This is a genomic window from Alphaproteobacteria bacterium, from assembly GCA_037200005.1.
Classification (GTDB): domain Bacteria; phylum Pseudomonadota; class Alphaproteobacteria; order UBA9219; family RFNS01; genus JBBCGY01.
The window spans coordinates 502,117-558,604 of record JBBCGY010000001.1; the positions used below are offsets into that span (position 1 = coordinate 502,117).

The window sequence follows — 56,488 nt, forward strand, 5'->3', positions numbered from 1 at the left end:
GCCAAGCACGGCGGCGCTGTCCGCGATGCCGACGGCCTGCACCGCCCCGCGCCAGCGGCGATAGGCGGCCTCTTCGATGTCGGTGCGCTCATAAGCCTGGAAGCCGCCGCAATTCATGCCGCGCGCCGCGTTATAGCTGGCGATGATGCGGCCCTCGAGATGCGCCGCGTGATAATCGGCCCGCAGCCGCAGCCCGGCTTCATGATCCCGCGCGCCGATCAGGCCGCGCAGCCGCAGCCGGTCGAGCGCGTGCTCCTCGCTGACCCGCGCCGCCAGCACCCCCGCATGGCCGGTGGTTTCCAGCAGCCGCCCGCTATGCCGCCAGCGTTCGGGCGGCCCATGGTCGCCGCGCGGCGCGGTTCGGCCCGGGCCGGGTATGGATGGAATGTCCCTGAATAGAATGTCTCTGGATTTGGGGGTCTCGGTCTGCCATTTTCTTCGCGCCATTGCCGCCTCCGCTGCCGCCGAATCGCCGGAAAGAGACTTTGTATCCAGTATGGATACTTTATGCAAGGAAAAAATATCCGTTTTGGATACGCGGGTTTTTTGCTATCTTATGGAGATGACCATGACGCCCAACCATATTCGCTTCTGGCGGCAAAAGCGCGGCTGGACGCTGCAGCAGCTGGCCGAGGCCGCCGGGACGACCAAGGCGCAGGTCGACAAGCTGGAGCGCGGCTCGCGGCGGCTGACGGTCGACTGGATGGTGCGGCTGGCGAAACCTTTGGGCTGCGATCCGCGTGCGCTGATGCTGGCGGATGGCGGCGGGCAGGGCGCGGCAAGGGAAGTTAAAATTCCCGTTGCGCTCTATCGGCGGCTCGAGAAATGCGCGGCGGCGGCGGAAAAAGCGGTTGATGAATTGGTGGTGGAGGCGGTGAAGAAATTTCTGAAATGATGGTTATGAAACAAGGTGCTGGCAACCCTCTCCCCCGAGGGGAAGGGACTACACACTCAATCAAAAAAGTTCCGGCTTTATATAGCCTTATCCATATCCGAAAACGCTTCGTCCCAATTGCCTTTGGTGGCGGCTTTGGAATATTCGGTGGCGCGAGCCTCGAAGAAATTGGCGTGTTCCGCGCCGTTCAGCATCTCGTCCATCCAGGGCAGAGGATTCTTGGCGACGCGGTAAATCGGCTGCAACCCAAGCTGGCTCAGGCGGCGGTCGGCGATGAAGCGGATATAGGCTTTGACTTCCTCGCCGTCCATGCCCTCGACCGCGCCAAGCTCGAAAGCGAGATCGATGAAGGCGTCCTCGTGATCGACGATGGTGTCGCAGGACAGGTAAATCTCGCGCTGGAAGCTCTCGGTCCAGATATGGCGGTTCTCGTCGATGAAGGTGCGGAACAGGCGGATGATCGATTGCGTGTGCAGCGATTCGTCGCGCACCGACCAGGTGACGATCTGCCCCATGCCCTTCATCTTGTTAAAGCGCGGGAAATTCATCAGGATGGCGAAGGACGCGAACAGTTGCAGGCCTTCGGTGAACGCGCCGAATACCGCGAGCGTGCGCGCGATCTCGGTCGGGCTGTCGACCGTGAAACCCTGCATGTAGTCGTATTTGTCCTTCATTTCCCGATAGCGCAGGAAGGCGGAATATTCGACTTCGGGCATGCCGATCGTGTCGAGCAGATGCGAATAGGCGGCGATATGGATCGTCTCCATGTTGGAAAACGCCGCGAGCATCATCTGCACTTCGGTCGGCTGGAATACGCGCGAATAATGCTTCATGTAGCAGTTATTCACTTCCACGTCGGCCTGCGTGAAGAAGCGGAAAATATGCGTGAGCAGATTACGCTCGCCCGCGTTCAGCTTATGCCGCCAGTCTTTCACGTCGTCGGCGAGCGGCACTTCCTCCGGCAGCCAGTGGATGCGCTGCTGCTGGTGCCAGGCTTCATAGGCCCAGGGATAGCGGAACGGCTTATAGACGGGATTGGGGGTGAGAAGGCCGGACATGCAACCTCTGAAAAATCGATTCTGAAGGTGGTGAGCCTAACATGCGAATCAGGGCTTACCAAGTCTGATGCGCGCACCAGCCGCACATTTTCGTCGCGTAATAAATGACGCGCTCGTCATAAAAGGGCGTGACGGCGCAGACGCTGCATTTATAGCCTTTGGCCCTGGCAACGAGTTCCCAGGAGTCGCTCTCGGTTTCCGCGACCTCGATTTTTTTGGGTCTGGCAGGACTCATGGGCGGCCTCCTTTTTAGATTAATTTGGCGTTACCATCTCCCATTTATCCATAAATTATCCATAAGCCGCCCCCCGCATCGCGGGGTAACATCTTGCCCTTTTTATGCGCGGTAATATCTTCCCGCTTTTTCGCGCTGGGCGAGGTCGATCAGCTCCAGGCACCAGGCGGCGTCATAGGCCGCGAGGCGGGTGCGGTCTTCGCCGCTCAGGCGCTGGCGTTTTTCATGATAGAAATCGCGGAAATATTTCAGGCTTTCGATGCCGTGAACCAGCTCTTCCGACAGATTGCGGTCGTCCTCGATCTCGGTCAGCAATTCGCCGAGATCGCCGAACATGATGCGTTCCTCGAAATCGTCAAGACGGTCGGCATGATAACTGACCGGCATTTTTTTGATACGGGCGAGCGACATGGCTAATCCTTGGCTATTTTGGATTCGGATCACGGGCGGGCGATCACTGGCACGCGAGGCACTCTTCGTAGTTCTTGCTTTCTTCCGCGGCGGCAAAGGCCGCTTTGGACTGCTTGACGGTGATCGGCACGACATTGTCGGAAGGTTCCGCGCCGGGATCGCGCTGCGCCGCTGCGCCGGGCGCGGCTTCCGCGCGCTGCAGGGATTTCGAGCGGCAGTAATAGAGGCTCTTGACGCCCTTCTTCCAGGCGGCGAAGTGAATCCGGTGCAATTCTTTCTTATGCACGTCGGCGGCCAGGAAGACATTCAGGCTCTGCGCCTGGCATATATAGGGCGTGCGGTCGGCGGCAAGCTCGATCAGCCAGCGCTGGTCGAGTTCGAACGCGGTCTTGAACAAATCCTTCTCGTGATCGGTCAGGAAGTCGAGATGCTGTACCGAGCCTTCGCTCGTCGTGATCGACGACCAGGTTTCGTCGTCGTCGCGGCCGTGCCGCTGCAGCGCCTCGGCCAGATATTTGTTCCGCACGCCGAAGCTGCCCGAAAGCGTCTTATGCGTGAAGGAATTCGCCGCGTTCGGCTCGATGCCGGGCGACGTGCCGCCGCAGATGATCGAGATCGACGCCGTCGGCGCGATGGCGATCTTGTTCGAGAACCGCTCCATGACGCCGTAATCCGCCGCGTCGGGGCAGGGGCCGCGCTCCTTGGCGAGCGTGATCGAGGCGGCGTCCGCACCTTCTTTGATATGCTTGAAGATGCGCTTGTTCCAGACTTTCGCCATCACGCTTTCCATCGGCACGTTCTGGCTCTGGAAGAAGGAGTGCAATCCCATGATGCCGAGGCCGACCGAGCGCTCGCGCTGCGCCGCATAGGCGGCGCGCGACATGCTGTCGGGCGCGGAGGCGATGAAATCGTCCAGCACATTGTCGAGGAAACGCAGGCAATCCTCGATCAGCGTGGGATGGTTTTCCCATTCCAGGAATTTCTCGACATTCAGCGAGGACAGGCAGCACACCGCCGTCCGCTCCTTGCCGTATTTGTCGATGCCGGTGGGCAGCGTGATCTCGCTGCACAGATTCGAGGTCTTGACCATCAGCCCGGCAAGCTTGTGATGCTCGGGCACGGCGCGGTTCACATTATCGATGAACAGGAGATACGGCTCGCCGGTCTCGATCCGCGCGGTCAAAATCCTGATCCACAGCGAGCGGGCGCCGATGCGGCGGATGACGGCGTTGTCCTTGGGGCTGGTCAGCGCCCATTCCTCGTCGCGCTCGACCGCGCGCATGAAGGCGTCGGGAATCACGATGCCGTGATGCAGGTTCAGCGCCTTGCGGTTGGGATCGCCGCCGGTCGGGCGGCGCATTTCGATGAATTCCTCGATTTCCGGATGGCTGACCGGCAGATAGGTCGCCGCGCTGCCGCGCCGCAGGCTGCCCTGGCTGATCGCGAGAGTCTGGCTGTCCATGACGCGGATGAAAGGCATGATGCCGGTGGTCTTGCCGTTGCCGCGAACCGGTTCTCCAATGGAGCGCAGATTGCCCCAGAAGGAACCGATGCCGCCGCCGCGCGCCGCCAGCCAGACATTCTCGTTCCAAAGGCCGAGAATGCCTTCGAGGCTGTCGGAGGCTTCGTTCAGGAAGCAGGAGATCGGCAGGCCGCGATCCGTGCCGCCATTGCTGAGCACCGGGGTCGCGGGCATGAACCATAGCTTGCTTATATAGTCATAGAGGCGCTGGGCGTGGGCCGAGTCGTCGGCATAGGTCATCGCGACCCGGGCGAACATGTCCTGGAAGCCTTCGTCCTTGAGAACATAGCGGTCTTCGAGGGTCGCTTTGCCGAAGGCGGTCAGCAGGGCGTCTCGGCTCCGGTCTACGGTAACTTGGGGACCGCGCTCAACCTGCATTACATCGAACATATTTCGCCTCCGCCACAAAGTCGCTGATCTCTTAAACCAAGTTATCAACAACTGTGGATAACTATACCGAAATCTTGGATTATTGCCACCAGATATTGAGGGGCAACGTCATTATCCTACCACATCTCGTCTTTATGTCACCTTTCAAACACAGACGTTAATGGGCCTCGGAAGGCCGCAGTTAATTTTATTAACCACATGATATATAAAATGAAAATGGCTGTTTCCGTCCCTGTAATTTTATTGCTTTTTTATAAACGGAACGCTTCGCGGGTCATGAATCCTTAGCAATTAACTTTTTGGGACTCACTTCCCATTTTTGGCAAGTCCGGCGAGTCGAACCGTGACGCAAACGATATGATGCAGCGCCAGACTCGCTTGCACACAAGTTTATCAACTGTTTCTCGTCCGGGAAAGAAAAAACAACCGCGAATCGGTGGCGGGCGATGGACGAATCAGATACTCAGGCCTCGTTTTCATTCATGGGGGCTTGCATTGATGCCCGTCAGCGGCGCGCTTACGTCCATCGGCCACGGATTTGAACTCATTGGCGATTTGTTCGTTCGCGCCGGCCGCATCATGGCGGAAAAACCAAGCGCCGATACGCCCAGCCCGCTTTCCTTAATCGATGAATTGCGCGCCGCCGCCGCGGAATACGGCCCGGCCCCGAAAATAGAGCGGCGGCATGAGCCGTATTGTTTCGCCACCAGCTTCATCTCCGATACCCATTTCGGAACCGACGAATGCCAGGCCCAGGCGCTGCTCGGCTTCGTCAATCATGCCTATGTTCAGCATTCCATCCTGGGCGGCGATATCTTCGATCCGCATGCCATGGGAATCGACGGCACGGAGAAGCTTGGGCTTATCCTGAATAGCGACCGGTTCACATCCGAGCAGATGGCCGTGCTTCCTTATATGCTCGGCAAGAAATTCCTCAAGGACAAGAAGGCCTATACTACATTCATGCCCGGCAATCATGATATCGTCTTTCTTCCGGGGAAGAATATGGAGTTCCGCCTGCGCTTCGGAGGCCATAAAACCAGGATCATCCTGATTCCCAGCGACCGGAGCATTCTAGATCAGATGCCTGACGGGCGCATAATCCTTGACGAGCATAGCGACAAGCATGACATGTCATTATATACGGGCCGCGAACTCGCCGCGCTGGGCACCAACGCGTATCACGGCATCGTCAGGCCGGTCAGCCATGCCATTCAGCGTTTTCGCGGCGGGCACCCCGCCTTCCACCGTTTCCTCAATCAGGCCGGGCTGGAGCGCTGCTCGCTCGCCGATGCTATCCGCAACCGGGTCGAGCCGCCGACGCGTAACGCTCAATATCGCGCTGCCGTCCGCGAGCATGTCCGGAGATGCAACATGGCCCTGCCGCTTCGCAAGCAAATCAGCGCCTATTTCAGCGGCCATACGCATCAGTTCGTACTGGGATTCATGGGCGAGGAAGATGGCGCTCCCTTGCTGAACCGCCGGGGCGAACCTGTCATGGAGGCCAATGCCGGCCATTGGACCGCGCCGCCGGAAAAGGGGGGCTGCACGGCCATCGTCGTCACCGGCGATAACAGCAAGCGGAAAGGGGAATGGATCGGCGAAGTGCCGCCCTCGACGGTGATGATCGTCGGCTGGGACGATAAGCGGGGTATCGTGCCCCGCAAGTTCGAGCCTCAGCGCCGGGAGCTTGGGAAGCGAATCGCCCATATTTACGGCTTCGAGCTGGCCGCTTAACCATTATTCCGCCGGGGCGGCAATTTAATTTGCTTTCCCCTATGATTTTCCTCTATTTTTGCCGCTTGAATCAAAAGAACGGGAATTGGCATGCAAGTTATTTTGGCCCAGCCGCGAGGCTTCTGCGCCGGCGTCGAACGGGCGATCACCATCGTCGAGGAAGCGCTGAAGAAATTCGGCGCTCCGGTTTATGTACGCCATGAGATCGTGCACAACCGGCATGTGGTCGAAAGGCTGCGCAAGAAGGGCGCGGTCTTCGTCGAGGAGACGGACGAGATTCCCGAAGGCGCGGTGACGATTTTCTCGGCGCATGGCGTTTCCGAAGCCGTCGAGCGGCATGGCGTCGATCGCGGCCTCAATGTCATCGACGCGACCTGCCCGCTGGTCGAGAAGGTGCATAAAGAAGGCCAGCGTTACGCCAAGCAGGGCTACGAGATCATCATGATCGGCCATGACGGCCATCCGGAAGTCGAAGGCACGCGCGGGCGCATTCCCGGCGGCGTGCATCTGATCTCCGAGGTCGAGGATGTCGCCACGCTTGAGGTCAAGGACAGCGAGAAGCTCGCTTATGTCACGCAGACCACATTATCCGTCGACGACACCAAGGATGTGATCGACGCGCTCAAGGCGAGATTTCCCAAAATCATCGGGCCGTCCACCAAGGATATCTGCTACGCGACGCAAAATCGCCAGGCGGCGGTGCGCGAACTCTCGAAGCATGTCGATGTCGTGCTGGTGATCGGTGCGCGCAACAGCTCCAACTCCAACCGCCTGCAAGAACGCGCGCAGGAAGAGGGCATCGACGCCTATCTGATCGAAGACGCGACGCAGCTCAATCCCGACTGGGTGCGCGGCCGCCGCGCGGTCGGCATCACGGCGGGTGCTTCTGCGCCGGAAGATCTGGTGCAGGATTTGATCGAATGCCTGCGGCAGATCGAGCCGATTGAGGTTTCCGTCTTGCCCGGCATCGAGGAGAATGTGCATTTCCGCCTGCCGACGTCCCTGACCAGGGGCAATCCGCAGGCCACGACGGCGGGAGCGGCATGATGGCGACGGATTTGATCATCGCCGGAGAAGAAGTTTCGCGCACGGCGGCGCTGGAAGCCTTCCCGATGCGGGTAGTCGAGGGCTGTCTCATGATGCCGTCGCATGGCGCGGAATTTATGGGAAATAGAAATGTTCGGAGCGGACGCGGATTTCTTTCTTATCTGCGGGCGACGCCCGAAGGCTTTCAACATTTGCAGGGCTGGAATGCCGCCAAGACCGAGCTTTTCACACAGCGGCTGCAGGCGGCGCTTGAGCAAGCCTTGCCGGAACTGCCTGCTGGCGCTCTAGCCCCCCGTCCGCCGGTGCGGCGTTCTCTGGGCGCAAGAGATCCAAGCCAGGAACCCGCTTAAGCATATTCGTTATCTGTAGAGGAAATCTTTCATGTCCGTACCCGTCCGCCAAGCCTTCGACGTCGCCAGCTATATCGTCGGCCAGAAGATCAAAGGCAACAAGCACTATCCGCTGGTGCTGATGCTGGAGCCTTTGTTCCGCTGCAACCTCGCTTGCGCCGGATGCGGCAAGATCGATTATCCGGATGAGATTTTGAACAAGCGCCTCTCGGTTCAGGAATGCCTCGACGCCGTCGACGAATGCGGCGCGCCGGTCGTCTCGATTCCCGGCGGCGAGCCGCTGCTGCACAAGGAAATGCCCGAGATCGTCAAGGGCATCGTCGCGCGCAAGAAATACATCTATCTCTGCACCAACGCGCTGCTGATGGAAAAGAAGCTCGACCAATTCGAGCCGTCGCCTTATTTCACCTGGTCGGTGCATCTCGACGGCTTGCAGCCGGAGCATGATAAATCGGTCTGCCAGGACGGCGTCTATGAGCGGGCCGTCAGCGCGATCAAGGCCGCCAAGGCGCGCGGCTTCCGCGTCAATATCAACTGCACGCTGTTCAACAACGCCGTGCCGGAACGCGTCGCCGCCTTCTTCGACGAGGTGATGAAGATCGGCATCAACGCCATTACCGTCTCGCCCGGCTATGCGTACGAGCGCGCGCCGGATCAAGGCCACTTCCTGAACCGCAAGGCCACCAAGGAACTTTTCCGCGACGTTCTGCGCCGCGGCAAGGAAGGCGTGGCCAAGGGCATGGAAAAATGGCGCTTCAGCGTCTCGCCGCTCTATATGGATTTCCTCGCGGGCAACCAGCAATATCATTGCGAGCCGTGGGGCCTGCCGACGCGCAATGTCTTCGGCTGGCAGCGGCCTTGCTATCTGCTCGGCGAAGGCTACGCCAAGACCTACAAGGAACTGATCGAGACGACGGAATGGGAAAAATACGGCACCGGCAATTACGAGAAATGCGCCGACTGCATGGTGCATTCCGGCTATGAGCCGACGGCGGCCAACGACGCCATCGCCAAGCCGTGGAAAACGATCCTCGCCTCATGGCGCGGGCCGCGCACCGAAGGCCCGATGGCCCCGGAAATCGACCTGACCAAGCAGCGCGGCGCGCAGCTGGTGCATGACAAGCTCGTCGCGCAGAATCTCGAAATCATCCACGCCGAAAAAGCCGCCAAGCAAGCGGCCGCTTCGCGCGCGGCGGATGCGGCTGAATGACGGGCTTCGTTAGCGAGGCGTAGCCGAGCTTACGAAACCGTCATCCCGGACAAGCGAGCGCCCAACGGGCGCGAACGCGATCCGGGATCCAGTCGTTCGCTCCATTAACCACAATCTATTCTTGCCGCCTGTTTGCCGCCTGTTATAGTCGTGGCAACATCAATTTATATTACGGAGGTCGTCATGGTTTATTCAGTTCCAAGGGGCAATGGACATGGGCCGGGACGGTCGCTAAAGGCCATTGATGAAGATGGCCAGCACCTGCAAAATCTGACGCGCTTTTTGCCCGATACGGTCGAGGCGCATGTGCAAGCTTATATAGCGGCCATTCTACCGCAAGCTTTGCAGGAAGCTGTAGGCGACATGACTTCGAAGGATCTGATGCGGGGCCTTGCGAAATCCGTAGGCAAAAAGACGGCAAGAAAATTGGTCAAGGAAGTTGAACAATTGACATCCGGCGAAGTTTCTCCGGCAGCGAATCCGCAACATATTGCTACCGAAACCAATTTCGCTCGAAGTGAATTGACGCGGAACTGGGTCGATTTTGTCCTGTATAGCAGGGAACTTCTTGATGCGAAGGCCGCGGAACCGATCAGGCTTGATGCCGATCTGGCTCCGGTCATCGCGTTGCCGCGCGGCATGAAGGAAGATTGGGATTTGGCCAGGCAAGAAACATTGGAAGCTCTGGCCGAAAATATCGCCATGACCCCGCCGCAGATCCAGGAAGCCTATCGCGCGCTGCGCGTCAATCTTCTGGTTGAAACCGCCAAACAGCCTGTCCCCTTGCCCTTTGGTATCGAACTTGTGCGCCGGAGTGACGAGCTTTATGTCCAGCCGCGCGCGCGGCAGGCGGCGGCGCTTTAATATGCGTCCCCTGACCTGGCTCGTGGTTGTTCTCGCCGCCGTCGTGACTGGTTATGCCGGGGCGCGGCTTGCCGCGCCGCAGGCGGTGGAGGGAATGAATTCGCCGCCTGCGGCGGCGGTTCAAGCGGCGGTTCGCGAAACCGCCTATGACCGGGTGATGCGGACGAACACGCTGCGCTGCGGGTATATCCTCTATGAACCCTTCGTGCGGAAAGACCCGAATAGCGGAAAATTTTCCGGCATCGCCGTCGATCTTGCCGAAGAAATCGGCCGGGTCGCCGATCTGAAGATCGAATGGACGGACGAAGTGGGCTGGGGCACCACCGTCGAGGGGCTTAAGACCGGTCGTTACGACGCGCTATGCGTCGGTTTCTGGCGCCTACCCACCGAAGGCAAGCATGTCTTCTACACGCTGCCCTTTTCCTACAGCATGGTCGACGTGCTGACCCGCGCCGACGATACGCGCTTCGATGCCGATCTGGCGCTCATCAATCAGCCCGACATTCGGATCATCTCCGCCGACGGCAGGGAGGATTCCATCATCGCGCGCCGCGATTTCCCGAAGGCCAAGCTCACCGAGCTTTCCAATCTCGCCGGCGATTCCGACCTGATGGAATCCGTGGCGTCCGGCAAGGCGGATATCAGCTTTCAGGAGGCCGCGACGTTCGAGCGCTATCTCGCCGCCAATCCGGACAAGCTGAAAAAGCTGCCGCTGCCCGCGCCCTTGCGCGTCTATCAGAACACCTTCGCGTTGCCTCAGGACGAGAAGCTGAAATCCATGCTGGATACGGCCATCAATGTCATCGTCGAGAATGGCGGCATGGACATCATGCTCGACAAATATGATCCCGGCCGCAAACTTCTGCTGCGGATCAAGCGCCCTGGGGCGAATTAGGCCGCCGCTCGCCGACGATTTTGATCAGCGCGACGGCGAAAAGCCCGCAGACGACGGACGGGCCCGTGGCGAGATCGAACAGCGACGAAAGCAGCAGGCCGAGCAGCAGGCCGACAATGCCGATGCCGTAAGCGATCCATAATCTGCGCTTTTCCGGCGCATGCCGCGTGGCGATGGCGGGAAGGATCAGGCTCGCGAAAACCAGATAGACGCCGACCATCTGCACCGAGGCGGTCACGGCGAACGCGAACAGGATGTAGAATCCCGCTCGTCCCAGCCGCGCCCTTCCCAGGAACCATGCCGCCAGCAGCGCCGCGTACAGTCCCGCCGTCAGCGCGAGTTGCCGGGGCGATACCCACAGGATTTGTCCGGCGAGCAGGTCTTTCATATGCTCGCCGCCATGCGGGTTCTGCCCGAGCAGCAGCAAGGCGAGCGAGGCGGAGAAAACGAACAGGCAGCCGATCAAGGCTTCCTGAATTTCGTGGAAATGCTTTTCCGTCCAGGTCAGCAGCCACGCGCCGCCGAGCGCCGCGCCGAGCGAGCATAGCTGGATGATGACGGATTCATGCTCGCCATGGGTTTCGAGATACAAGGTGGCGGCGAGTGCTCCGAGTCCGGCCACCTGGGCGATGGCGAGATCGATGAAAATAATGCCGCGTTTCAGGACTTCGATGCCGAGCGGCACATGCGTCGCCAGCACCAGCGCTCCCGCCGCGAAAGCGGGCAGCAATATGGAAAGTTCGAGATGGGTCATGGGGGGGCATCCGTTGTTGAAGAATAGGGGATAATCATAAGGGGAGAGGGACTCCACCGCGCTCGTTTTGCTTTCACTCCTTCAATTTTTCTGAAGCGGAACGCTCTGCGCCTTAAGCAGCAGCACCATCGTCGAATCAAACAATCCGAACAGGTCTTTCGCGGCATCATCGCCGCCGACGGTGAAGGGCAAGGCCACCGCCGGAACGCCGGTTTTCTGATGCAGCCATTGCGACGGGCCGTCATCCTCGAACGATGCATAGATCACGGCCTTCACCGGCTGGCGCTGGACTTTCTCCAGCACCTCCGCGAGATAACCGCTGGTCGGCGGCACGCCTGGCTTCGGCTCCAGCGCGGCGACGACATCGAGCTTCAGCCAATCGACGAGATAGGCCCATGCCTCGTGCTGCACGGCGATTTTCATGCCATGCAGCGGTGCGGCCTCCCGCTCCCACCGCGCCATGGCGTCCTGCCAGCGCGCGGCGAAGTCCTGATACCGCGCCTGGTAAAAGGCGGCGTTGGCCGGATCGATCGCGGCGAGCTTGTCCGCGAGGGCTTTCGCCACCACCGCGATGTTGCGCGGGTCGGTCTGGATATGCGGATTGCCGGCGGGATGCACGTCGCCGTCGGCGCGGTCGAGCCGGGCCGGGACTTCAAGCTTGCGGACATAGTCGGCGGCCATGAAAGACGCCTCGTTGCCGGGCTGGATTTTGCTATTGCCCGCTTGCGTCAGCAGGATGGGCAGCCAGCCGATTTCCAGTTCCGCCCCGGTGCAGAACACCATGTCCGCCTGTCTTATCCCCGCCATCAGGCTTGGCTTGGCCTGAATGTGATGGACGTCCTGGCGGGCGTTGGTGGCGCGGGTCACCTCGATCTTATCGCCGCCGATTTCCTCGGCCAGCGCCGCCCATTCCGGCTCGCAGGCGAAGATATGCAAAGCGGCCAGGGCCGGTTTCGCCATGGTCAGCGGCATGAGGACCATGATAAGCGCGAGAAGTTTTTTCATGACGGTCTCCTGAAAAGCTGTTGGGGGATGGCTTAATATTTATGAGCGCCATGAGCGCCGAGGCTCATGATGTATTGCGCGAGGAACTGGTTGTCGGTTCCCGGCCCGGTATGGTCGTTGTTATATTGCAGGCGAATGCGGCTGAATTCGCTGTGCGTATAATCGGCCATCGCGCTATGGACGTATGGATCGTGGCCCATCGCGTCGAGTCCGCCGCCCGCGAGCGCGTCGGGAACGTCACCCGACGACAGCCCGGTATAGCGATAGCCGACGCGCCACTGCGGCAGGAATTTATAGACCGCCTGGCCGTACCAGCCGTTCTGCCCGCCGCGATAGTCGGTATCGCCGATGCCCAGCGCGTTGTCGGCATAGCTGCCGCGCTCCTGCCGCCGGAAGAACTCGCCTTGCAGACTGAGTTCCTGCTGCGCCGCGTTGCCGGTGGGAGCCCAGTTATATTTGGCATCGGCGATATAAAGGGAATCCTCGCCCTTGAATATCTGCTCCATGCCGTCGCCGCCGGTGATGCGGCCGTCGCCGCCGGTCCGGCTGTGCAGATAGGAAAAGCCCAGCCGCCAGTTCTGGTCGTCGCCGATATCGCCGCCGACGCGCGCGAAGGCGCTGTAGGCGCCCGGCCCGGCGCCCTGCGCGTTCGCGCCGGGGAAATCGTCGCCGCGCCAGACTCCGCCGCCGATCTCGCTATAGAACGGCGTCGGCAGCACGACCGAAGCCTGCGCCCCGTCGTCGTTGAACGCATTGTTCAGGAAGGCCCGGTACGGCAAGGGCCGGTCGACGAAGTCATCCGTATGCGCGTGCTTTTCATTCATATAGCCGAGGCTGGCCAGCATCCGCCCGGCCTTGATATTGATGCCGTAGGGCAGGCCGAGGCTCTGGACGAAGGCTTCCTCGATCTCCACGCCGTCCTCGCCATTGTCGGTAGCGAAAGAGCCGGTGAACTGCGCCGTGAACATGTCGTCGGCATTGGCCGAGAGGCTGAGTTCCGATTCGCCGAGCTGCATGCCTTCCTTCGCGCGCTCGCCCTCGTCGCCTATGGCGAAGCCGGAGACGCTCCGGTCATGCTTCGAGTAAGCGCCGAATTGCCCGTTGAGCACCAGCCCGATGGCGGGGTTGAAGGCATTGGCGTTGCTTGCCGCCGGGGCCGCGCTTGGGGCGGCCTGTTCGGCATGCGCCTGCGCTGGCGGCGGAGCCTTGGCATCCTCAAGCTGCTTGAGCCGGGTTTCCAGCGCGTCGATCTTTTGCTGGTATACGGCCTTGATGTCCTTAAGTTCTTGGCCCAGATGTTGCACGTCTTCGGCGGCCATGGCCGGTTGAAAGGCGGCAGCCGATAAGGCCGCTGCCAGAATCCATTGCTTGCGCATGGGGGTTCTCCTGCGTTTTGAACGAGTTAAATTTTGAGAGGTTCAGATCGTCAGGAGACGGAGGGTGGCGCGCGGGCGCTATAGGCCGCCGCCGGGCCGGCCACGTAAAAAGCATGGGCCGGTTCAATATAATGGATGAAAGCGGCGCGCTCGCTTTGGGGTATGACGACTAGCGGCGCGGGCGCGGCGCCGGCTAATTGCGCCGCCGAACTATGCAGGTCGCAACGGTCGCCTTCCTGATAGAAGACGTGTTCCGCCGTATGATAAACCGCGATAGCCTGCGCGCCGATAAAGCACAGCACCAGCGCGAGCTGGAGCGCGCGTCTCCAGTCAAGCGTCTTGGCGATTCGCCGCGCGGACCGGTGGACGATAGGGTGCGATCTTGATGGCATGGCCGTCATAAAATACGTTCGCGTCCATTATACCAGTCGTGTCAACCGCTAAATAATCGCCGATGCCGCCTCGGCGAGGCCGCGCATGGCGCGATGGTGATGGCGGGCAAGACCGAGCATGCCGCCGATCTGGCCTGGACGGCGCAGCAAAGAGCGAAGAATGCTGCCCATGTCGGGCACGCCGCCGCGTTTCAGCGGCACCAGCGCGGCGGGCGGCAGCGGAAATTCGGCGGGATCGCATACCACCCGCAAGGCTATGAAGGGCAGCCGCGCGTCCGCCGCCAGTTCCGCGACGATGTGGCTTTCCATGTCGACGGCAAGGCAATGACTGCGCCGGTAAAGCTGGGCCTTGTCGCGAACGCCGGCGACCGCCGCGTCCGTTCCCCAGATGCCGCCGACCTGGGCGCCCGGCAATAAGGCGGCCATCTCCGCGACCAGCGCGTTGTTGCAATCGAGCGCCATGCCAAGCCCCGCCACATGGCTCGCGATCACGATGCTGCCGGACGGCAGACCCGGTTCCAGGCCGCCGCACAGGCCGAAGCTGACCGCATGAGTAATACCCGAACCGATCATGTCACGCATCATGCGGCGCGCCACTTGGCCATCCGCCGCCGCGCAGCAAACCGTGCCCGCGCCACGCAACAGCCGCGCCTCGGCGGCGAGGCCGGTAAGGATGCCGAACCGGCGGTTGAGCTTATCTTCTGCCGCGGCGGCGAAGGAGGCAACGGGCTTCATGTCGGACATCAGGGCTTGTTCTTGCCGATATCGGTAAGCTGTTTTTGCAGCGTGACGAGCTGGGTTTGCAGCGCCTGCATCTGCTGTTCCGCCGATTGCTGCATCATTTGCTGCGCCTGTTTTGCGCCTTCGCCGAAGGGGCTGAATATATGCATGGTGCGCTCGAACATGGCCATATTCTGCTTGCCGATTTCCTCGAGCGTGCCGAACGGGAAAACGCCGCCGAAGGCGTTCTGCATATATTCGCGAAACCGCTCCTGATTCTGCGACAGGCTTTGCATGCTGAAATCCAGATATTTCGGCACCAGCCATTGCATATTATTGCCGTAAAAGCCGATGAGCTGGCGCAGGAAATTGACCGGCAGGAGATTCTGCCCGTCCTTGTTTTCCTCTTCGACGATGATTTGGGTCAGCACGCCGCGGGTCAGGTCTTCGCCGCTTTTCGCGTCATAGACGTTGAAATCGATGCCGTCTTTGACCATTTGCGACAGATGGTCGAGCGTTACATAGGAACTGGTCGCCGTGTTATAAAGCCGCCGGTTTGCGTATTTCTTGATCGTGACGTTAGGCTTTTTTTCCGTATGCTTTTCCGGGTGCGAAGTTTCGGCGGTCATGGGACAATCCTGTAAGTTGCCTTGTTGCCAAGAAACATAATTGTCTATTGATAATTGTCGCAATCGGCGGAAAACTCAACTATCTTCTTCAGGACGGCTTCATTTTTGCAGTTGCGAACGCTTATGGCCCCATCAAGCACCCAAGACGATGCCTCCGCCAAACTGGCCGAAGCGGCTTTCGATCTGTGGCAGGATCAATGGCGGCTGCTTGCCGAAGATCGCGAAATGCAGCAGGATATGCAGGCCATGGCGGAATTGTTCGCCCGCAGCATGGCGTTATGGACGGAAGCCGGGCAGCCAAAGGGCGCGCAAAAAGATGCAGCAAAAAACTCAGCACCAGCCGCCGCCGCGAATTCCAAAAAAGCCAAAGCGCCGGGGGCCGGAGCCGCTGGCGCTGCATCTGGCGCTGGCGGGCAGGATGTGGCTCAACTGGCCGGAGCTGTGGCTGCGCTTGCGGCACAAGTCGCCCGGCTCGAGCGGCAATTGGAACGAAAAGTTAAGCCAGCGCGCCGCCAGCCTGCAAAACAGCGCAGCAAAACTAAACCCCGATAGGCTGGCCGCCGCCCTGGCGCTCGAAGGCATCAATCGATACCGGCATTATCTCGATGGCGTAACGGCCTATTGCCGGCAAGACGGGACACGCGATCTTCCCGATTGCAGCATTATCGCCCAAGAGGGCACCACGAAGCTCCTCGATTACGGATGCAAAAATGCTGCGCCCATTGTCCTGGTCATCCCTTCTTTCATTAACCGTTACCATGTGCTCGATCTCGATCAGGATCGCTCCTTTTTGCGCTGGCTGAGGGATCAAGGCATAAGACCTATTCTTGTCGACTGGGCCGTGCCGGGCAAGATCGAAGCCGGGATGACCGTGGCTGATTATGTCGCCCGGCTGCAAAAAATGCTGCAGCACGCCCGCCAAATCGCCGGTGGAGAAAAAATTCATCTTTTAGGCCATTGCATCGGGGGGACGCTGGCGCTGGCGCTGGCCGCAGCAAATCCGGATGCGTTCCGCAGCATAATCCTGCTCTCTACGCCGTGGGATTTCCATCGGGGCAATACCGCGCTCGGCAAAAATGCCGCTGAACTCTGGAAAAATATTGCACCGAACTGGCCGCAGCATGAACCAATCCCGGCTTCGTTCATCCAGGCGCTTTTCACCGTGCTGCAGCCCGCCGAGGTGACGGAGAAGTTCCGCAAGCTCGGCATGAATCCGCAGCGCGATCCGGCCAAAATGCGCCGCTTCACGCTGGTCGAGGACTGGCTGAATGACGGCGTGCCGGTCGTCCGCGCGGTGGCGGCGGAGATCATCGAAGATTGGTATGGGGCTAATTTGCCCGGCAAGGGGAAATGGCGGGTCGGGGATATTGCCGTGAAGCCGCGCAAGATCAGGGCCCCGGTTCTTGTCGCCGTCCCGGATCATGACCGCATCGTGCCTCCGGCATCCGCCGCCGCTCTTGCCGGACAATTGCCGAACGCGCAAGAATGGCATGTGCCGCTCGGCCATATCGGCATGATCGTCAGCGGCCGCGCCCGCAAACTGGTCTGGCAGCCGGTGGCGGATTGGATTAAGAATCATCATAAGGACACCGCAGCATGAACGCCCAGACAACCGCCATCCGCCAAGTTCCGTCCGCCTCCGCGAAGGACATCCGCCATGACTGGACGGTCGCGGAAATCGAGGAATTGCTGCAAGCGCCGCTGCTGGATTTGCTGCACCGGGCGCAGACCATCCATCGCATTTATCAGGACGATAGCGTCCAATTGGCCAGTCTTTTATCCATAAAAACAGGTGGTTGCCCTGAAAATTGTGCCTATTGCCCGCAGAGTGCCCATCACGGCAAGGATGTCGATCTCGCCAAGCAATCCATGATGGATGCCGGGGACGTGCTGGCGAAGGCGCGGATCGCCAAGGACGCGGGCGCGTCGCGTTTCTGCATGGGCGCGGCCTGGCGCGAGGTGCGCGACGGCAAGGATTTCGACGCGGTGCTGGCGATGGTGCGGGGTGTGCGCGAGCTCGGCATGGAAGCCTGCGTCACGCTCGGCATGCTGCAGCCGCATCAGGCTCGCCAGCTCGCTGAAGCGGGACTGACGGCCTATAATCATAACCTCGATACCAGCCCGGAATTCTACGGCGAGATCATCACCACCCGCACCTATGACGACCGGTTGGAAACGCTCGGCCATGTCCGCGCGGCGGGGATCGATGTTTGCTGCGGCGGCATCGTCGGCATGGGCGAGCAGGTCACCGACCGCGCCCATATGCTGCAAATCCTGGCCGCCATGAACCCCCATCCCGAAAGCGTGCCGGTCAACGCGCTGGTGGCGGTGAAAGGCACGCCGCTGGAAGACCGTCCGCCGCTCGATCCGCTGGAACTGGCGCGGATGTGCGCCGCCGCCCGCATCGCCATGCCTATGGCGCGAGTGCGCCTCTCGGCGGGCCGCGCCGAACTGAGCCGCGAGGCCCAGGCGCTTTGCTTCATGGCCGGGGCGAACTCGATCTTTTACGGCGAAAAGCTTCTGACCACGGCCAATAACGACGCCGAAGACGACCGGCAATTGCTGCGGGATTTGGGGCTGCGGATCGCCGCTCCTGCGGCCTGTCAGGCCTGAAGCTTTCTTTGCAGCGCGGGCCGTGTTGAAGAACCGGGCCGTACCGGCTCGGTCGGCGAAATGATGCCGCTATAGCGCAGCATGGCGTCCGGCGCCGCCTTTTCGCCGCGAAAAGCAGCATAGCGCTCCTGATGGCCGCTGCCCGCGCCGCCTTCATAGAAAGCGCGCATTTTCCGGCAATTTTCCGGGTCGTAGCCTTGCTGGCGAAACGGCTCGAAGCCGTGAGCCGCCTGCATGTCGGCGAGCACATAGTTGCAATATCCCGCCGCGTATTTGCTCGGCGAGTCCATGAACAGGTGATAGAAGCGGTGCAGCGAAAAAGGCCGCAGATGCGCGGCATGGGGGCTGTCCATGCGGGCCGCGCGCTCGATGGACTCCATGCTGTCGCCAGGCTTAGGCGGCTCGGCATGAAAGGCAAGATCGGTCAGCGCGTTCTGCATATAGGAAAGGATCGTGCGCGACCGGAAATGGTTCTGCGCTTTTTCCCGCGCGTCCAGCATGGCGTCGGGAATGCCGAAACCGGCCAGCGTCTCACGCTCGCGCATGAAATATTCGTTGACGGTCGAAAAAAACTCGTTGCAGTCGGAAGGGCCTTTCAGCGCATGGAGCGTATAAGACCCGGCTTTGTTGCTCAGGATCGCATGCAGCCCATGGCCAAGCTCGTGCGCGATGGTCTCTACATCGTCCATGCCGCCAAGGCAGGTCTTGCCATGGCTGTTCTTGGCGACATTGGTGTTCAGGGTGACGGCTTCGGGCCTGCCTTTGTCCTGTCGAATGATATAATCCGCCCAGGCGCTGCCGTCCTTCTGCGCGTCATCCTGCCCGGTGCGGGGATGGAGATCGACATTGATATCGGCGAGATGGTTGCCGGTCTGGTCCAAAACCTCATAGGTGCGGATATCGTCATGCAACTTCGCCGTTGTCAGCGAGCGCTTGAAGCTCACGCCGAGCAGATTGCCGTAATGCCGGAAGACGCCGTTCAGCACATTGTTTAATTCGAGATGTTCCGCAAAGGCCTGCGCGTCGAAGCCGAAAAGCTCCTTCTTCTGCTTTCCCGCCCAATAGGAAACGTCCCACGGCTCCAGTTTTGCCGGCCCGTCCTGCTGCGCGGCGGCAAAGGACTGTAGCTCGCGCATGTCGTCCTCGAATTTCGGCAGCGCCTTATCGGCGATGTCGCCGAGAATCTCGCGGATTTCTCCCAGGTCGGTATAGGCGTTGCGCGTCCGGGCGTAGTCCGCATGATGCGCGTAGCCGAGGAGAACCGCCCGCTCATGCCGCGCCTGCCTGATCTGGCCGAGCACGGGGCCGTTATCGAAAGGCGGAACCTTGCCGACGCGCTCGATGGCTTCATAGACTTCCCGGCGCAGCGCGGGATCATCCGCCGCTTCAAGCACGCCATCGACCGTGAAACGGTCCGGCACGATCAGCCATCCCGGTTTGCCGCGTTTGGCGGCGGCAGCCGCGAAACTGGACTTCGCCGTGTCGCTCAGTCCGGCAAGCCGCGCTTCGTCGGTGATATGAACAGCTTGCTGCTCCGTGCCTTGAATCCAATTATCTTTCCATTCGGCGCTCAAAGCGATCAGCCGGTTGTCGAGAGTCTGGAGCTTTATTTTGTCTTGCGGATTCTCCAGGAGCGCGCCGCCATCCTCGAAACTTTGACGCAACGCCGTCGCCATCGCGGGATTCATATCCGGTGGAATCTGCGCACAGGCCTGCTCGAAGCGCGCGATCAGCTTCGGGTCTTGAAAAACCGATTTTTCCAGATTGGCGACAGCCTTGTCGGCCTGTTCCTTGTTCTTGGAGATTTCCGGCGTTCCGGCATTTTGGGAGAAATATAGCAAAAGACCCTTGAGATCGGTCGTCTCGCGAAAAAGCGTATCGAGCGGCAGGATGGTGTTTTCGAAATCCGCGGGCGCGGTTTGCGCGGCAATCTTGTCCGCGGCTTGTTGCGTCCGTTTCAAAATAGCGTCAAGCGCGGGCGGAAAATGCTCCGGCCTGATCGCCGCCAAGTCGGGGCGCATTAACTGCCGGTCAAAAAAATCCAGGACGGGATTATCCATTAAAAATTTCCTAAGGAGAATATCCGAGTAGTATATCATACCCGGCATTGGTAAATTTTACCTTTTACTTTCATCCATCGATGCTGATCGCCATGACCGAAAATCCAGCCATCCCCGTTCCCCCCGCTCTCGCCGCGTCGGCGCATATCGACCGCGACCGGTATGAGACGATGTATGAAAAGTCGATCAGCGATCCCGATAAATTTTGGGGCGAGCAGGGCGGGCATCTCGACTGGATCAAGCCCTATACCAAGGTCAAGAATACGTCTTTCGACGGCGACGTGAGCATCAAATGGTTCGAGGATGGGGTGCTGAATGTCGCCGCCAACTGCATCGACCGGCATCTGCCACAGCGCGCCGGCCAGCCGGCGCTGATATGGGAGGGCGACGATCCCGGCCAGCATGCCGTCATCACCTATACCGAGCTTGCCGGCCATGTCTGCCGCCTCGCCAATGTGCTGAAATCGCGCGGCGTGAAAAAGGGCGACCGGGTGGCGATCTATCTGCCGATGATCCCGTCGGCGGTCTACGCGATGCTGGCCTGCGCCCGGATCGGCGCGGTTCATTCGGTGGTGTTCGGCGGGTTTTCTCCCGACAGCCTGAAAGACCGGATTCTTGATTGCGGCGCGAAGCTGCTGATCACCGCCGACGAAGGCGTGCGCGGCGGCAAGACCGTGCCGTTGAAAGCCAACGCCGATCTGGCGCTTGCGGGCTGTCCCGACGTGCGCGACGTGATCGTCGTGCGCCGGACGGGCGGCCAGGTCGGCTGGGTTCCGGGACGCGATCATGGGTATCACGAGCTTATGGCGGCGGCGTCGTCCGATTGCCCGCCGGAGCCGATGGGTGCGGAAGACCCGTTATTCATTCTCTATACGTCCGGCTCCACGGGAAAGCCCAAGGGAGTTTTGCATACCAGTGCCGGTTATCTTCTCTATGCCGCGCTGACCCACAAATGGGTGTTCGATTACCGGGACGGCGAGGTTTATTGGTGCACGGCGGATGTCGGCTGGGTGACGGGGCACAGCTATTGCGTCTATGGGCCGCTGGCGAACGGCGCGACGACGCTGATCTTCGAGGGCGTGCCGAACTATCCCGATCCATCGCGCTTCTGGCAGGTGGTGGATAAGCACCGGGTCAATATTTTCTATACCGCCCCGACGGCGATCCGCGCGCTGATGCGCGAGGGCGAGGAATGGGTGACGTGCTGTGACCGCAGCAGCCTGCGGATTCTCGCCAGCGTCGGCGAGCCGATCAATCCCGAAGCCTGGCTGTGGTACTGGCGCGTGGTCGGCGGCGAACGCTGCCCGGTCATCGACACCTGGTGGCAGACCGAAACCGGCGGGCATCTGATCGCGCCCTTGCCCGGCGCGACCGCGCTCACGCCCGGCTCGGCGACATTGCCTTTGTTCGGCATCAAGCCGGTGATTGTCGATAACGAGGGCAATAAACTGACCGGCGCGTGCGAGGGCAATCTTTGCATCGCGGATAGCTGGCCGGGGCAGATGCGCACGCTGTTCGGCGATCATGAGCGTTTCAAGCAGGCCTATTTCAGCAGCTTCAAGGGTCTATATTTCACCGGCGACGGCTGCCGCCGCGACCATGACGGCTATTACTGGATCACCGGCCGTGTCGATGACGTCATCAATGTCGCGGGCCACCGGCTCGGCACCGCGGAGATCGAGAGCGCCTTCGTCGCGCACCCGAAAGTGGCCGAGGCCGCCGTCACCGGCTTCCCGCACGACATCAAGGGGCAGGGAATTTACGCCTATGTCACGCTGAAGAACGGCGTCGAGCCGGGCGACGATCTGAAGAAGGAGCTGACGGCCTGGGTGCGCAAACAGATTGGCCCCATCGCCACGCCCGATCATATCCAGTGGGCGCCGGGCCTGCCTAAGACCCGCAGCGGCAAGATCATGCGCCGCATCCTCCGCAAGATCGCGGCGAAGGAAACCGATAATCTCGGCGACATTTCCACCCTCGCCGATCCCGCCGTGGTGGCGGAGTTGATAAGGGGGCGGGAGTGATCTGCTAGGCTAATTTTATGGCCGCCGTTAAAAGAATAGAAATATGATTATCGAATCTAGTCTCATTAAGAGAAAATTGAGATCTCAAATACTCTGCTGGTGTTTTGATATTTCTCGCAAGGCCATAGGGAGTTAAAATTTTATCATTAAATGCAGATAGAGAGCTTTTGCTTTTATGAGCTATGGCGTTTCTAATCACTTGGCAATGGTCTATATTTTTCTGCAAATCAATATCTAAATCTCTAAAGGGTTTGCCTCCTTGAAAATAGAGATCGGCAACTTTTAGTGATTTATAATATGGGACCAAATCAATATAGGAATGTTTGTGATAAAGCATCTCTCTAGCAATTTCTTGATTTTTGAACTCTATTCTTCTTTTTACAACTGAATGAGATTTTGCGCACATAAAATAGATAAACTGATTTTCAAGAAAGCGTTCAAAAGAAACAAAGCATGATAAGAAAACTGTTTCGTACGCCAGGTGAATATCTCTTTTAGATAAAGAGTTACGAGAAAAAAACAGCCCCTGTTTTTTTCGAAAATACTCTGCATTCTTCACGGAGTTATGGAATGCTTTTAGCGATGACATCTATTTAACGCTGCTTGTTTTCTTCACTTAAGAATTTGAACAATGTCTTTCTATTTCCTATATGAGTGGTTCTTCTGCTCGCTGCATCGAGAATATGTGCCTTCGCCGTTTTCTCAGAAAGCATAAGGTTGGCATATAAAAGTTTTTGCCTGATTGAAGGTGATAGCGATCTGGGCTTCTTTTTTTCCAAGGAGGAGTTCATTCCAAAAAGTTGATCATAAAAGAATGCGAACAGAGGATAAAATAAAGTTCGTTTTGAAAAATTTGTATCTTTTAACTTTTTTCCGAATAAATCGTCTATTGCATCAATTGTGGTTTGAAAGCGTTCCTCAACAATTTTCTGTTTTGGAAAGGACTCTTCATATTTTTTATAAAAGTCATCTATGGTTTCTTTGTTTTTTCCTTTAATACCAGCAATAATCAGAATGAATAATTCGCTCGTCAGTTCCACTTCCTCCATTCGAGCAATACTCTGTTCAGTAAAGATTTTCCATTTTCTCCAGTTTTCCAATTGATTAAGGGAGGCCTCAAAAGTCGCTTTCTTAAAATATCCTAGAAATTCTGCATTGCGAAGTTCTTGGGCGTTTAGGGTCGTACCCGTGGAGTTCATTCTTGCAAATATTTCTAGTACATCTTTATCCGATGTATCTGAAGGCAACACATGAACACTGAATTGATAGGACAGTATTTTATGTTGGATATCTTCGGGCAAATTTTTGAAGCTGATGTTTGCAAGCTTCTCATTGTGAGTCTTCAAGATAAAGAAACTGTCTTGTTCGGGCTTATAGTCTGGCACTGAGTTTGGATCAATAAATGACAGAATGCTTCTCAACCTTTGTTGTCCATCAACTACCTCACGAATGGTTCTCATAGACTGGATATCTGTTTTCTCCCGTAAGAAAATAATAGGAACAGGCAAATCTCGTATAATGGTATCAATAAAATAGGATTTAGCTTGTTTCTTCCATACGGGACGACGTTGAAAGGAGGGGCTTAAATGCAGGGAGCTATCTTTGGCCCAGCCACGAAAGTCCGCGACAGAAAAAGTTGTCCTCTTGATACTCCAAGTTTTCATGTTCCATCCTTGACTGTCTCTTAGTTGCGGGTATCAAGTATCAATCATACCGGGTTATTTAATAATGCAAATAAGAATTATGTAGCTCAATGTCTAACGTCGGCTACCAGTGTCGTGATGTTTGTTTAGCGGTCTTCCTATCTCTTTAAGGCAAAACGAAAAATCCATATGTGGGAAATTTCCCTTGACTTCTCCTCCCGGTTCTGCTATTGACGATCCCAGGGAGCCTTGCGCCCAGAAGCCCGCCGGAATTTTTCCAGGCGGGTTTTTTGTTGGCTGAATTCTCCGTTGTCATTCCCGCGAAGGCGGGAATCCAGTACCTAAAGCCGCGTAGCGGCGGTATATGCTATTATTTTTCGCGCTGCCGCGCGTAATAGGTTCTGGATTCCCGCCTTCGCGGGAATGACGAAAAAGCGGCGGATTGCCTGGGAAAAATGATGGCGTTCCGCTTATCGCGCTCGGAAAAAAGCGCGCAACAAAAATTTTGAAAACAGGAGGTTCGAGCCGCGATTTTTTGATGTCGTCCGGGCGCGCCTCGATCCGCGCTAATGCCTGAAATGCCGTACCCCGGTGAACAGCATCGCGATGCCGGCTTTATCGGCGGCGGCGATGACTTCCTCGTCGCGGATCGAGCCGCCGGGCTGAATCACCGCGGTCACGCCCGCTTCGATCAAGACTTCCAAGCCGTCGGCGAAGGGAAAGAAGGCGTCCGAGGACGCGACCGCGCCGCGCGTCGGCGGCTCCGCTAAACCTGCGGCATGCGCCATGTCCTCGGCCTTGCGCGCGGCGATGCGGGCGCTATCGACGCGGCTCATCTGCCCCGCGCCGATGCCGACCGTCGCGCCGTCCTTGGCGTAGACGATGGCGTTGGATTTGACGTGCTTGCCGACGGTGAAGGCGAAAATCAGGTCGCGCTTTTCGGCGATGCCCGGCTGTTTTTTTCGTCACGCAGCGCAGCTCGGCGGGGTCGATCACCATCGCGTCGCGGCCCTGCACCAGGTATCCGCCCGAAACGCTTTTGACCGTCCGCGCCGCGCGGCGCGGATCGGGCATCGCGCCGGTGACGAGAACGCGCAGATTCTTTTTCGCCGCCAGCAGCGCGCGGGCGTCGTCGTCGATGGCGGGCGCGATGATGACCTCGGAGAAAATCTCGGCGATCGCCGCCGCCGTCGCCTTGTCGATCGGACGGTTGCAGGCGATAACGCCGCCGAAGGCGCTGACCGGATCGCAGGCGAGCGCGCGTTTCCAGGCGGTTAAAAGATCGGACGCCACGGCGACGCCGCAGGGATTAGCGTGCTTGATGATGGCGATGGCGGGCTGTTCGGCGAATTCGCTGGCAAGGTCGAGCGCGGCGTCGGCGTCGTTGAGATTGTTGTAGCTGAGTTCCTTGCCTTGCAGCTGTTCGGCGCGGGCGAGCGCGGCCTTCGGGTCGCTGACGTAATAGGCGGCGCGCTGCTGCGCGTTTTCGCCATAGCGCAGCGATTGCCGGCGCTTGGCGGCGAAAGCGAGGCTGTCGGGAAATTCTTCGCCGCGCTCTGCCGCGAACCATTCGGCGATCATGGAGTCGTAAGCCGCCGTATGCGCGAAAGCCGACGCGGCGAGTTTTTGGCGCAGCGCGCAGGTGGTTGCGCCGTCATGCGCCGCAAGCTCGGTCAGCAAAGCGGCGTAATGCGCCGGATCGGTGACGACCGCGACATCGGCGTGATTTTTCGCCGCGCCGCGAATCAGCGCGGGGCCGCCGATATCGATATTCTCGACGCAGGTTTCGTAATCCGCGCCGCCCGCGACGGTGGCGGCGAAGGGATAGAGATTGACCACCACGAGATCGATGGCGGGGATTTTCTGGGTTTTCGCCGACGCCTGATGCGCTTCGTCGCCGCGCTTTTGCAGGATGCCGCCATGGATTTTCGGATGCAGCGTTTTGACCCGCCCATCCATCATTTCGGGAAAGCCGGTGTAATCGGCCACTTCGACGACTTTGATTCCCGCACCGCCGAGCGCGCGCGCCGAACCTCCGGTCGAGAGAATCTCCACGCCGCGCGCCGCCAGCGACTGCGCGAATTCGGCAAGGCCGGTCTTGTCGGCGACCGAGATCAGCGCCCGGCGGATCGGCCGCAGATCGGCGGCGGGGTTATCGTTTTCATTCATGGGATTGGGCAAAGCTAACGACCGCCGCATTGAAGTTTCTTCATTTCCTGGTCGGTGCGGCTTTTAACGGTAGCGGGCGCGCTTGGGAATTTGTTCTTCACTTCGCCGAGCGTGGTGCAGGCATCGTCATGCTTGCCGAGCGCGCCGAGCGCCATGCCGAGCTTGAGCAGGCTGTCCGGCGCTTTGCTGCCTTTGGGCGCGGCCTGATAGGCGTCGGCGAAAGCGACGGCGGCGGCTTCATGCTGGTTGCGGACATAATAGGTTTCGCCGAGCCAGTATTTGGCGTTGTCGATCAGCTTGTCCTGCGGATTCTTCTCGATGAAATTCTTGAACGCCGTTTCGGCCTCGTCATACTCGGCGTTGCGCAAAAGGCTGAAGGCGCGGTCATATTGCTCGCGCGCCGTGAGGCCGTAATCGGACGGCACGGCGGGCAGGGGCGGCGTCCGCGCGGAATGGTCGGCGCCGGTGACCTTCTTGCCGTTGTAATACAGATTGCCGAGCTGGCCTTCGACCGGAGTCACCGGCACCTGGGGCGCTTCCGCCGCGTCGCTGTCATGACTTGCGGTCGCGGCCGGTTGAGCGGGAGCCACTGCCGCGCGCGGCGTCGGCGCGGCATTTACGGCTGTTACATTGGAAGCGGGGGAAGCGGGCAAATTGGAAACAGGAGAGGCAGCGGCGCTGGGCTGCCGCTCAAGCGCATTAAGACGCGTATTGGCGTCGCCCTGCAGCCGTTCAAGCTGAGTGCGCAACTGCTTGTTCTGGAATTCGGCTTGCTCGAGGCGCCCGTTGAGCAGCCTCAGCTGATTTTCGAGGGCGCTGACCCTGGTTTCAAAGATGGTCGTACTGCCGCCATCGTCGTCTTGCGCTTGAGCGCCGTGCGGCACGGCCAGCAGCGCAAGCGCTAAAAAGATCAAACCAAGAAATCTATGCCGCATCACATTCATTCTCCCGCAGGCCGCCATAAAAAATCTATCCAGGAATTACTCAATAATTACGGCGGCAACAAGGCCATTATAACGCAAAAAGCCGCGCCCCGTAAGGGACGCGGCTTCAAGCGATTTATGCCGTGGCTTATTCGCCGACGACGGTCACGCCGCGGCGGTTCTGCGCCCAGGCGGCTTCATTGCTGCCGACCACAGCCGGGCGTTCTTTGCCGTAGCTGATCGTGGTGACGTGCGAGGCGTCAACCCCGGCGGCAACCAGATAGTTCTTGACGGAAGACGCGCGGCGTTCGCCGAGCGCCAAGTTGTATTCGCGCGTGCCGCGCTCATCGGCATGGCCTTCGACAGTCACGCTCTTGGCGGGGTACTTCTTGAGCCAAGCAGCCTGACGATCGAGCGTCGCGGTGGCTTCGGCGGTCAGATCGGACTTGTCGGTGCCAAAGAACACGCGATCGCCGACATTGACGACAAAGTCGGACTGCGAGCCGGGCGCGCCTGCGCCCGCACCGCCAGCGCCGGACATGCTGCCGTCACCGGGACCGGATTCGCAAGCCGCGACCAGAACGACGGCGGCCATGAGGCACATGAATTTCTTGAACATAGGACTTCCTCCAAACGATAGCGGTTAGAATAATTGAGACATTGCGCGAGCCGCGCCGGACTTAGGTTGCCACCCGCGATTCTTCAGGTTGGGGCACAACAACGCGCATGTTGGCTTCAATGGCTTCGATTAGAAACATCACAGCCAACAAATCGTATTCCGCAACCTAGACAAGCTTGAAGAGGGAATCAAGCGTTGCAACAAAAATTAACGGACGATCCGGCCATGCGCGTGCCGAAATGTTGCACAAATACAACTACCGGCAATTCTCGATATTTCCTTATGGCAATAAAGAGGTGGGCAGCTCACCCTGGGTCTTGATGGCAAACGGAAGCCGCGTTAATTATGCGGTGTCCGTATTGATTATGGATTATTTATGATGGAAACCGCTGCCGGTCTGACTCTTGACAATAATTTTTCTGCCCGGTCGCTCAAAATAGGATCGGAAGAGCATAAGCGGCGCTTTTGCCGGATGCTGCTCGATACATTCGATCCTTATAAACCCAGTGTCATTGCGTGGCCGAAACTGGACGCGGACGCGCTCGCGCGCCTGACTTCGCTGCCCTTTTGGGATATCGCGGTGCAGACCGAAGGGTATGCCAGCGCGCGGGTCCAGGCGCTTGCCGATACCGTCGCCGATCCGCTGTTGAAGGAAGCGGTGCAGCTGAACGCCTTCGAGGAAGGGCGGCATAAGCTGGTCCTTGAGCATATGATCCGGTTTTACGGCATCAAGCTCAAGCCGGAACCGCAATATCGCGCGTCGCGCGACGCGGAATGGGCGTTCATCCGCACCGGCTACGGCGAATGTTTCGACAGCTTCTTCGCCTTCGGCCTGTTCAAGCTGGCCAAGGATTCCGGCTATTTCCCGCCCGAACTGGTCGAAGTGTTCGAGCCGGTGGTGAGCGAGGAAGGCCGCCATATCCTGTTCTTCGTCAATTGGGCGGCATGGACGGCGGCGAACAAGCCGCTGCTGGGCGGTCTGTGGTTCCGGCTGCGCTGCTTCGCGGCGCTGGCGGTCAGCGCTTGGAACCGGCTTTCGCTCGCCGGCACGGCGGCGGACGGCGGCAAAAGCGGGGATAATTTCGTGGTGTCCGGCGGCGCGGCCTTCACGGCTTCGCTGACCCCGCGCGGTTTCCTCGCCGCATGCCTTGCGGAAAATAACCGCAGGATGGCGGGATATGATGCAGGCTTGCTCAGGCCGAAGATCATGCCGGTTCTGACGAGGATGGCGCTATTTTTTATCAGAAAATAAATCACCGCCCGCCGAAAATTCTTGCCGCTTAAATCGGATGAATGATAGGCTGGCCTTCTCTATCTCTGGTGGAAAATTGACGATTTTGCCCATACGCTGTTGTTGATCGTAAATTGCCGGGCGGCTTATCGAAGCCGTCGCGAATGTCGATTTGAATATCACTCCAGCCCCAGGCGGGCTCCCCTGATAGAGACAATACAGTAATGGCAATTTCCACGCGGCTTTCCGCCAGCCTTTCCCCGGCGAACGAGTCTGTGCTCGATCTGATCGGCAATACGCCGATGGTGCGCGTGCGCAACCTCGACACCGGCCCGTGCGAATTATTCCTCAAACTGGAAAGCCAGAATCCTGGCGGCTCGATCAAGGACAGGATCGCGCTGTCGCTGGTCACGGCGGCGGAGCAAAGCGGGGCGCTGAAACCGGGCGGCATTCTGGTGGAGGCGACGGCGGGCAATACCGGCCTTGGCCTCGCGCTGATCGCAAGCCAGAAGGGCTACGGCCTTAAGCTCGTCATTCCCGACAAGATGAGCCAGGAGAAAGTCTTCCACCTCAAGGCGCTCGGTGCGGAAGTCATTCTGACCCGCTCCGATGTCGGCAAAGGGCATCCCGATTATTATCAGGATCGCGCCCGCCGTCTGGCGGAAGAGACGCCCGGCGCGTTTTACGTCAATCAGTTTGAGAACCCGGCCAATCCCGCCACGCATGAGAACGGCACCGGCCCGGAAATATGGGCGCAGCTCGATCACCGGCTCGACGCGGTGGTATGCGGCGTCGGCTCGGGCGGAACGCTGACGGGCCTCGGGCGCTTCTTCGCCCGCGTCGCGCCGCATGTCGAGATGATTCTCGCCGACCCCAAAGGCTCGATCCTGGCGCCTTTCGTCGAACATGGCGTGATGATCGAGCCCGGAAGCTGGCTGGTGGAAGGCATCGGCGAGGATTTCATTCCCAAAAACTGCGAACTGTCTTTCGTCAAGCGCGCCTATACCGTCACCGACGCGGAAAGCATCGCCATGGCGCGCGAAACCTTGCGGCGCGAGGGCATTCTGTGCGGCTCGTCCTCCGGCACCATGATGGCGGCCGCGCTGCGCTATTGCCGCGCGCAGACCGAACCCAAGCGCGTGGTCAGCTTCGTCTGCGACAGCGGCAATAAATACCTGTCTAAGATTTACAATGAATATTGGCTCGACGATCAGGGATTCGTCGAGCGCGTCCCCGCCAATGATTTGCGCGATCTCATCGCGCGGCCTTATCTGCGCGGCCAAGCTATCATCGCCGCCCCGGACGATGCCTTGCAGCAGGTGTATGCGAAAATGAAAACATTCGACATATCGCAGCTGCCTGTCATGGAGCACGGCGGCGTAGTCGGCATGATCGACGAAATGGATATTCTCATGACCGTGACCGGCAATGACAAAGGCTTTGCCATTCCCGCGCGCACGGTCATGAGTACGAAACTGGTGACGCTGGAAGCGGATCGCTCTCTCGAAGATTTGGCGGCGGTCTTGGCGCGGGGCCTGGTGGGCTGCATCATGGACAAGCAGCAGTTTCTCGGCTTGATCACCCCCGCGGATTTTCTGAATTACCTGCGCAAGAGAACCGGAAAGGCGTAATGATGAGCATAGATAACAAAGACGATCTGATGAAAGGCTTTGACACCCGCGCGATTCATGCGGGGCAATATCCCGATCCGTCCACCGGCGCGGTGATCACGCCGATTTACGCGACCTCGACCTATGCGCAGGAAGCGCCCGGCGTGCATAAGGGATTGGTATATGGACGCGGCCATAACCCGACGCGCTTCGCCTTCGAACGGGCCATCGCGGCGCTGGAAGGCGGCGCGCGCGGCTTCGCTTTCGCTTCGGGGCTTGCGGCGTCGTCGGCCGTGCTGGATACGCTCGATCACGGCGCGCATATCGTCGCGATGGACGATCTTTATGGCGGCACCTACCGGCTGTTCGAGCGGGTGCGTCGGCGCTCGTCGGGCCTTGATATCACCTATGCCGATCTGACCGAGCCGGGCAATCTCGCCAAGGCCGTGCGGCCCAATACGCGCATGGTCTGGATCGAGACGCCCACCAATCCGCTGCTCAAGCTCGTCGATCTTTCCGCGATTGCCGAAGAGGCCAAGCGGCTCAAGCTGGTCACGGTCGCCGACAATACGTTCGCCTCGCCGTGGATTCAGCGCCCGCTCGAGCATGGGATCGATATCGTGCTCCACTCCGCCACCAAATATATCAACGGCCATTCCGACGTCATCGGCGGCGCGGTCGTCACCGGCGACGCGGAACTGGCCGAGAGCCTCGGCTTCATTCAAAACGCGGTCGGCGGCATCTCCGGCGCGTTCGACAGTTTCCTGATGCATCGCGGATTGAAAACTCTGGGGCTGCGCATGCAGCGCCACAGCGAGAACGCCATGCGGCTCGCGCACTGGCTCGAAGCCAGGCCGGAGGTCGCGCGCGTGATCTATCCGGGCCTCAGAAGCCACCCTCAGCATACGTTGGCGCTGCGGCAGATGCGCGCCTATGGCGGCATGATCACGATCGTCCTGAAGGGCGGGCTAGAGGCGGCGACAAGCATGCTGAAGCGCAGCCGGATTTTTACGCTGGCCGAGAGTTTGGGCGGCGTCGAGAGCCTGATCGAGCATCCGGCGATCATGACCCATGCGTCGATCCCGCGCGAAACCCGCGAGAAAATCGGCATCGAGGACGGGCTGATACGCCTTTCGGTCGGCATCGAGGACGCGGCGGATCTGGAAGCCGATCTGGCGCAGGCGCTCCGGTAATCAAATGGAAGAATAGGATGACAGAGGGCTCGATTTCGTCCATTCTGGCCCCTGATAATTTGATCACTGGTAATCGGTAATATTTCAGATGCTCATCGGCGTTCCCCGCGAAATCAAAAATCACGAATACCGCGTCGGCCTGACGCCCGAAGCCGTGCTCGAATTGGCGCAGCGCGGGCATAAAGTTCTCGTCGAAAGCGGCGCGGGCGGCGGCATCGGCGTCACCGACGGGGATTACGTCCAGGCGGGCGCCGCCATCGCCGCCGACGCGAAAAGCCTGTTCGCCGAAGCCGAGATGATCGTCAAGGTCAAGGAGCCGCAGCCCCAGGAATGCGCGATGCTGCGGCCGGGGCAAATTCTGTTCACCTATCTGCATCTCGCGGCGGAGCCGGAAATCGCCCGCGCGCTGCAAAAATCCGGCGCGGTCTGCATCGCCTATGAGACCGTCACCGATGCCGCCGGAAGATTGCCTTTGCTCGCGCCGATGTCCGAAGTCGCCGGGCGCATGGCGGTGCAGGCGGGGGCGCATTATCTCGAAAAGGCGCATGGCGGGCGCGGCGTGCTGCTCAGCGGCGTGCCCGGCACTTCGCGCGGCAAGGTGATGATTCTCGGCGGCGGGACTGTCGGCGCGAACGCGGCGCAGGTGGCTTGCGGCATGGGCGCGGAGGTCACGGTGTTCGACCGTTCTTTGCCAAGATTGCGCGAGCTCGATCTGGCGTTCGGCGGCGCGCTGAACACGCATTACGCCACCACCGGAGCCATCGAAAAAGCTTTGCGCCGGGCCGATCTCGTGATCGGCGCGGTGCTGGTGCCGGGAGCCGCCGCGCCGCGCCTCGTAACACGCGCCGCGCTGAAGACCATGCAGCAAGGCGCGGTCATGGTCGACGTGGCCATCGATCAGGGCGGCTGTTTCGAGACGTCGCGCCCGACCACCCATGCCGAGCCGGTCTATGCGGTGGACGGCGTGATTCATTATTGCGTCACCAATATGCCGGGCGCGGTGCCGCGCACATCCACCTTCGCGCTGACTCACGCCACGCTGCCTTACGTCATCACGCTCGCCGACCGGGGCTGGCGGGAGGCGATGAGTGGCGATCCGGGATTCGGCCTCGGCCTCAATGTCGCCGAGGGGAAAATCATGCATCCCGCGGTTGCGGCGGCGCTGGGCTAAGAAACCACCTGAAAAGTCATGAGGCCGGGCTGCAAACCAAACTTTTCTGCGCTTCCGCTGCTCACGTATGTTGAATACGCTGCGCGGCGGTTCTCGAAAAGCATGGTTTTCGCCACGGCCTGATGACTTTGCAGATGATTTCTAAGAGCGGGATAAAGTTCCATTTCGCGAAAATATGGTCTAAAATGGCTTCATGAATATGTATGAAGCCGAAGAGCCTGAAGAATCCGATGCCGCAGCCCCCGTCATCCATACGGCGGAGGATTTCGCGGGCATGCGCGCGGCGGGACGGCTGGCGGCGGCGGCGCTCGATTATATCATTCCTTTCGTCGTTCCCGGCGTAAAAACCATCGAGCTGAACGACATCGCCGAAAAATTCATGCGCGACGGCGGCGGGGTTCCGGCCACCATCGGCTATCGCGGCTATAAGCATGCGAGCTGCATTTCGCCCAACCATGTCGTCTGTCACGGCATTCCCGGCGACAAGCAATTGCTGGACGGCGATATCGTCAATATCGACGTCACGGTGATTCTCGACGGCTGGTTCGGCGATACCAGCCGGATGTTCCTGGTCGGCGAAAAAACCAGCCTGAAGGCCAGGCGGCTGGTCGATGTCACCTATGAGGCGATGATGCGCGGCATCGAGGCGGTCAAGCCGGGCGCGACGCTCGGCGATGTCGGCCACGCGATCCAGAGCCTGGTCGAGGCCAATCGCTTCTCCGTCGTCCGCGATTTCTGCGGCCATGGCGTCGGCCGGCGCTTTCATATGCCGCCGTCGGTGCTGCATCTCGGCGAGCCGGGCAAGGGCGTGGTTTTGCAGCCAGGCATGATCTTCACCATCGAGCCGATGGTGAATGCCGGAGGCTATGGCGTGAAGGTTTTGTCCGACGGCTGGACGGCGGTGACCAAGGACAAATCGCTCTCGGCGCAATTCGAGCATTCCATCGGCGTGACGGAAACCGGCTATGAGATTTTCACGCTATCGCCCGCCGGATTGCACCAGCCGCCTTATACGCTTTAAGGCCTGTGCAGCACGCCGCCGCGCATCGGCTCCGGAACGCCAGTGGTGCGAGGCAGGCTGAGCGGCAGATCGAGCCAGTGGCGCACCGCGAGATAGGCGAAGGCTTCGGCCTCCAGCGCGTCGCCGTTCCATCCCACCGCTTCGACCGGCAAGGCGGGACAATCAGCCAGTTCCGCGATCCAGCGCATCATCGGCGGATGATGCCGCCCGCCGCCGGTGACCAGCAGCATGAGCGGTTTTTTATCGATAAGCTGAAAGCCGCGCGCGACGGCGGCGGCGGTGACCATGGCCAGCGTCGCGGCGCCGTCTTCAGGCGAAAGCTGGCCGAGATCGAGATCATGGAACTCGTTGCGGTCGAGCGATTTCGGCGCCGGCAGCGCGAAATGAGGCCGGGCCAGAATATGGACGACGCTGGCCCAGTCGGCCTTGCCTTGTGCCGCCGTCTTGCCGTCGGCGTCATAGGGGATGCCGGTATGGCGCAGCATCCAGTCATCCAGCAGCGCGACGCCGGGGCCGGTATCGAAGGCCAGGATTTCTTCGCCGCGCTCCTGGTGGCGCTCAAGCCATGTGATATTCGCCACGCCGCCGATATTCAGGATCGCGAGCGGCTTGGGCATGGTCGCGGCGCGGGCGGCATGATAGAGCGGCACGAAGGGCGCGCCCTGGCCGCCCGCCGCCACATCCGCCGAGCGGAAATCATTCACGACCGGAATGCGCGTCAGCTTCGCCAGCAGCGCGCCGTCGCCGATCTGGCAGGTGCGCTTCTCGCGCGGGCGATGCCATAGCGTCTGCCCGTGGAATCCGATCATGTCGATGGTTTCCGGCGCGCGCCGCGCGCGCTTCAGCAATATATCGACCGCGGCGGCGTGGAGCGTGGTAAGCTCGGTTTCGATGGCGGCGACATGCGGATCGTTGTTGCCCGCCTGGTTGCCGAAGCATTCGCGCAGCTTTTGCCGGAATTCGGGCCGGTAGGGCAGCGTGACGAATCCGAGCGGCTTGACGGCTTTCAGCCCGTCGGTCGCGATCAAGGCGGCATCGATGCCGTCCAGCGACGTGCCGCTCATCAGGCCTATGGCATGGAACATCGGGGGACAGAAAATAAATGTCAGGTGACAGACGTTCTATCCTATAGAGCGCGCTCTATCAACAAGCCTTGATAATGAAAACCGGCATGCCCTAGGAATCGATGCGCTGCAACAAATGCCGGGCGCGCTCGGCGCGGTCGCCGAGCTCGGGAATCAGGTCATGGTCGGCGAAGGCATGGCGCGCGAGGCCGGGCAATTGCGCGATGATGGCGCGCAGCTCGACCATCAGCCACCGGCTCGGCAAATGCTGTTGTAAGTGAGGGGCGAGATCGGCCAGCGCGAAATCCACCTCGCCGGAAAGGTCGCCGCATAAATCGAGCAGCACCGACGGCGGATCGAAGGAGAACAGCCGGTGCGGCCTGACCGGGCCGGACAGGCACATGGCAATCGCTTCGCGCAGGCGGTCGAGCGTGTCATGGACCTGCGCGACCGACTGGCGGTGCGTCTGCCAGTCGCTGCCCTGATACAGTTTATAGGCATGAAGCCCCATGATGCGCCTCTCCCCAAGCGTTTGGAGGCCGCACCATAGACGCAAGCCGCCGCGCGAGTCACGCGGTGTTTTTTAGTTTCATTGATGGTTAAAGGCGTGATGTGACGAAATGGAACTGCTTTTGCAGTTTGCGTCATTCCCGGCGGCTTTGACCGCCCCAAGGCGGGCAAAGCGGATCCCGCTACGCTCCTGCGGAGCTTTGCAGGACTGGGTGCAAGACCCGGCGTAGCTTTAGCAGAGCCGGGACGGGAATCCCGTTTTCTTGATTATAAACCAACGGGATTCCCGCTCGCCGCTACGTGGCGTCGGGAATGACGACTCTATTTTACCGTTCGTCCGACTTGAATTCGCCATAGAAGCGCGGCGAATAGGACTCGGTCTCCGGCGTGATCTTGATATAGCCGCCGCCCTGGCTCTTCGGATTGCGCGCGAACAGCATGGCATAGGTGTGACGCGGCTGCTCCTGGCCGCGCGCGCGGCCATCCCGCTCGGCGAATTTTTCCGTCAGCAGCTTGAATTCAGGCGCGAAGAATTCCCGCACATGGTCGCGGGTGAACAGAACCGATTGCAGGTTGGTGGCGGGATCGAGAACCAGCGCGCTGCCGTCGCCGTAATGCTCGACGATATATTTGCCGTAATAGCCGTCGCCGATACTGGCGAAGGACACCAGATAGGTGCCGCGCATATCCAGCGCCCGCACCAGATTCTGCTTGTAGGCAAGGCGCGCTTCGCGCCCGATGATATGCTTGAAGCAGAAAGCGTCGCTGACGAAATCGACGCTGTGTTCCGGCACCGGCCAGCTATCCGTCACGTCATAGACCAAGGCGCGGATTTTGGAGGAGAAGCCCCGCATTTTAGCCGATATTTTAAGGGCGGCAATGGCGCCGGGCGCGAAATCGAGCGCCGTGACGTCGGCACCTTTTTCGGCGAAGAAAATACTGTTGCGCCCCTTGCCGCAGCCGAGATCGACGACACGCCGCAAGGCAAGATTGCGCGCCTTGATCTCGTTATAGGCCCAGACCACCGCGCCGGACGGCGTCGTCCGTCCCGAGGGCCGCACGCCTTGATAGGCATGCTCGTAACCATGCAGCGCGGGCGGGTCGGAGATGGTTTTAGCGCGTCCGAATAGTTGGGTGACGGCGTCCGAGGTCATGACGGCACTCTTGGTTAAAAATCCGAACAGCGGCCTTTATGTTCCCAATCCCCGTAACGGGTGGGTTCGGGGCCGGGCTGGCCGCCGGTTTCTCCGGGCGGTTGCGGCGGAGGCGGCTGTTGCTGGGGCCGTGCTGGCTGAGACGGATCGTCCATGGCCTGAGTATGCAGTCCCCTATGCATAAAAACAAGGCGCGGTTGCGGAACCTTGCGCAACGGGCGCGGGCGCGGTATCGAGAGGTATGCTTAGTCCGATCCGCATCGCCCCGTCGATTCTCTCCGCCGATTTCGCCAAATTGGGCGAAGAAGTGCGCGCTATCGACGCGGCGGGCGCCGATTATATCCATGTCGACGTGATGGACGGGCATTTCGTCCCCAATCTGACCATAGGGCCGGACGTGGTGAAGGCGCTGCGCCCGCACAGCCGGAAAATCTTCGACATTCACCTGATGATCGCGCCGGTCGATCATTTTATCCCGGCCTTCGCCGCCGCCGGGGCGGACATCATCACGGTGCATCCCGAATCCGGGCCGCATCTGCACCGCACCTTGCAGCTTATCCGCGCGCAGGGGAAGAAAGCGGGCGTGGCGCTCAATCCGGCGACGCCGCTGGCCGCCGTCGATCAGGTGCTGCATGAGATTGATCTGGTGCTGGTCATGACCGTCAATCCCGGTTTCGGCGGCCAGGCCTATATCGCGAACCAGATTGATAAAGTCCGGGAACTGCGCAAAAGGATCGACGCGCTCGGCAAGCCCATCGATCTCGAGGTCGATGGCGGCATCAATGCCGAAACCGCCGCCGAAGTGATCGCGGCGGGCGCCGACGTGCTGGTCGCGGGCACGGCCAGCTTCAAGGGAGGCCCGGCGCATTATGCGGCCAATATCGCTGCCTTGCGATCTGCCTGAGATGATCGAGCGCGGCAAAAAATTGTGGCAGCAAGTGCGCGCCGGGGCGGAAACCATTGCCTATGGCAACCCGCTCTATAATTATCTTCTGCAAGGCCAGGTTCCCGGCGCGATGCAGTTCCTGCCCGCCACTTTCGGCATCGGCGACGCCGCGAACGGCGAGAAGCTGCTCGCCGGGCAATTCGCTTTCGGCGGCGAGAGCTTTACCGACCGGATGCCGCCCTGGCAGCGGCTGAGCGCCAGCAAGCAGTGGCACGAAGCGATGCACAGTTTCGCCTGGCTCGACGATCTGCGCACGCTCGGCACGCAGCCCGCCCAGAAAGCCGCCGCGGATTTTATCGCCGACTGGCTGGACGGGCAGGATCGCTATCAGCATGAAGCCTGGGCGCCCGCGACGCTCGGCGCGCGGCTTGCTTCCTGGATCGGAACCGCTTCATTTTATCTTCCATTCCTTGAGGGCGACGATCAGTCCCGCCTGATGGCCAGCGTCGCGAGGCAGACGCGGCATTTGCAGCGGCTGCTGCCCGGCAATATAACCGGGCTTCCTGCGCTCGTCGCTTATAAGGGCCTGATCTACGCCGCGCTTAATCTGCCTGCCGAGGGCGCGGCCGCGCTCGGTCTGGCGCTGACGTTGCTTGCCCGCCGCCTCGGCGAGGAAGTCCTGGCCGACGGCGGCCATTTGTCGCGCTCGCCGCGCCTGATGCTCGATTACCTGCGCCATCTGCTTGAGATCAGGGACGCGCTCGCCGCCGCCGGCATCGCCGCGCCCGGCGAGATCGAGAGCGCGATTCCCCCCACCGTGACGGCGCTGCGCAGCTTGCGTCACGGCGACGGCGGCTTCGCGCTGTTCCACGGCGGCGATGCCAGCACCATCGCCGCTATCGACAGCGTGCTCGACCGTTCGGGCATTCGCGCGCGCGGCGGCAGGGCGCTGCCGCATCTCGGTTATGAGCGGCTGCAGGCGGGGCGCTGCCTGCTGCTGTGCGACGCGGGATTGCCGCCGCCGCGCGGCATGGACCGTTTCGCCCATGCGGGTTTGTTGAGCTTCGAATTCAGCCATGGCCGCGACCGCATCATCACCAATTGCGGCGGCGGGCAGAATATCGGCGAATGGCGCGTCGCCCTGGCCGCGACCGCCGCGCACAGCACGGTCACGGTGGCCGACACCAACGCCGCCGAAGTGCTGGAACATGGCGGCATCGGGCGCAGGCCTAAGCATGCCGCCGCGCGGAGCTATGAGCTGGACGGCACTTACACGATCGAGGCCACGCATGATGGTTATCGCGAGAATTTCGGGCTGGTCCATGAGCGGAAACTGTCGCTGGCGGGCGACGGCAGCTTCCTGACCGGCAGCGACGTGCTGCGCGGCCCCGGCCTTTATCCCTATGCGATCCGGTTTCATCTGCATCCGAAAGTGCAGGCGGTGCTGGCGCAGAACGGGCAGTCGGCGCTTTTGCGGACCGCGTCCGGGCAGGGCTGGAAGCTCGACGCTGAGAATCATCCGGTGACGCTGGAGCCGAGCATTTACTGCGGCGACGGCGCGCGGCAGCGGTCGCAGCAGATCGTCATTCATGCCAAAAGCGGCGCGGATGTGGCGGTGGCGTGGCGTTTGAGCAAGGTGAATTAGCCATCGCCGCTAAAATTAGTTACCATCCGTTCCATGCCGGTCTCGAATCCCCAAACTTTCTCTTCAGAAGAATTCGCCGCCGCGATGGGCGCGCTCGAATGGCGCGGCGACGCCATGGCGCTCGCGGTGTCGGGCGGGCCGGACAGCATGGCGCTGGCGCTGCTGCTGCGCGACTGGGCGCGAACGCAAAATATTCGCCTGATCGCGTTCACCGTCGATCATGGGCTGCGCGAAGAATCCGCCGCCGAGGCCGCGCGCGTTCATGAATGGCTCGCGGCGCTGGGCATCGATCATGAAATTTTGCGCTGGGAGCATCCGCCGCTTGCGAAAGCCGTCCAGGAACAGGCGCGCGACGCTCGCCATCGCCTGCTCCGCGAGGCGTGCATCCGCCATGATGTCGCGGCGCTCGCGCTTGGGCATCATCGCGACGATCAGGCCGAGACGGTGCTGATGCGCTTCGCCAAAGGCTCGGGCATCGACGGCCTTGCGGGGATGAGGCCGGTATATTCCATGGATGGCCTGACGCTGCTGCGCCCATTGCTCGGCATGCCTAAGGCTCGGTTGATCGCGACCTGCGTGGCGCGGGGCCAGGCTTATGTAAGTGATCCGTCCAACGCCCATGCGCATTACGCGCGCGGTCGTTTGCGCGGCGCGGCCGACGCTTTGGCCGCCGAAGGCATGGATGCGGAGCGCCTCGCCGATCTGGCGGGACGGGCGGCGCTGGCGAGCGACGCGCTCGCGGAATATACCGCGCGGCTGCTGGCGCGCGCAGCGCGCTTCGACGCGGCGGGCTATGCGGAACTGAATATCGAAGAGACGCTGAAGGAGCCGGAAGAAATTCGGACGCGCGCTTTGGGCGAAATTTTGCAGATTATCGGCGGCGCGGCCTATCCGCCGCGCCATCATGCCATGATGGATGTATCGCGCGCATTGCAGGCAGGCGATATGCCGCGCCGCACTTTGCATGGGTGCGAGATCGCGCTGGCGGACGGGTCGTGCCGCATCATCCGCGAATTTTCTGCTATTCGCGATCGCAACCCGGTCAAACCGGGAGAAACCGTGCTGTGGGATCATCGTTTTCGTGTCGGCCTGGCGGCAGGCGCGCCGGACGGGCTGATCGTCGCGCCGCTCGGCCTTCTCGATCACGAAAAGCTGGACTCCATCGCGCCGGGTCTTCGCAAAAAAATCCCGATGGGCCGCGTCCGGGCCGCCCATCCCGCGCTGTGGCGCGGCGCGGAATTATGGGCGGTGCCGGGCTGGCATGAATATACGGTTATCGAGACGGCTTTGGCCGGCGGATTTGCCTGCCGAAACGGCTTCGTGTAAACAGGATTGAGGCAAAGCTTTCAAGGATATTGGCCATGAAACGGCGTTTGAAAAAAGATAGATCGGAACGGATTTTTGATGTCATGCCCATGTCCGACGATGACGAACTGCCCGACCGCACGTTCGGATTGGGAACGTCGGACGAAATTTTCATGTATGTTGGAATAATGCGGGCCGGGCCGGAAGGCTCATCCATAAGATATCTCTGGGATACCGGTTTTACGGAGCTTGACGCCAAGGCCATGACGGAATTGCCGAAACTCCTTCCCGGAGGAGACGGAGGCCCGCTTTCGGCTAAGGTGACATTCCTTGCGAGAGAAGAAGACGGGCCTAAATCCCTGCATTTCGACCTGCCCGCCGATCAGGCGGGGTATGCCGCGGTTCTTAAGGAACGGGCCGATCAAATCGATTTTGCGCGCTACGATTTCATGCGAGGGACGGAATATGCGGGAGCTTTCACGACGGAAAATCCCGCCCATCAGACGCCGGGCAACCACGCCGAATGCAGCGTTTTGCTGCCCGGCCGGGCGGAATGGACTCCCGCTCTGCTCGGCTGGATTATCGACCATCATAGCTATAAAGAATTGATCAAGCCCGCCCTCGATCTGAAAAAATCCAGCCGGCAGCTTGTGGAGCTTGCCGGAATCCCTACCGCGCCGGGACGGCCCACGGCGGCGCCCTCGTCGCAGGCCGGGAATGAGAAGCCAACCCCCTGATCCGCCCCGCTTATTTCCATACTGAAAAAACATCCGGTTTTTCGTTGTATATGGCTGAATTCGTATTATCTTAACAGTTAACACGGTAAATTTGGTCGTTTATCCGCCACGATGGCGGGCAAAGAGGCAAGACCCTTAAAAAGGCAAGACTCTCAAAAAAGGGCAGGCCCTTGAATAAGACTCTTAAAGAGGAAAGACTCTCTTGAACCAATTCGGCAAAAATCTCGCTCTGTGGATCGTCATCGGGCTGTTCCTGGTGTTTCTGACCCGCGTGTTTCAAGAACCGGTGCCCATGCAGGGGCCGAATACCAAGCCGTTCTCGGATTTCATGGCCCTGGTGCAAGATGGCGCGGTCACCGATGCCACGATTCGCGGCAACGTCGTTTCTTTCCATCTGAAAGACGTCTCGATGCTGCTGGCGACCTATTTGCCGGAAAACAGCAATGTCGTCGACAAGCTGCTGGCCAAGAACATCAAGGTCAATGTGCTGCCCGACGAGAGCAACGCGCCGACTTTGTGGGGCCTGCTACTGTCATGGTTCCCGATGTTCCTTTTGATCGGGGTATGGATTTTCTTCATGCGCCAGATGCAGGCGGGCAGCGGCAAGGCGCTGGGCTTCGGCAAGAGCCGCGCCCGGCTGCTGACCGAAAAAACCGGCCGCGTGACCTTTGAAGACGTGGCGGGCATCGACGAGGCCAAGCAGGAATTGCAGGAAGTCGTCGAGTTCCTGAAAGACCCGCAGAAATTCCAGCGCCTCGGCGGCAAGATTCCCAAGGGCGTGCTGCTGGTCGGCCCGCCGGGCACCGGCAAGACCTTGGTGGCGCGCGCGGTGGCGGGCGAAGCCAATGTGCCGTTCTTCACCATTTCCGGCTCCGATTTCGTGGAAATGTTCGTCGGCGTCGGTGCGAGCCGCGTGCGCGACATGTTCGAGCAAGCCAAGAAACATGCGCCCTGCATCGTCTTCATCGACGAAATCGACGCCGTGGGACGGCATCGCGGCGCGGGCCTCGGCGGCGGCAATGACGAGCGCGAACAGACGCTCAATCAGCTGCTGGTCGAGATGGACGGATTCGAGGCGAATGAGGGCGTGATCCTGATCGCGGCCACCAACCGCCCCGACGTGCTCGATCCGGCGCTGCTGCGTCCCGGCCGATTCGACCGGCAAGTGGTGGTGCCCAATCCCGACATTCTCGGGCGCGAGAAAATTCTCAAAGTGCATATGCGCAAGGTTCCGCTTGCTCCGGACGTCAATGCCAAGGTCATCGCCCGCGGCACGCCCGGCTTTTCAGGCGCCGACCTCGCCAATCTGGTGAACGAGGCGGCGCTGATGGCCGCCCGCGCCAACAGGAATAATGTCGGCATGGCGGAGTTCGAATCCGCCAAGGACAAGGTCATGATGGGCGCCGAGCGCAAATCCATGGTCATGACCGAGAAGGAAAAGGAGCTGACCGCCTATCACGAAGCCGGTCATGCGCTGGTGGGGCTGAACGTGCCGCAGCACGATCCGCTGCATAAGGTCACGATCATTCCGCGCGGCCGGGCGCTGGGCGTCACCATGTCGCTGCCGGAGCGCGACAAATACGGCTATACGCGGCAGGAAATGGAATCGAGGATCGCGATGATGTTCGGCGGGCGTCTTGCCGAAGAAATGATCTTCGGGCCCGAGAACGTCACCACCGGCGCCAGCAGCGACATTCAGCAGGCGACCAGCATGGCGCGGCGCATGGTGACCGAATTCGGCATGTCGGATAAGCTGGGCCGCGTGCGCTATAGCGCCAACGAGCAGGAAGTCTTCCTCGGCCATTCGGTGACGCAGCAAAAGAACATCTCCGAGGCGACGTCCGAAATCATCGACACCGAAATCCGCCGTCTGATCGAAGAGGGCGAAGTCAAGGCGCGGGCGATCCTGACCGAGCACATGGCCGATTTGCACAAGATCGCCAAGGCGCTGCTCGAATATGAGACGCTGAGCGGCGACGAAGTCAGGGCGCTGCTGCGCGGCGAGCCGATCAGGCGCGACGACTCCGGCGAGCCGCCGGTCGTGAAGGCGCCGCCGCCCGCGGCGAAAAAGGCATCCGTCCCGATAAGCCATGCGGGGGACGTGCATGTCCCTCCCGGCACCTTGCCGCAAGGGACGTAGCAAGGCCGCTATTATCGCTGCTTAAATTAGACGCGGGGGGAAGCTATTCCTGCCGGTCCCGCATCACGCTCGGCATCATGGTCGCGCCCGGCGCCGTAGGCGGCGCTCCCAAAGACGGGCTGGGGGGGGCGGCTGACGGCGCGAGCATCGGCGGCGCGGCGTCCGCGCTCAGATTTTTCCTGAGCAAGGTAATGGAAATGCGCCGGTTCTTCGGAGATTTCGGATCGCTTTTGTCCATGGCGTCGCGGTCGGCCATGCCGATGACCCGCGCGATACGGCTGCCCGCGACGCCGGCATCCATCAATTCCTGGCGGCTGACATTGGCGCGCTCCGCGGAAAGCGTCCAGTTGTCGCGCCGCGATCCGGTGGGGAAAGGCGTGCCGTCGGTGTGCCCCGCGATGCTGACCTCATTGGGAAGCCGTGCGAGCACCCTGCCGATCAAGCCGAGCAGCTGGCGGCTTTTTTCATAGAGGATGGTGCTGCCCGACGGGAACATCGAGTAATTGTCCTTATCCACGATCTGAATCCTCAGACCTTCCGGCGTATGGTCGATCATGATCTGGTCGGCGAATTCGCTGAGCAGGGCATTGCCCTTGATCGCCGATTTGAGCTCCTGCTCGGCTTCCTGGAACCGCGCATTGTCGATGGCTTCCTGCTTGGCGCGGGCGGCTTCCTCGGCGCCGGGGGTTTTCTTCTTGCCCGCCCCGCCGCCGATTTTGTCGTCCTTGCCGCCGCCGTGATCGCTGCCGCCGACGGTATCCTCGTCGCCCTGCTCGCCCTGGCCCACGCTGGGGATGGTGCGCTCGTCGAAAGTCGGGGGCGTGTTCTGCGAAATCATCGCGCCCGGCGCGGTGATCGTCTGGCCGCCCATCATGCCGCCCGCGCCGGATTCCGAGCGCGCGATGCTGGCGGGGGTGAAATAATCGGCGATGCCGTGCCGCTGCTCGTCCGTCGTGACATTGAGCAGCCAGAGCAGCAGAAAGAACGCCATCATCGCCGTCACGAAGTCGGCATAGGCGACTTTCCACGCGCCGCCATGATGGGCCGCTTCGCCGCCTTTCTTCTTGCGGCGGATGATGATGATGGGAGCGTCGGCCATTTAGACCTCCTATCCCGGCGCGGCCAGCTGCGCCGTCGCTTCTTCAACTTCGGTGAAGCTGGGGCGGGTGTCCGACAGCAGGGTCTTGCGCGCGTATTCGATGGAGATGGACGGCGCATAGCCGTGCAGATGGCCGAGCAGGCCGATTTTCAGGCATTGCAGGTATTTGGATTCCTCCTCGAACCGGGCTTTCAGCGAACTGGCGATCGGCCCGACGAACCCATAGGCGATCCAGACGCCGAGGAAGGTTCCGACCAGCGCGCCGCCGATCAGCCGTCCGAGGACTTCCGGCGGCTCGGTGATCGCGCCCATCGTCTTGATGACGCCCAGCACCGCGGCGACGATGCCGATCGCGGGCAGGGCGTCGGCCAGGTTTTGCACCGCATGGGAAATTTCATGATCTTCGGAATGATGAACCTCGAGCTCCTCGTCCATCAGCGCCTCGAGCTCATAGGGCTTGTCGGCCCCGAGCGTCACCAGCCGCAGATAGTCGCAAAAGAAAATCGTCGCATGGTGGTCCTTCAAAAAGCCGGGGAATTGGGCGAACAGCGAGCTTTCCTCCGGCTTTTCGACATGCGCTTCGAGCGCCAGCATCCCCTTGGTGCGGGCGAGCTTGAAGGTCTGATACATCATGCTCAGAAGCTCGATATAGTTTTGCTTGCCGTATTTCGGCTTGGCGACCAGTTTTTTGAAGGATTTCAGCAAGCGCTTGAGCGCGATCGAGCGATTGCCGATGATCGTGGCGCAAAAGCCGGTGCCGCCGATGATGACGAATTCCAGCGGCGCGGCGCGGGCGATCACTTCCAGATGCCCCCCCATCAGGACATAGCCGCCGAAAGTGCTGAGAACGACGCCGACAACGCCGATGATGAATAACATGGGAGATCAACCGGCTGTTACGAAGAACGGCGCATGGCGGCCGCCACATTCGGCCTGACGCCCCTTCCTGCACCTTGCCAAAACAGGGTTAAGGAGGGTTTAACGGGGGCCATTTATGCTTAAGATTCGGGGGACGGAAAGCGCTATCATGCAATTTTGTTGCGCGCCGTGCCGGGCTCTGGCACCACTGCGGCATGACGTTATCGCCATCCGATAGTATCGCATTTCGCCGCATGCTGGGACATTTCACGACCGGCATCACGGTCGCGACCTGCCGCCGCAAGGACGGTAGCCCGGCGGGCGTCACGATCAATTCTTTTACGTCGGTATCGCTTAACCCGGCCTTAATCCTGTTTTGCCTTGGCCATGCGACGCGGGTTTACGGAGATTTCATCGCCGCCGAGCAGTTCGCCATCAGCATCCTGGCCGAGCCGCAGGAGCCGCTGGCCCGGCATTTCTCCGGCCCGAACGCGGATGATTGGAGCCGCATCGGCGTTCCTGCACAATCGGGAGACGGCCCTCCCGTTCTCGCCGATTCCCTGGGCTGGCTTTCCTGCCGCCGCCATGCGATCCATCCCGGCGGCGATCATGCCATCATCGTCGGCAGGGTGACGGCTCTTGGCCAGCCTCACGAAGCCGATCCGCTGCTCTATTTCCGCAGTCAGTACCGGCGGCTTTAGGGAAGCAATATCAGGCGTCCGCGATTGCTCGCCGCCAACTGCTCGCGCGTGCCCCCGATTGTCACATACTGCCCGCTGTTCCATAACGGCGCGAGGTCGCCGTAGAAAGACGACAACGGATGGCCGGATTGACCCGTGGCGATCATGAAACGCGAATTGCCGGGATCGGCAAGATCATAGATCGCGCGAAATCCCGCGCCGTGGGTTTTGGCGAACGGATGGGCTTCGCCCTCGTCGCCGTCATTGCCGCCGCGATTGACGGTATATTGTCCGCCCCCGCTGCGAAGATCGAAGCCGAAAATGCGGTCGAAGCCCGGCAAATGACGCAAGACCTTGTTTTCGAGCGGCGCGGCATGCTCGTCGCCCCAGCGCCAGCGGTCGATGGAGCCGCCATGGCGCTCCGTCAGTTCTTTCAGGGTCCGCTGAAAGGCATCCTTCACCTGCGCCATGCAGTCGCGGCTCTTTTCCGAGGGCAGGCGCTCGCACCATCCGTCGGAATTGCCGAGAATCCCGGCCAGAACCTGCGCGTTATAAGGGCCCATCTTGCCGCCTTTGTCGCCGAAGGCGGGACGAACCATGACGTCATGCAGTCTCATGGCCCACCACTCGAAGATCAGCGGCTCCGGCTTGTCCGCGTCCATGGTGAAATCCCATCCGCGCAGACGTTCGAGAGCTTCCCGCTCCAATGGCGTCTCGGGCTGCAGTTTCAGAAAAAAGCGCATCAGTGCCGCGGCGGCCAGGGATGTCACATCGCGCTGCATGGACGCGAAATCCTCCGCCGTGAATTTATCCTTGGCGTGCAGCATCTGCTCGATGCGCGCCGCCCGGTAGGGCGTTTCCCATTCCCGGCCGAACCAGTATGAATTCCGTCCCACGACGGCATTGTTGCCGTTGAAGATCGTGCCGCCAGCGGGATCGTAAAGCTGCGGGGCGGAGGCGAAAGGCACCATGCCGCGCCAATCGTATTTGCCTTCCGCGCCCGGCACGGGATAGCGCCCATTGCCTTCCTTGCGCACCGGCACTTTTCCCGCCGCCGTGAATCCGATATGCCCGTCGCGGTCGGCATAAACGATATTCTGCGGCGGCGCTTGAAAGAGCTTGAGGGCGTTCTGGAAGTCGTCCCAATTCCGCGCCATGTTCATCCGCTGCAGCGCTTCCGGAGTCGTATCGTTCTCCTCCAGCGCGGTGAAGGCAAAGGCGATGACCTGATTTTTGTCCTTCAGGATCGCCGCCGCGCTTTCATCGGCGTCGGAAATCACCGGCCCATGGCGCGTCGCCCGCACGGTCATGACGGCATCGGGCTCGCCCTTGACCTTGATCGTCTCGGCGCGGACGGAAAACTTTTTGCCGCCGTCCGGCGTCAGATAGGATTCGGCGTCATCGGGATCGACGGTTTCGACGAACATATCCTGCACGTCGCTGTTGGTCGTGGTAAAGCCCCAGGCAATATGACCGTTCTGGCCCAGCAGCACGCCCGGCAGCCCCGGCACCGTCGCGCCGGTCAAAACCATGTCGGGCGCCGTGATGCTGGCGAGATACCAGAGAATCGGGGCTTCGAGTTCCAGGTGCGGATCGTTGGCGAGCAGGGGCTTTCCGGTGGCGCTGCGCGCGCCCGAAACGACCCACTCGTTGGATGCGCCGCGCCCCTGCACCGGCCAGGATTCGGCAAGAAGATCGTATGCTTTGCCTAACGCGGGATCGAGCGCGCCGTCTTTTTCGGATTTGGGCATCGGGGTTTGAAGCGGCGCGCCGGGCGCGGCATCATCCGGTTCGGGAACGGCGTCCGTTCCCGGCGGCGGCGCGAGCGGCATGAATTTCGGATTGACGGTAATGGGCGCGTTCGCCGGATAGGCCGGATAGAGGCGCTCGACCGTTTCGGCGGAACTCGCCGAGGCCAGCGAAGCGCGGCGCAATTCCGCTCGCATATTGGCGCTCAGGCGCAGCGCCATCAGCTTGCCCCAGACGACGCTGTCTGCGGGCCGCCAAGGCTCCGGCTTGATGCCGAGCATCTGGAATTCGAGCGGCAGGCGATCGCGGTGCGTTTCAAGCCAGGCATTCACGCCCTCGGCATAGGCGTGGAATAAATTCTGCGTTGGCGGCGGCAGATTCGCGAAGCTGCTTTCCGCCAGACGATAAAGATCCAAAGTGCGCAGAAAACGGTCGGTCGGCAGCATGGATTTGCCGATTGCCTCGGAAAGCCGCCCTTGTCCGGCGCGCCGGTTCATTTCCATGGAAAAAAAACGGTCGGAGGCATGGACATAACCCAGCGCCCGCATCGCGTCTTCGCGGCTTGCGGCAAAGATATGCGGAATGCCGTGGTCGTCGCGGAATATCTCGGTCTTGGCGGTAAGACCGGCCAGCTGCGCTTCGCCGCTCAGATCGGGCAGCGACCGCGACCAATAGATATAGGCTCCCGCCAGCGTGACGCCGATCACGGTCAGAATCGTCAAAGTCAGTCCCTTGGCGATAAGCGCAAGCCATGCGCGCACGGTTTTCTTTTGCCGAGGCTTCTTTTGCTGGGGTTCGATCATGAGATGACGGATATTTCCTTATCGGAAGAAGGACGACTATAATAGCTTACCGCGAACAATTGCCCATAGCCATATCATGAAAATCATGCAGCAAAAATTCCTTTCCGGCCTCAATCCCTACGGTTTTCACCGCCTGTCTTATTATGAATGGGGACAAAAGGACGCGGCGCGCACTATTGTTTGCGTTCACGGTTTGACGCGCAACGCCCATGATTTCGATCGTCTCGCCGAGGCGCTTTCCGATAAGGCGCGGGTCATAAGCCTGGATGTCGCTGGGCGCGGCGACAGCGACCGGCTGCCCAACCCCGCGCTTTACAGCGCGCCGCAATACCTCGCCGATATCAACGCGCTTATCGCGCGGCTCGACTGTAAAGAGGTGGATTGGATCGGCATTTCGATGGGCGGGCTGCTCGGCATCCAGCTTGCCTCCATGTCGAATACGCCGGTCAAGCGCCTGGCTCTGATCGATATCGGGCCGTTCGTGACTTTAGCTGCCAAGGACGCCATCACGGCCTCCTTGGCCAATCACCCGGCGGCTTTTCCCGATTTCGACGCCGCCGCGGCTTATGTGCGCAACCGGCTTGTCACCATGGGCGTCGGTCCCTGCGCGGACGAGGACTATGCCGAGATGGCGCGGCATACCATCGCGCCCGCGCCGCAGGGCGGGTATATGCTGAAATACGATCCCGGCATCGCCGTCAATTTCGCCTCCATCGACAAGGATATTGATTTGTGGCCGGTCTATGACCGGATCGCCTGTCCCACGCTGGCGCTGCGCGGCGGAAATTCCGGCGTGCTGACGGCGGCGACCGCCGAGGGCATGACCAAGCGCGGGCCGCGCGCGAAGCTGGTCACGATTCCCGGCGTCGGGCATTATCCGGCGCTGCGGGACGGCGGGCAGATCGAAATCGTGCGCGATTTCTTAGGGCTTTGAGCCGGCGCAATTCCCATCGGCGAACAGCGCGCTCGAGCCGCAAGGCGAAGCCCACAGCGCCATCACGTCGTCGCCGACGCCATGCACCATCATGAGCTTGTGGGTCTTGCGCTCGGCATCGAACAGGCTTTGCAGATAGCGGTCGTAATTGACCGCGCGCGCCTTGGCGCTTTCGCCCTGCAGCTTGGCGGCGCAGTTCGTGTCGGAAGCGCTGGCGTCGTTATCGCCGACGAGATAGACGACATTGCGGGTCAGATAGCTCTGGCGCGCCACGTTGGCCGCCGTCCAGCGTCCATAGGGATTCAGCGTCCCTATGCCGTAGGGATAGTTATGATAATCGGGACAGTCTTTGGCATCGGGCGGGGTGAAGGCTTCGCTCTTGGGTTTCGGCCGCGCCGCGGTCAGATACGCGTAGCTTTGCGCGCCGCCGATGACGAAGCGCAGCGCTATTTTCTTTTCCGCCGCGAGCAGATCGGCGGCGTGGCCGAGCAGCGCGTAACGCTGAGCCATGTCGCCGCCGCGTCCGTAACCGGCGATGACGATATCCTTGATCGCCGGGAAAAATTTCGAATCGGCAAGATAAAGCAATAATATGTCGAGCGCCGTAAAGCTGCTGACGCCCTTTTTGTTTCCGGGGGCAATCTCGCTTTCGCCGCCGAACTGCCATGTTTCCGGATTCCAGTGAGCGACGCCCTTTTCCGGCGCGCTTATAATGCTGGAAAAGACCGGCAGATCGAGCGGGGACGGGAACACCGGCGCGAAAATGATCGTCGGCGCGTCCGCGCTGCTGGCGGAAAGCCCGGCGATGGTCTTCAGCCGCTCAAGGCCATCTTCCGCATTGCGGTCGGCGCCGTGAATCAGGATCACCGCCCGCGTGACATGGGTATGATCCCCTGCGAGCGGGCGGCTGGTCATCAGCGGCCACAAGACCGGCGCCGCTCCGGGGTCGTCGGCGACGGCCAGCAAGGGCAGGAACTGGTATTTGGCCGCCGTGGATACGGCGGCGGTCTGATTGGGCGTTAAAGGAGCCGCGCCGCTTCCGCCGCTCAGCGGTATCCCCGGACTCTCGGGGACGACGACCCGGTCCGCCAGCGCCGGGGATGCTGAAAGGAAAAGAATGCCTATGAAAAGGAGGCAATAACGCACATGGTTCGGCATGGGGAGTCTTCTGAAAAGAGAGCGTCGCCCGCGCTTGCGGGAGGGATTGGAGAAAGAGTAGGTTGCCATACCCCACTCTTGGCTTCCGGCAGCTTATGACAGAATCTGGTTTATTGAAAGTCGCAGTTTTGGTCGATCTGCTGCGCTCGGCAGAGGCGGGCGGCCATGTCAAAGGCTGGGAAAGACTGGCCGCCGTCGCCGCACGGCTCGATTTGCCGCTCCAGCTTACGGTTTACTTTTCCGGCGAAAGGAAGATCGAAATCCTGTCGCCCAAGGTCAGAATCAAGCAATTGCCGCAGGTTTTCTCGACGGCAAAATTGAAATTCCTGCCCTATCTGCCCGACCATACCGATCTCGCGCCGTGGCATCCCGCCCTGGCCTTCGATCTGCCGCAATATGACGCCGTTCATACGACCGACGCCTATTTCGCCTTCACCCGCACGGCGGAGCGCATGAAGCGCACCGGTTTCGCCATGACGCATTCCTTCCACACCGACCAGCCGAGCTATGCGCGGATTTTTACCGCGAAAGCCATTCGCGACATTTTCGGCAAGGGCGCGATCGCCCGCCTGCTGATCGACAAGTGGAAATTACCCGAGCGCAAAGCGGCGCAAATGGAGCGCCAGCGCGACCGGCATCTCGGGCAGTGCGAGATCGCGCTGGCGACGAGGCCTTTGGACCGCGCCGTAGCCGAGCGCGCGATCGGCCCGCAACGAGTCCGCCATCTGCGGCTTGGCGCGGACAAGGCCGTGTTCAATCCGGGGCGCGGCGACCGGGCGAAGATCATGGCGCGATATCAAATACCCGAAGGCAGGATCATCATCGTCTTCGTTGGGCGCATGGATGAGGGGAAAAATATATACACGCTGATCGCCGCGCTCGAGGAGCTGATCGCGGCGGGATTGCCGTTGCATCTGGTCACGGCGGGAATCGGCCCGGCGGAAAAAGATGTGCGCGAACGCTTGTCCGGCCATGCGACGGTTCCAGGATTCATCAAGCCCGACGAGCTTGCCGAGCTTTATGCCAGCGCCGATGTCATGGCGCTGGCGTCCGAGGTGGAAATCCGCAGCATGGCGATGGTGGAAAGTTTAGCATCGGGACTGCCGGTGCTGGTCGCGGCCAAAAGCGGTCTCGATAAACTGTTCGCCCCGACGCAAGCAATCCGCACCGTCACCGGCGGCGCGGATGCCTGGGCGGCGGCGCTGCGGGAATTCGCGACGACCGGCCTGCGCGAAATCATGCAAGCGGCGGCGCGGGATTACGGCGCCGCCCATATCGCAAGCTGGGAACAGGTGCTGGCCGAGGATTTGTTTCCGGCGTGGCGGGACGCGGCGCGAAGGCGTTAACCATAATATCCGCTTTTAGTTGCCGTAGATGGGAGGCTATAGTCGCCGCGGTTCGGATTCAAAATAGCGATTTAAGGAGTCGGATATGGGCGATTCATCGAATTTCCATGAGGCGGCGCTTCGTTCCTTCAGGCATGGCATGCCGGAAGATAACTATGATGACGAGTCCAGCTATCCGGATTATGAAAAAATCCGGGAAAAACTAGAGCAGCGCAAAGCGAAGAATGCCGCGCTCGTTCCCGTGCTCCGGCATCAGGCGAAACAGCAAGGCCGGATGCACGATTATGCGGGCCTGAGCGAAACCGCCAAACAAATGAGCGCGTTGATATGGAGAGGCAAGCGGCGCGAGCTTGTCGCCGATTTCGTCAACGCCGCCGCCATCCTGACGGCTGATCCCGCTTATGCCGAACAGGGCCTGCGAAGTTTGCTTAACGCCGCGGGACGCGTGCCGGAAAAAGGCGAAATAAACAAACGCCGTCAGATCAAGAAGCGGGCGGTGCTGGCCGTCCTTGCCCATCACGGCGATGTCGCGGATGTCGGAAATCGAATCGAAATTATCGAGCGCGCCATACCGCAGGCCTTGGCTAGCGGCGAACCGGCCCTAGGCCACCAATTGGCGGAAAAGCTGTTCGATCATATTGAACTCACCTTCAATTGTTATGACAGATCCGGGCGGCTCGAGAGCGTGATCGGCGGCGCCCGGCCAGGTTCGGCCCTGCATACGGATTCGATTCTGAAGCTTCTTGATACCGTCAATCAATTCGACGTGGCTGGCGGCCAGCCGTCGATAAAAAAAATGAAGCTGTATAGTATCGAATTCGCCAAAAATCACGCCTTGCCCGGCAGTCATGCCGCGCGATGCGCCGAAGCGGCTTTGACGGCGGCGATGGAACCCGCGAAACCGTCTTCAAGGCACAGCCCAAGTTCCGCGCCGGATTGGAAGTTGGATTAAGCCGCCTTGGCGCGCCGCTTCGCCATCATCCATTTTCCCTCGATGCTCTGCCAGACGATCAGGCCGGGCACATAGATGATGACGTCGCGGCAGCGGCGTATCAGCGCCAGCGCCAGCGCCATATCGGGCGGCAAACCCAGCATCGCGCCGAAGAACAGGAACGCGCCCTCCTGCGCGCCAAGCGCGGCGGGAACCACGAACGCCGCCGTGCTGGCAAGCTGCACCATCGCCTCGACGATCACGCAATCGACGACGGAAAGCGGGTGGCCGAGGAAATACAGCGAAATCCAGATTCCGCCCGCGCCCGCGAACCATGACGCCATCATCCACGCTCCGCATGCCAGAACGCGGCCATGGCGGCGATACATCGTCGAAATCGCCCGGTCGAGCCGCGCGCTGTGCGCCACAATATGCTGCAGCTTTTCGCCCGCGAGCAGGCGCGTCAGCCGCGCCAGCACGCGGAAAAATCCGATTTTCTGCACCACGGCCAGAACGACGATGACAGGCGTCGTGGCGATCGCGCCAATGACGAGGCGCTGCATGACATCCGCCTGGGTATCGCGCAAGGCGAGCAAGGCGATTCCGGTCATCACCAGCGCGAAAACCGTCGCCACCGAAACCGTCGTTTCCACCACGAGGCCCGCGATCACGGGCGCGCGCCGCCAGCCGAATTTGATCATGACCCGCGCCGCCGCCACTTCGCCGCCGATGCGGGCCACCGGCAGCAGGTTATTCACCGACGCCCTGATCCATTGCGCCAGGAACATGAAGCCGAATGTGGGCCGGTTTTGTCCCGGCCATAGCAGCCGCCAGCCCACGACCGACATCGCCATCGGGCCGAGGTGAAACAGGCTCGCCCACACGATTCCCCATCCGGCGGCGGCGAACGCGGCCAGCACCTGGTCATAGCCCTGCCAGACGATCAGGCCGATGGCGGCGGCGAGGCCCAGCAGGCCGAAGAAGGCGGCGGCGCGGATCATATCAGCCCGCCCATGCCGAACGGATGACGTCCAATGCTTTTTTGTGCAGAGCCGGATCGCCGGAAGCCAGGACATAGCCGGAGCTTTCCATGCCGAGCGGCTCGCCGTTCCAGCCGGTGATTGCGCCGCCCGCCGCCGTGATCACCGGAACCAGCGCGGCGAAATCATGCAGTTTCATCTGCGCTTCCATGATGAGATCGATATGCCCGGACGCGAGCAGCCCATAAGCATAGGCGTCGCCGCCATAGAGAGCATGTTTCACCCGCGCGGTCAGCGCGCGATGGGGCGCGTCGTCCTTGCCCGCGAACATAAGAGGCGTCGTGGCGTTGAACCAGGCATCGGCCAGATCGGCGCAGACCCGCGTGGCGGCCCTCGCGCCGTTGAAAGTCGTGGGATGTCCCGCGCCGCCGATCCAGCGTTCGCGCAGCACCGGCTGGTCGATGATTCCGAGAACCGGAACGCCGCGATGCAGCAGCGCGATGAGGGTCGCGAACATCGGCTTGCCGGTCACGAATGCCTTGGTGCCGTCGATGGGGTCGATGATCCAGAGATATTCGGAATCAAGATTCTGCCGCCCCATTTCTTCGCCCCAGATTCCGTCATGGGGGCGCTCGGCGGCAAGAATGTCGCGAATCGCATGCTCGCCTGCGCGATCCGCCGCCGTCACCGGCGTGGCGTCGCTTTTATCCTCGGCGATGCCGTGAACGCGGAAATAGGGCCGGATCGCCGCGCCACTGGCGTCCGCGAGACGATGCACGAGCGCGATCAGTTCAGGCGGAACATCGGGGACGGTCACTGGCCCGCCGGAGCAGCCGGAAGCGGCGCGGGATTGTCGGCCAGCGTCCGCAGCCAGGCGATCAGGTTGGCGCGGTCTTTGGTATTCGTTACGCCGGCAAAGGCCATCTTGGTACCCTTGATATAGCCTCGCGGGCTGAACAGGAAATGGTTCAGCTCCTCGTAATCCCATGTCTTGTCGTGCATGGATTTCATGGCCTCGGAATAGCCGCCGAAATCTTCCTTATGAGCGTGAACATTGCCGACGATGCCCCACAGATTGGGGCCGACCTTGTTCGCGCCGTCTTTCTCGAAACTGTGGCAGGTGACGCAGACGCGCGACAATTTCTGTCCCGCCGCCGCGTCGGCTCCGGCCAGAAGCGCCTCGATAGGGTCGGGCGCCGCCGTGACCGCCGCCGTCACCGCCTGCGCGGGAGCCGTGCCTTCGACGATATAAGCGGGCTTTTCCGGAATTTCCGGCTCCATCAGTTCCCGCGCCACGAAGCCCGAGAGTGCCGCGACCAGCATCGCCAGCAGAATCGCGCCGAAAATCTTATTCCCCTCGAAACCCATTTGCTTTGCCCCTGAAAGACTTAAGCGGGAAAATAAGCCGTCAGAGTGGCTTTGTCGAGAGTCATTGCCAAAAGCCGGGCAGGAGTGGTTTATAGGAAACAGCGAGGATTAAACCCATGGCAAAAAACAAAATCATCGCCTTCGGCGGCACGGCGGGGGCCTATTCCGATATCGCCTGCCGGGCGCTGTTCCCGGATGACGAGACTTTGCCCTGCCTCGGCTTCGAGGAGGCGATGCGCGCGGTCGCCGAGGGGAAGGCCGACCGAGCCGTGATTCCGGTCGAGAACGCCATCGCCGGGCGCGTGGCCGACGTGCATCATCTGCTGCCTCGCGCGGGCCTGCATATCGTCGGCGAGCATTACCAGCCCATCGCGCATCACCTGTTCGCCGTCAAGGGCGCGGCGCTGGCGGGGATCAAGACCGTCAAAAGCCACGTCCAGGCGCTGTCGCAATGCCGGAATTTTATCCGCGAGCATGGCTATATCGCGACGGCGCAGGGCGATACGGCGGGCGCGGCGGCTTCGCTGGCCGCCTCGCAGGATAAAACCGTCGGCGTCATCGCCTCGGCATTGGCGGGGAAAATTCACGGGCTTGAAAGCCTGGCTTCCGACATCGCCGACATGAAGGGCAATACGACGCGCTTTCTGATTCTGGCGCGCGACGCCGAACCGGCTATCCCGTCGCAACCCTGCATCACCACGCTGGTCTTCCGCGTCCGCAGCATTCCGGCGGCTCTTTACAAGGCGCTGGGCGGCTTCGCCACCAATGGCGTCAATCTCACCAAGCTGGAGAGCTATCTCGTGGACGGCAATTTCAACGCCGCGCAATTCTATGCCGATTTCGAGGGCCATCCCGATTCCGCGCCGGTCAAGAACGCGCTCGAGGAACTGGCCTTCTATGCCGAGGAAGTGAAGATACTAGGGACGTATCCGGCGCATAAATTCCGCACCCCGGCATAGGAGGATTCCGGCATGAACGCCTTCAACCCGGAAACTTACCAATGGGCGCCATGCGTTCCGGAATTGCTGGTGAGCGACATAGGGGCGAGCCTCGACTTTTGGTGCGCCAAGCTTGGGTTTCACGTCGCCTATGACCGCCAGGAAAGCAAATTCGCCTATCTGGAAAGAGAGGGCACGCAGCTCATGCTATGCCAGCGCAACGGCATATGGGAAACCGGCGCGATGGATGCGCCTTACGGACGCGGCATCAATCTGCAAATTTTTACCAGCGGCCTTGCGCCGATTTTACTGGCACTCGAGGCCGCGAACTGGCCTTTTTACAAAGAGCCTTATGAAGTCTGGCGCAAGACCGGGAATGGAGAATCCGGAACCAGGGAATTTCTGGTGCAGGATCCAGACGGTTATCTGGCGCGTC

At 60.6% G+C, this 56,488-nt stretch carries 53 protein-coding genes and 1 pseudogene (2 of these 54 running past the window's edge); 26 read left to right on the forward strand and 28 right to left on the reverse strand.

All coding sequences use genetic code 11. The annotated features are described in order from the left end of the window. Positions 1-447, reverse strand: the 5' portion of a protein-coding gene (locus tag WDO70_02715) for a DUF6456 domain-containing protein (GenBank protein MEJ0062122.1). It extends 102 nt beyond the left edge of the window; the window shows 447 of its 549 coding nt (coding positions 1-447); it begins with the start codon at positions 445-447; its stop codon lies beyond the left edge, outside the window. Between the two features lie 121 nt (positions 448-568). Here WDO70_02715 and WDO70_02720 point away from each other — a divergent pair, with 121 nt between their 5' ends. Continuing rightward, entirely contained in the window at positions 569-895 is a 327-nt protein-coding gene (locus WDO70_02720; protein ID MEJ0062123.1) for a helix-turn-helix transcriptional regulator, read from the forward strand. A 77-nt stretch (positions 896-972) separates the two neighbouring features. Here WDO70_02720 and WDO70_02725 read toward each other — a convergent pair whose 3' ends face one another. From WDO70_02725 to WDO70_02740, 4 genes are all read right to left on the reverse strand, one after another. Next, entirely contained in the window at positions 973-1,953 is a 981-nt protein-coding gene (locus tag WDO70_02725) for a ribonucleotide-diphosphate reductase subunit beta (protein MEJ0062124.1), read from the reverse strand. A gap of 55 nt (positions 1,954-2,008) precedes the next feature. Next, positions 2,009-2,188, reverse strand: coding sequence for a hypothetical protein (locus tag WDO70_02730; GenBank protein MEJ0062125.1), 180 nt, complete (start codon positions 2,186-2,188; stop codon positions 2,009-2,011). A gap of 102 nt (positions 2,189-2,290) precedes the next feature. After that, the gene (locus WDO70_02735) at positions 2,291-2,599 is read right to left on the reverse strand and encodes a hypothetical protein (GenBank protein MEJ0062126.1); all 309 of its coding nucleotides are present in this window, start codon (positions 2,597-2,599) and stop codon (positions 2,291-2,293) included. A gap of 43 nt (positions 2,600-2,642) precedes the next feature. Continuing rightward, complete coding sequence (locus tag WDO70_02740) at positions 2,643-4,511, reverse strand: ribonucleoside-diphosphate reductase subunit alpha (protein MEJ0062127.1); 1,869 nt, start codon at positions 4,509-4,511, stop codon at positions 2,643-2,645. Positions 4,512-5,009: 498 nt separating this feature from the next. Here WDO70_02740 and WDO70_02745 point away from each other — a divergent pair, with 498 nt between their 5' ends. The 6 genes from WDO70_02745 (at position 5,010) to WDO70_02770 (ending at position 10,614) form a co-directional block, all read left to right on the forward strand. Beyond that, positions 5,010-6,248 (forward strand): hypothetical protein, encoded by a 1,239-nt coding sequence (locus WDO70_02745; protein MEJ0062128.1) that lies wholly within the window; start codon positions 5,010-5,012, stop codon positions 6,246-6,248. A gap of 90 nt (positions 6,249-6,338) precedes the next feature. Beyond that, on the forward strand, positions 6,339-7,295 hold the full coding sequence (gene ispH, locus WDO70_02750; protein MEJ0062129.1) for a 4-hydroxy-3-methylbut-2-enyl diphosphate reductase: 957 nt from the start codon (positions 6,339-6,341) through the stop codon (positions 7,293-7,295). Continuing rightward, complete coding sequence (locus tag WDO70_02755) at positions 7,292-7,645, forward strand: hypothetical protein (protein MEJ0062130.1); 354 nt, start codon at positions 7,292-7,294, stop codon at positions 7,643-7,645. Before ispH ends, WDO70_02755 begins: the two co-directional genes overlap by 4 nt. A 31-nt stretch (positions 7,646-7,676) precedes the next feature. Then, positions 7,677-8,855, forward strand: a complete 1,179-nt coding sequence (gene hpnH / locus WDO70_02760; GenBank protein MEJ0062131.1) for an adenosyl-hopene transferase HpnH — start codon at positions 7,677-7,679, stop codon at positions 8,853-8,855. Between the two features lie 183 nt (positions 8,856-9,038). Further along, on the forward strand, positions 9,039-9,719 hold the full coding sequence (locus tag WDO70_02765; GenBank protein ID MEJ0062132.1) for a hypothetical protein: 681 nt from the start codon (positions 9,039-9,041) through the stop codon (positions 9,717-9,719). Then, a complete protein-coding gene (locus WDO70_02770) occupies positions 9,682-10,614 on the forward strand; it encodes a transporter substrate-binding domain-containing protein (GenBank protein ID MEJ0062133.1) in 933 nt (310 codons plus the stop codon). The genes WDO70_02765 and WDO70_02770 overlap by 38 nt, the downstream gene beginning before the upstream one ends. On the opposite strand, the gene WDO70_02775 is transcribed toward WDO70_02770, so the two are convergent. From WDO70_02775 to phaR, 6 genes are all read right to left on the reverse strand, one after another. Then, a complete protein-coding gene (locus tag WDO70_02775) occupies positions 10,592-11,368 on the reverse strand; it encodes a metal ABC transporter permease (GenBank protein ID MEJ0062134.1) in 777 nt (258 codons plus the stop codon). The genes WDO70_02770 and WDO70_02775 overlap by 23 nt on opposite strands. A gap of 81 nt (positions 11,369-11,449) precedes the next feature. After that, the gene (locus WDO70_02780; GenBank protein ID MEJ0062135.1) at positions 11,450-12,373 is read right to left on the reverse strand and encodes a zinc ABC transporter substrate-binding protein; all 924 of its coding nucleotides are present in this window, start codon (positions 12,371-12,373) and stop codon (positions 11,450-11,452) included. A gap of 32 nt (positions 12,374-12,405) precedes the next feature. Next, positions 12,406-13,749, reverse strand: coding sequence for a hypothetical protein (locus tag WDO70_02785; GenBank protein ID MEJ0062136.1), 1,344 nt, complete (start codon positions 13,747-13,749; stop codon positions 12,406-12,408). Between the two features lie 50 nt (positions 13,750-13,799). Then, the gene (locus WDO70_02790; protein MEJ0062137.1) at positions 13,800-14,150 is read right to left on the reverse strand and encodes a hypothetical protein; all 351 of its coding nucleotides are present in this window, start codon (positions 14,148-14,150) and stop codon (positions 13,800-13,802) included. A 39-nt stretch (positions 14,151-14,189) separates the two neighbouring features. Further along, positions 14,190-14,885, reverse strand: coding sequence for a phosphorylase (locus WDO70_02795; protein ID MEJ0062138.1), 696 nt, complete (start codon positions 14,883-14,885; stop codon positions 14,190-14,192). Beyond that, positions 14,885-15,490, reverse strand: coding sequence for a polyhydroxyalkanoate synthesis repressor PhaR (gene phaR / locus WDO70_02800; protein ID MEJ0062139.1), 606 nt, complete (start codon positions 15,488-15,490; stop codon positions 14,885-14,887). The genes WDO70_02795 and phaR overlap by 1 nt, the downstream gene beginning before the upstream one ends. Positions 15,491-15,806: 316 nt before the next feature. Here phaR and WDO70_02805 point away from each other — a divergent pair, with 316 nt between their 5' ends. Both WDO70_02805 and bioB read left to right on the forward strand, forming a co-directional pair. Beyond that, on the forward strand, positions 15,807-17,090 hold the full coding sequence (locus tag WDO70_02805) for an alpha/beta fold hydrolase (GenBank protein ID MEJ0062140.1): 1,284 nt from the start codon (positions 15,807-15,809) through the stop codon (positions 17,088-17,090). Continuing rightward, complete coding sequence (gene bioB, locus WDO70_02810) at positions 17,087-18,103, forward strand: biotin synthase BioB (GenBank protein MEJ0062141.1); 1,017 nt, start codon at positions 17,087-17,089, stop codon at positions 18,101-18,103. Before WDO70_02805 ends, bioB begins: the two co-directional genes overlap by 4 nt. Here bioB and WDO70_02815 read toward each other — a convergent pair. Continuing rightward, entirely contained in the window at positions 18,094-20,163 is a 2,070-nt protein-coding gene (locus tag WDO70_02815) for a M3 family metallopeptidase (protein MEJ0062142.1), read from the reverse strand. The two genes, bioB and WDO70_02815, sit on opposite strands and share 10 nt — an antisense overlap. A 92-nt stretch (positions 20,164-20,255) precedes the next feature. Between WDO70_02815 and acs the strand changes: the two genes are divergently transcribed. Further along, complete coding sequence (gene acs / locus WDO70_02820; GenBank protein ID MEJ0062143.1) at positions 20,256-22,187, forward strand: acetate--CoA ligase; 1,932 nt, start codon at positions 20,256-20,258, stop codon at positions 22,185-22,187. A 4-nt stretch (positions 22,188-22,191) separates the two neighbouring features. On the opposite strand, the gene WDO70_02825 is transcribed toward acs, so the two are convergent. The 5 genes and pseudogenes from WDO70_02825 to pal form a co-directional block, all read right to left on the reverse strand. Beyond that, positions 22,192-22,776, reverse strand: coding sequence for a hypothetical protein (locus WDO70_02825; GenBank protein MEJ0062144.1), 585 nt, complete (start codon positions 22,774-22,776; stop codon positions 22,192-22,194). 4 nt (positions 22,777-22,780) lie between these two features. Then, on the reverse strand, positions 22,781-23,851 hold the full coding sequence (locus WDO70_02830) for a DUF262 domain-containing protein (GenBank protein MEJ0062145.1): 1,071 nt from the start codon (positions 23,849-23,851) through the stop codon (positions 22,781-22,783). 545 nt (positions 23,852-24,396) lie between these two features. Beyond that, positions 24,397-25,999: pseudogene (gene purH / locus WDO70_02835) on the reverse strand (bifunctional phosphoribosylaminoimidazolecarboxamide formyltransferase/IMP cyclohydrolase). 14 nt (positions 26,000-26,013) lie between these two features. Next, on the reverse strand, positions 26,014-26,934 hold the full coding sequence (gene ybgF / locus WDO70_02840; GenBank protein MEJ0062146.1) for a tol-pal system protein YbgF: 921 nt from the start codon (positions 26,932-26,934) through the stop codon (positions 26,014-26,016). Positions 26,935-27,070: 136 nt separating this feature from the next. Beyond that, positions 27,071-27,541, reverse strand: coding sequence for a peptidoglycan-associated lipoprotein Pal (gene pal / locus WDO70_02845; GenBank protein MEJ0062147.1), 471 nt, complete (start codon positions 27,539-27,541; stop codon positions 27,071-27,073). A gap of 376 nt (positions 27,542-27,917) precedes the next feature. Between pal and WDO70_02850 the strand changes: the two genes are divergently transcribed. The 5 genes from WDO70_02850 to map all read left to right on the forward strand — a co-directional run bounded on the left by WDO70_02850 (position 27,918) and on the right by map (position 33,767). Further along, positions 27,918-28,793: a ferritin-like domain-containing protein gene (locus tag WDO70_02850; GenBank protein ID MEJ0062148.1), complete on the forward strand. Its 876-nt coding sequence runs from the start codon at positions 27,918-27,920 to the stop codon at positions 28,791-28,793. Positions 28,794-28,996: 203 nt separating this feature from the next. Next, a complete protein-coding gene (locus tag WDO70_02855; protein ID MEJ0062149.1) occupies positions 28,997-30,403 on the forward strand; it encodes a pyridoxal-phosphate dependent enzyme in 1,407 nt (468 codons plus the stop codon). A 2-nt stretch (positions 30,404-30,405) separates the two neighbouring features. Continuing rightward, positions 30,406-31,575: a PLP-dependent aspartate aminotransferase family protein gene (locus tag WDO70_02860; GenBank protein ID MEJ0062150.1), complete on the forward strand. Its 1,170-nt coding sequence runs from the start codon at positions 30,406-30,408 to the stop codon at positions 31,573-31,575. Positions 31,576-31,663: 88 nt separating this feature from the next. Continuing rightward, positions 31,664-32,746, forward strand: coding sequence for an alanine dehydrogenase (ald, locus tag WDO70_02865; protein MEJ0062151.1), 1,083 nt, complete (start codon positions 31,664-31,666; stop codon positions 32,744-32,746). 193 nt (positions 32,747-32,939) lie between these two features. Then, positions 32,940-33,767: a type I methionyl aminopeptidase gene (map, locus tag WDO70_02870; GenBank protein ID MEJ0062152.1), complete on the forward strand. Its 828-nt coding sequence runs from the start codon at positions 32,940-32,942 to the stop codon at positions 33,765-33,767. On the opposite strand, the gene WDO70_02875 is transcribed toward map, so the two are convergent. The 4 genes from WDO70_02875 to WDO70_02890 form a co-directional block, all read right to left on the reverse strand. Then, on the reverse strand, positions 33,764-34,852 hold the full coding sequence (locus WDO70_02875) for an anhydro-N-acetylmuramic acid kinase (GenBank protein MEJ0062153.1): 1,089 nt from the start codon (positions 34,850-34,852) through the stop codon (positions 33,764-33,766). The two genes, map and WDO70_02875, sit on opposite strands and share 4 nt — an antisense overlap. 91 nt (positions 34,853-34,943) lie before the next feature. Then, a complete protein-coding gene (locus WDO70_02880; protein MEJ0062154.1) occupies positions 34,944-35,342 on the reverse strand; it encodes a hypothetical protein in 399 nt (132 codons plus the stop codon). A gap of 325 nt (positions 35,343-35,667) precedes the next feature. Then, positions 35,668-36,495 carry a class I SAM-dependent methyltransferase gene (locus tag WDO70_02885; protein ID MEJ0062155.1) on the reverse strand — a complete coding sequence of 276 codons (828 nt, stop codon included), beginning with the start codon at positions 36,493-36,495 and terminating at the stop codon, positions 35,668-35,670. Between the two features lie 14 nt (positions 36,496-36,509). Further along, entirely contained in the window at positions 36,510-36,677 is a 168-nt protein-coding gene (locus WDO70_02890; protein MEJ0062156.1) for a DUF1674 domain-containing protein, read from the reverse strand. 59 nt (positions 36,678-36,736) lie between these two features. Between WDO70_02890 and rpe the strand changes: the two genes are divergently transcribed. The 5 genes from rpe (at position 36,737) to ftsH (ending at position 43,208) form a co-directional block, all read left to right on the forward strand. Beyond that, positions 36,737-37,399: a ribulose-phosphate 3-epimerase gene (gene rpe / locus WDO70_02895; GenBank protein MEJ0062157.1), complete on the forward strand. Its 663-nt coding sequence runs from the start codon at positions 36,737-36,739 to the stop codon at positions 37,397-37,399. Then, positions 37,365-39,026, forward strand: a complete 1,662-nt coding sequence (locus tag WDO70_02900; protein MEJ0062158.1) for a heparinase II/III family protein — start codon at positions 37,365-37,367, stop codon at positions 39,024-39,026. Before rpe ends, WDO70_02900 begins: the two co-directional genes overlap by 35 nt. Positions 39,027-39,059: 33 nt before the next feature. After that, positions 39,060-40,352, forward strand: coding sequence for a tRNA lysidine(34) synthetase TilS (gene tilS, locus WDO70_02905; protein MEJ0062159.1), 1,293 nt, complete (start codon positions 39,060-39,062; stop codon positions 40,350-40,352). 35 nt (positions 40,353-40,387) lie between these two features. After that, on the forward strand, positions 40,388-41,068 hold the full coding sequence (locus tag WDO70_02910) for a hypothetical protein (GenBank protein MEJ0062160.1): 681 nt from the start codon (positions 40,388-40,390) through the stop codon (positions 41,066-41,068). 202 nt (positions 41,069-41,270) lie between these two features. Beyond that, positions 41,271-43,208 carry an ATP-dependent zinc metalloprotease FtsH gene (gene ftsH, locus WDO70_02915; protein MEJ0062161.1) on the forward strand — a complete coding sequence of 646 codons (1,938 nt, stop codon included), beginning with the start codon at positions 41,271-41,273 and terminating at the stop codon, positions 43,206-43,208. A 43-nt stretch (positions 43,209-43,251) separates the two neighbouring features. Here the strand turns inward: ftsH and WDO70_02920 are convergent, their stop codons facing one another. Continuing rightward, positions 43,252-44,307 (reverse strand): flagellar motor protein MotB, encoded by a 1,056-nt coding sequence (locus WDO70_02920; GenBank protein MEJ0062162.1) that lies wholly within the window; start codon positions 44,305-44,307, stop codon positions 43,252-43,254. Between the two features lie 9 nt (positions 44,308-44,316). Continuing rightward, on the reverse strand, positions 44,317-45,186 hold the full coding sequence (gene motA, locus WDO70_02925; protein MEJ0062163.1) for a flagellar motor stator protein MotA: 870 nt from the start codon (positions 45,184-45,186) through the stop codon (positions 44,317-44,319). Between the two features lie 233 nt (positions 45,187-45,419). On the opposite strand from motA, the gene WDO70_02930 reads away from it, so the two are divergent. Continuing rightward, the gene (locus WDO70_02930; protein ID MEJ0062164.1) at positions 45,420-45,866 is read left to right on the forward strand and encodes a flavin reductase family protein; all 447 of its coding nucleotides are present in this window, start codon (positions 45,420-45,422) and stop codon (positions 45,864-45,866) included. Here the strand turns inward: WDO70_02930 and WDO70_02935 are convergent. Continuing rightward, positions 45,863-48,397, reverse strand: coding sequence for a penicillin acylase family protein (locus tag WDO70_02935; protein ID MEJ0062165.1), 2,535 nt, complete (start codon positions 48,395-48,397; stop codon positions 45,863-45,865). The genes WDO70_02930 and WDO70_02935 overlap by 4 nt on opposite strands. Positions 48,398-48,482: 85 nt before the next feature. Here WDO70_02935 and WDO70_02940 point away from each other — a divergent pair, with 85 nt between their 5' ends. Beyond that, the gene (locus tag WDO70_02940; protein ID MEJ0062166.1) at positions 48,483-49,331 is read left to right on the forward strand and encodes an alpha/beta hydrolase; all 849 of its coding nucleotides are present in this window, start codon (positions 48,483-48,485) and stop codon (positions 49,329-49,331) included. Here the strand turns inward: WDO70_02940 and WDO70_02945 are convergent. Then, positions 49,320-50,489: a hypothetical protein gene (locus WDO70_02945; protein MEJ0062167.1), complete on the reverse strand. Its 1,170-nt coding sequence runs from the start codon at positions 50,487-50,489 to the stop codon at positions 49,320-49,322. The two genes, WDO70_02940 and WDO70_02945, sit on opposite strands and share 12 nt — an antisense overlap. Before the next feature lie 113 nt (positions 50,490-50,602). On the opposite strand from WDO70_02945, the gene WDO70_02950 reads away from it, so the two are divergent. Both WDO70_02950 and WDO70_02955 read left to right on the forward strand, forming a co-directional pair. Next, on the forward strand, positions 50,603-51,835 hold the full coding sequence (locus WDO70_02950) for a glycosyltransferase (protein MEJ0062168.1): 1,233 nt from the start codon (positions 50,603-50,605) through the stop codon (positions 51,833-51,835). Positions 51,836-51,920: 85 nt separating this feature from the next. Beyond that, positions 51,921-52,787 (forward strand): hypothetical protein, encoded by an 867-nt coding sequence (locus tag WDO70_02955; GenBank protein ID MEJ0062169.1) that lies wholly within the window; start codon positions 51,921-51,923, stop codon positions 52,785-52,787. Here WDO70_02955 and WDO70_02960 read toward each other — a convergent pair. From WDO70_02960 to WDO70_02970, 3 genes are read right to left on the reverse strand one after another with little or no spacing between them, the layout of a single operon-like run. After that, positions 52,784-53,767 carry a lysylphosphatidylglycerol synthase domain-containing protein gene (locus tag WDO70_02960; protein MEJ0062170.1) on the reverse strand — a complete coding sequence of 328 codons (984 nt, stop codon included), beginning with the start codon at positions 53,765-53,767 and terminating at the stop codon, positions 52,784-52,786. The genes WDO70_02955 and WDO70_02960 overlap by 4 nt on opposite strands. Before the next feature lies 1 nt (position 53,768). Next, the gene (gene hisN, locus WDO70_02965; GenBank protein MEJ0062171.1) at positions 53,769-54,563 is read right to left on the reverse strand and encodes a histidinol-phosphatase; all 795 of its coding nucleotides are present in this window, start codon (positions 54,561-54,563) and stop codon (positions 53,769-53,771) included. Beyond that, entirely contained in the window at positions 54,560-55,114 is a 555-nt protein-coding gene (locus WDO70_02970) for a cytochrome c family protein (protein ID MEJ0062172.1), read from the reverse strand. Before WDO70_02970 ends, hisN begins: the two co-directional genes overlap by 4 nt. Positions 55,115-55,230: 116 nt before the next feature. Here WDO70_02970 and WDO70_02975 point away from each other — a divergent pair, with 116 nt between their 5' ends. Both WDO70_02975 and WDO70_02980 read left to right on the forward strand, forming a co-directional pair. Beyond that, complete coding sequence (locus WDO70_02975; protein MEJ0062173.1) at positions 55,231-56,073, forward strand: prephenate dehydratase; 843 nt, start codon at positions 55,231-55,233, stop codon at positions 56,071-56,073. Between the two features lie 12 nt (positions 56,074-56,085). Further along, positions 56,086-56,488, forward strand: the 5' portion of a protein-coding gene (locus WDO70_02980; GenBank protein MEJ0062174.1) for a VOC family protein. Its footprint extends 26 nt past the window's final position; 403 of the gene's 429 nt are visible here — the first part of the coding sequence; it begins with the start codon at positions 56,086-56,088; the stop codon falls past the right edge of the window.

Excerpts from the sequence above, each read along its gene's own strand:
- WDO70_02885 (MEJ0062155.1), bottom strand. The coding sequence starts at position 36,495 with ATGACCTCGGACGCCGTCACCCAACTATTCGGACGCGCTAAAACCATC.
- WDO70_02940 (MEJ0062166.1), top strand. The coding sequence starts at position 48,483 with ATGCAGCAAAAATTCCTTTCCGGCCTCAATCCCTACGGTTTTCACCGC.
- map (MEJ0062152.1), top strand. The coding sequence starts at position 32,940 with ATGAATATGTATGAAGCCGAAGAGCCTGAAGAATCCGATGCCGCAGCC.
- WDO70_02745 (MEJ0062128.1), top strand. The coding sequence starts at position 5,010 with ATGCCCGTCAGCGGCGCGCTTACGTCCATCGGCCACGGATTTGAACTC.
- WDO70_02880 (MEJ0062154.1), bottom strand. The coding sequence starts at position 35,342 with ATGGGGCTTCATGCCTATAAACTGTATCAGGGCAGCGACTGGCAGACG.
- motA (MEJ0062163.1), bottom strand. The coding sequence starts at position 45,186 with ATGTTATTCATCATCGGCGTTGTCGGCGTCGTTCTCAGCACTTTCGGC.
- WDO70_02730 (MEJ0062125.1), bottom strand. The coding sequence starts at position 2,188 with ATGAGTCCTGCCAGACCCAAAAAAATCGAGGTCGCGGAAACCGAGAGC.
- WDO70_02795 (MEJ0062138.1), bottom strand. The coding sequence starts at position 14,885 with ATGTCCGACATGAAGCCCGTTGCCTCCTTCGCCGCCGCGGCAGAAGAT.
- WDO70_02935 (MEJ0062165.1), bottom strand. The coding sequence starts at position 48,397 with ATGATCGAACCCCAGCAAAAGAAGCCTCGGCAAAAGAAAACCGTGCGC.
- WDO70_02890 (MEJ0062156.1), bottom strand. The coding sequence starts at position 36,677 with ATGCATAGGGGACTGCATACTCAGGCCATGGACGATCCGTCTCAGCCA.
- ybgF (MEJ0062146.1), bottom strand. The coding sequence starts at position 26,934 with ATGCGGCATAGATTTCTTGGTTTGATCTTTTTAGCGCTTGCGCTGCTG.
- WDO70_02960 (MEJ0062170.1), bottom strand. The coding sequence starts at position 53,767 with ATGATCCGCGCCGCCGCCTTCTTCGGCCTGCTGGGCCTCGCCGCCGCC.
- WDO70_02725 (MEJ0062124.1), bottom strand. The coding sequence starts at position 1,953 with ATGTCCGGCCTTCTCACCCCCAATCCCGTCTATAAGCCGTTCCGCTAT.
- WDO70_02790 (MEJ0062137.1), bottom strand. The coding sequence starts at position 14,150 with ATGACGGCCATGCCATCAAGATCGCACCCTATCGTCCACCGGTCCGCG.
- WDO70_02805 (MEJ0062140.1), top strand. The coding sequence starts at position 15,807 with ATGCAGCAAAAAACTCAGCACCAGCCGCCGCCGCGAATTCCAAAAAAG.
- WDO70_02825 (MEJ0062144.1), bottom strand. The coding sequence starts at position 22,776 with ATGTCATCGCTAAAAGCATTCCATAACTCCGTGAAGAATGCAGAGTAT.
- WDO70_02970 (MEJ0062172.1), bottom strand. The coding sequence starts at position 55,114 with ATGGGTTTCGAGGGGAATAAGATTTTCGGCGCGATTCTGCTGGCGATG.
- WDO70_02765 (MEJ0062132.1), top strand. The coding sequence starts at position 9,039 with ATGGTTTATTCAGTTCCAAGGGGCAATGGACATGGGCCGGGACGGTCG.
- WDO70_02875 (MEJ0062153.1), bottom strand. The coding sequence starts at position 34,852 with ATGTTCCATGCCATAGGCCTGATGAGCGGCACGTCGCTGGACGGCATC.
- WDO70_02815 (MEJ0062142.1), bottom strand. The coding sequence starts at position 20,163 with ATGGATAATCCCGTCCTGGATTTTTTTGACCGGCAGTTAATGCGCCCC.
- WDO70_02720 (MEJ0062123.1), top strand. The coding sequence starts at position 569 with ATGACGCCCAACCATATTCGCTTCTGGCGGCAAAAGCGCGGCTGGACG.
- WDO70_02920 (MEJ0062162.1), bottom strand. The coding sequence starts at position 44,307 with ATGGCCGACGCTCCCATCATCATCATCCGCCGCAAGAAGAAAGGCGGC.
- WDO70_02770 (MEJ0062133.1), top strand. The coding sequence starts at position 9,682 with ATGTCCAGCCGCGCGCGCGGCAGGCGGCGGCGCTTTAATATGCGTCCC.
- WDO70_02850 (MEJ0062148.1), top strand. The coding sequence starts at position 27,918 with ATGATGGAAACCGCTGCCGGTCTGACTCTTGACAATAATTTTTCTGCC.
- WDO70_02785 (MEJ0062136.1), bottom strand. The coding sequence starts at position 13,749 with ATGCGCAAGCAATGGATTCTGGCAGCGGCCTTATCGGCTGCCGCCTTT.
- WDO70_02860 (MEJ0062150.1), top strand. The coding sequence starts at position 30,406 with ATGAGCATAGATAACAAAGACGATCTGATGAAAGGCTTTGACACCCGC.
- acs (MEJ0062143.1), top strand. The coding sequence starts at position 20,256 with ATGACCGAAAATCCAGCCATCCCCGTTCCCCCCGCTCTCGCCGCGTCG.
- WDO70_02855 (MEJ0062149.1), top strand. The coding sequence starts at position 28,997 with ATGGCAATTTCCACGCGGCTTTCCGCCAGCCTTTCCCCGGCGAACGAG.
- ispH (MEJ0062129.1), top strand. The coding sequence starts at position 6,339 with ATGCAAGTTATTTTGGCCCAGCCGCGAGGCTTCTGCGCCGGCGTCGAA.
- WDO70_02735 (MEJ0062126.1), bottom strand. The coding sequence starts at position 2,599 with ATGTCGCTCGCCCGTATCAAAAAAATGCCGGTCAGTTATCATGCCGAC.
- WDO70_02945 (MEJ0062167.1), bottom strand. The coding sequence starts at position 50,489 with ATGCCGAACCATGTGCGTTATTGCCTCCTTTTCATAGGCATTCTTTTC.
- WDO70_02975 (MEJ0062173.1), top strand. The coding sequence starts at position 55,231 with ATGGCAAAAAACAAAATCATCGCCTTCGGCGGCACGGCGGGGGCCTAT.
- tilS (MEJ0062159.1), top strand. The coding sequence starts at position 39,060 with ATGCCGGTCTCGAATCCCCAAACTTTCTCTTCAGAAGAATTCGCCGCC.
- WDO70_02780 (MEJ0062135.1), bottom strand. The coding sequence starts at position 12,373 with ATGAAAAAACTTCTCGCGCTTATCATGGTCCTCATGCCGCTGACCATG.
- WDO70_02955 (MEJ0062169.1), top strand. The coding sequence starts at position 51,921 with ATGGGCGATTCATCGAATTTCCATGAGGCGGCGCTTCGTTCCTTCAGG.
- WDO70_02755 (MEJ0062130.1), top strand. The coding sequence starts at position 7,292 with ATGATGGCGACGGATTTGATCATCGCCGGAGAAGAAGTTTCGCGCACG.
- hpnH (MEJ0062131.1), top strand. The coding sequence starts at position 7,677 with ATGTCCGTACCCGTCCGCCAAGCCTTCGACGTCGCCAGCTATATCGTC.
- bioB (MEJ0062141.1), top strand. The coding sequence starts at position 17,087 with ATGAACGCCCAGACAACCGCCATCCGCCAAGTTCCGTCCGCCTCCGCG.
- phaR (MEJ0062139.1), bottom strand. The coding sequence starts at position 15,490 with ATGACCGCCGAAACTTCGCACCCGGAAAAGCATACGGAAAAAAAGCCT.
- WDO70_02775 (MEJ0062134.1), bottom strand. The coding sequence starts at position 11,368 with ATGACCCATCTCGAACTTTCCATATTGCTGCCCGCTTTCGCGGCGGGA.
- WDO70_02900 (MEJ0062158.1), top strand. The coding sequence starts at position 37,365 with ATGCGGCCAATATCGCTGCCTTGCGATCTGCCTGAGATGATCGAGCGC.
- WDO70_02910 (MEJ0062160.1), top strand. The coding sequence starts at position 40,388 with ATGAAACGGCGTTTGAAAAAAGATAGATCGGAACGGATTTTTGATGTC.
- WDO70_02930 (MEJ0062164.1), top strand. The coding sequence starts at position 45,420 with ATGCTGGGACATTTCACGACCGGCATCACGGTCGCGACCTGCCGCCGC.
- ald (MEJ0062151.1), top strand. The coding sequence starts at position 31,664 with ATGCTCATCGGCGTTCCCCGCGAAATCAAAAATCACGAATACCGCGTC.
- pal (MEJ0062147.1), bottom strand. The coding sequence starts at position 27,541 with ATGTTCAAGAAATTCATGTGCCTCATGGCCGCCGTCGTTCTGGTCGCG.
- WDO70_02740 (MEJ0062127.1), bottom strand. The coding sequence starts at position 4,511 with ATGTTCGATGTAATGCAGGTTGAGCGCGGTCCCCAAGTTACCGTAGAC.
- rpe (MEJ0062157.1), top strand. The coding sequence starts at position 36,737 with ATGCTTAGTCCGATCCGCATCGCCCCGTCGATTCTCTCCGCCGATTTC.
- WDO70_02830 (MEJ0062145.1), bottom strand. The coding sequence starts at position 23,851 with ATGAAAACTTGGAGTATCAAGAGGACAACTTTTTCTGTCGCGGACTTT.